The sequence below is a fragment of the Photobacterium obscurum genome (genome assembly GCF_026191635.1).
In the GTDB taxonomy this organism is placed as follows: domain Bacteria; phylum Pseudomonadota; class Gammaproteobacteria; order Enterobacterales; family Vibrionaceae; genus Photobacterium; species Photobacterium obscurum.
On sequence record NZ_JAKRRW010000006.1, the window covers coordinates 1 to 57,671 of the forward strand.

The 57,671-nt window shown below is 45.9% G+C and carries 40 protein-coding genes, 1 tRNA gene and 1 other RNA gene (1 of these 42 running past the window's edge); 21 read left to right on the plus strand and 21 right to left on the minus strand.

Features of this window, described 5'->3' with window-relative positions:
• Positions 1-197: 197 nt before the first annotated feature.
• The 3 genes from MD588_RS09640 (at position 198) to MD588_RS09650 (ending at position 4,527) form a co-directional block, all read left to right on the plus strand.
• Positions 198-329, plus strand: a non-coding RNA gene (locus MD588_RS09640) — RtT sRNA.
• Positions 330-923: 594 nt separating this feature from the next.
• Complete coding sequence (locus MD588_RS09645) at positions 924-2,189, plus strand: RidA family protein (protein ID WP_265696937.1); 1,266 nt, start codon at positions 924-926, stop codon at positions 2,187-2,189.
• A gap of 1,141 nt (positions 2,190-3,330) precedes the next feature.
• Positions 3,331-4,527 carry an RtcB family protein gene (locus MD588_RS09650; protein WP_265696938.1) on the plus strand — a complete coding sequence of 399 codons (1,197 nt, stop codon included), beginning with the start codon at positions 3,331-3,333 and terminating at the stop codon, positions 4,525-4,527.
• Positions 4,528-4,584: 57 nt separating this feature from the next.
• Here the strand turns inward: MD588_RS09650 and MD588_RS09655 are convergent, their stop codons facing one another.
• On the minus strand, positions 4,585-5,613 hold the full coding sequence (locus MD588_RS09655; RefSeq protein ID WP_265696939.1) for a hypothetical protein: 1,029 nt from the start codon (positions 5,611-5,613) through the stop codon (positions 4,585-4,587).
• A 381-nt stretch (positions 5,614-5,994) separates the two neighbouring features.
• Here MD588_RS09655 and MD588_RS09660 point away from each other — a divergent pair, with 381 nt between their 5' ends.
• On the plus strand, positions 5,995-7,941 hold the full coding sequence (locus MD588_RS09660) for an MBL fold metallo-hydrolase (protein ID WP_265696941.1): 1,947 nt from the start codon (positions 5,995-5,997) through the stop codon (positions 7,939-7,941).
• Positions 7,942-8,092: 151 nt separating this feature from the next.
• Here the strand turns inward: MD588_RS09660 and MD588_RS09665 are convergent, their stop codons facing one another.
• The 6 genes from MD588_RS09665 to MD588_RS09690 all read right to left on the minus strand — a co-directional run bounded on the left by MD588_RS09665 (position 8,093) and on the right by MD588_RS09690 (position 15,065).
• On the minus strand, positions 8,093-8,725 hold the full coding sequence (locus MD588_RS09665; protein WP_265696942.1) for a porin family protein: 633 nt from the start codon (positions 8,723-8,725) through the stop codon (positions 8,093-8,095).
• 562 nt (positions 8,726-9,287) lie between these two features.
• Complete coding sequence (pcaF, locus tag MD588_RS09670; protein ID WP_322784240.1) at positions 9,288-10,484, minus strand: 3-oxoadipyl-CoA thiolase; 1,197 nt, start codon at positions 10,482-10,484, stop codon at positions 9,288-9,290.
• Positions 10,485-10,496: 12 nt separating this feature from the next.
• Positions 10,497-11,843, minus strand: coding sequence for an aspartate aminotransferase family protein (locus MD588_RS09675; RefSeq protein WP_265696944.1), 1,347 nt, complete (start codon positions 11,841-11,843; stop codon positions 10,497-10,499).
• A gap of 14 nt (positions 11,844-11,857) precedes the next feature.
• Positions 11,858-12,661: a 3-oxoacid CoA-transferase subunit B gene (locus MD588_RS09680; protein WP_407676561.1), complete on the minus strand. Its 804-nt coding sequence runs from the start codon at positions 12,659-12,661 to the stop codon at positions 11,858-11,860.
• Positions 12,658-13,368, minus strand: coding sequence for a 3-oxoacid CoA-transferase subunit A (locus MD588_RS09685; protein ID WP_265696945.1), 711 nt, complete (start codon positions 13,366-13,368; stop codon positions 12,658-12,660). Before MD588_RS09685 ends, MD588_RS09680 begins: the two co-directional genes overlap by 4 nt.
• Positions 13,369-13,457: 89 nt before the next feature.
• Positions 13,458-15,065 (minus strand): hypothetical protein, encoded by a 1,608-nt coding sequence (locus MD588_RS09690; protein WP_265696947.1) that lies wholly within the window; start codon positions 15,063-15,065, stop codon positions 13,458-13,460.
• 222 nt (positions 15,066-15,287) lie between these two features.
• Here MD588_RS09690 and MD588_RS09695 point away from each other — a divergent pair, with 222 nt between their 5' ends.
• From MD588_RS09695 to MD588_RS09745, 11 genes are all read left to right on the plus strand, one after another.
• The gene (locus MD588_RS09695; RefSeq protein ID WP_265696948.1) at positions 15,288-16,142 is read left to right on the plus strand and encodes a LysR family transcriptional regulator; all 855 of its coding nucleotides are present in this window, start codon (positions 15,288-15,290) and stop codon (positions 16,140-16,142) included.
• Between the two features lie 145 nt (positions 16,143-16,287).
• Positions 16,288-18,285 (plus strand): methyl-accepting chemotaxis protein, encoded by a 1,998-nt coding sequence (locus MD588_RS09700; RefSeq protein WP_265696950.1) that lies wholly within the window; start codon positions 16,288-16,290, stop codon positions 18,283-18,285.
• A 151-nt stretch (positions 18,286-18,436) separates the two neighbouring features.
• Positions 18,437-18,527: transfer RNA gene (locus tag MD588_RS09705), tRNA-Ser, on the plus strand.
• Positions 18,528-18,613: 86 nt separating this feature from the next.
• The gene (locus tag MD588_RS09710; RefSeq protein ID WP_265696951.1) at positions 18,614-19,909 is read left to right on the plus strand and encodes a site-specific integrase; all 1,296 of its coding nucleotides are present in this window, start codon (positions 18,614-18,616) and stop codon (positions 19,907-19,909) included.
• A 148-nt stretch (positions 19,910-20,057) separates the two neighbouring features.
• Positions 20,058-21,212, plus strand: a complete 1,155-nt coding sequence (locus MD588_RS09715; protein ID WP_265696952.1) for a tyrosine-type recombinase/integrase — start codon at positions 20,058-20,060, stop codon at positions 21,210-21,212.
• A gap of 177 nt (positions 21,213-21,389) precedes the next feature.
• A complete protein-coding gene (locus tag MD588_RS09720; RefSeq protein ID WP_265696953.1) occupies positions 21,390-22,931 on the plus strand; it encodes a hypothetical protein in 1,542 nt (513 codons plus the stop codon).
• Positions 22,932-23,026: 95 nt separating this feature from the next.
• A complete protein-coding gene (locus MD588_RS09725; protein ID WP_265696954.1) occupies positions 23,027-23,221 on the plus strand; it encodes a hypothetical protein in 195 nt (64 codons plus the stop codon).
• A 413-nt stretch (positions 23,222-23,634) separates the two neighbouring features.
• Positions 23,635-26,244: an NB-ARC domain-containing protein gene (locus tag MD588_RS09730; RefSeq protein WP_265696955.1), complete on the plus strand. Its 2,610-nt coding sequence runs from the start codon at positions 23,635-23,637 to the stop codon at positions 26,242-26,244.
• Positions 26,245-27,301: 1,057 nt separating this feature from the next.
• A complete protein-coding gene (locus MD588_RS09735; protein WP_265696956.1) occupies positions 27,302-28,126 on the plus strand; it encodes a hypothetical protein in 825 nt (274 codons plus the stop codon).
• 670 nt (positions 28,127-28,796) lie between these two features.
• The gene (locus MD588_RS09740) at positions 28,797-28,967 is read left to right on the plus strand and encodes a hypothetical protein (RefSeq protein ID WP_265696957.1); all 171 of its coding nucleotides are present in this window, start codon (positions 28,797-28,799) and stop codon (positions 28,965-28,967) included.
• Positions 28,968-29,049: 82 nt separating this feature from the next.
• Complete coding sequence (locus MD588_RS09745; RefSeq protein ID WP_265696958.1) at positions 29,050-30,516, plus strand: sulfatase family protein; 1,467 nt, start codon at positions 29,050-29,052, stop codon at positions 30,514-30,516.
• A gap of 147 nt (positions 30,517-30,663) precedes the next feature.
• On the opposite strand, the gene MD588_RS09750 is transcribed toward MD588_RS09745, so the two are convergent.
• The 4 genes from MD588_RS09750 to MD588_RS09765 are packed head-to-tail and all read right to left on the minus strand — an operon-like array spanning position 30,664 to position 34,950.
• Positions 30,664-32,271, minus strand: coding sequence for a BCCT family transporter (locus MD588_RS09750; protein ID WP_265696960.1), 1,608 nt, complete (start codon positions 32,269-32,271; stop codon positions 30,664-30,666).
• 25 nt (positions 32,272-32,296) lie between these two features.
• A complete protein-coding gene (locus MD588_RS09755; protein ID WP_265696962.1) occupies positions 32,297-33,412 on the minus strand; it encodes a mandelate racemase/muconate lactonizing enzyme family protein in 1,116 nt (371 codons plus the stop codon).
• Between the two features lie 14 nt (positions 33,413-33,426).
• Positions 33,427-34,602: a UxaA family hydrolase gene (locus MD588_RS09760; RefSeq protein ID WP_265696964.1), complete on the minus strand. Its 1,176-nt coding sequence runs from the start codon at positions 34,600-34,602 to the stop codon at positions 33,427-33,429.
• Between the two features lie 3 nt (positions 34,603-34,605).
• Positions 34,606-34,950, minus strand: coding sequence for a UxaA family hydrolase (locus MD588_RS09765; RefSeq protein WP_265696966.1), 345 nt, complete (start codon positions 34,948-34,950; stop codon positions 34,606-34,608).
• Between the two features lie 221 nt (positions 34,951-35,171).
• Between MD588_RS09765 and MD588_RS09770 the strand changes: the two genes are divergently transcribed.
• Positions 35,172-35,855: a GntR family transcriptional regulator gene (locus MD588_RS09770; RefSeq protein WP_265696967.1), complete on the plus strand. Its 684-nt coding sequence runs from the start codon at positions 35,172-35,174 to the stop codon at positions 35,853-35,855.
• A 229-nt stretch (positions 35,856-36,084) separates the two neighbouring features.
• Here MD588_RS09770 and MD588_RS09775 read toward each other — a convergent pair whose 3' ends face one another.
• From MD588_RS09775 to MD588_RS09805, 7 genes are all read right to left on the minus strand, one after another.
• Positions 36,085-36,885 carry a peptidylprolyl isomerase gene (locus tag MD588_RS09775; protein ID WP_265696969.1) on the minus strand — a complete coding sequence of 267 codons (801 nt, stop codon included), beginning with the start codon at positions 36,883-36,885 and terminating at the stop codon, positions 36,085-36,087.
• 38 nt (positions 36,886-36,923) lie between these two features.
• A complete protein-coding gene (narI, locus tag MD588_RS09780) occupies positions 36,924-37,607 on the minus strand; it encodes a respiratory nitrate reductase subunit gamma (protein ID WP_265696971.1) in 684 nt (227 codons plus the stop codon).
• 2 nt (positions 37,608-37,609) lie between these two features.
• The gene (gene narJ / locus MD588_RS09785) at positions 37,610-38,377 is read right to left on the minus strand and encodes a nitrate reductase molybdenum cofactor assembly chaperone (RefSeq protein WP_265696972.1); all 768 of its coding nucleotides are present in this window, start codon (positions 38,375-38,377) and stop codon (positions 37,610-37,612) included.
• The gene (narH, locus tag MD588_RS09790; protein ID WP_265696974.1) at positions 38,374-39,918 is read right to left on the minus strand and encodes a nitrate reductase subunit beta; all 1,545 of its coding nucleotides are present in this window, start codon (positions 39,916-39,918) and stop codon (positions 38,374-38,376) included. The genes narJ and narH overlap by 4 nt, the downstream gene beginning before the upstream one ends.
• A gap of 12 nt (positions 39,919-39,930) precedes the next feature.
• A complete protein-coding gene (locus MD588_RS09795; RefSeq protein WP_265696976.1) occupies positions 39,931-43,704 on the minus strand; it encodes a nitrate reductase subunit alpha in 3,774 nt (1,257 codons plus the stop codon).
• Positions 43,705-43,809: 105 nt separating this feature from the next.
• Positions 43,810-45,414 (minus strand): MFS transporter, encoded by a 1,605-nt coding sequence (locus MD588_RS09800; RefSeq protein WP_265696977.1) that lies wholly within the window; start codon positions 45,412-45,414, stop codon positions 43,810-43,812.
• 87 nt (positions 45,415-45,501) lie between these two features.
• Entirely contained in the window at positions 45,502-46,824 is a 1,323-nt protein-coding gene (locus tag MD588_RS09805) for an MFS transporter (protein ID WP_265696978.1), read from the minus strand.
• Positions 46,825-47,122: 298 nt separating this feature from the next.
• On the opposite strand from MD588_RS09805, the gene MD588_RS09810 reads away from it, so the two are divergent.
• Positions 47,123-48,892 carry a HAMP domain-containing protein gene (locus MD588_RS09810; RefSeq protein WP_265696979.1) on the plus strand — a complete coding sequence of 590 codons (1,770 nt, stop codon included), beginning with the start codon at positions 47,123-47,125 and terminating at the stop codon, positions 48,890-48,892.
• Complete coding sequence (gene narL / locus MD588_RS09815; RefSeq protein ID WP_322784241.1) at positions 48,882-49,553, plus strand: two-component system response regulator NarL; 672 nt, start codon at positions 48,882-48,884, stop codon at positions 49,551-49,553. The genes MD588_RS09810 and narL overlap by 11 nt, the downstream gene beginning before the upstream one ends.
• A 119-nt stretch (positions 49,554-49,672) precedes the next feature.
• On the opposite strand, the gene MD588_RS09820 is transcribed toward narL, so the two are convergent.
• Together MD588_RS09820 and MD588_RS09825 are read right to left on the minus strand one after the other, a co-directional pair.
• Complete coding sequence (locus MD588_RS09820; RefSeq protein WP_265696980.1) at positions 49,673-51,262, minus strand: MOSC domain-containing protein; 1,590 nt, start codon at positions 51,260-51,262, stop codon at positions 49,673-49,675.
• Between the two features lie 124 nt (positions 51,263-51,386).
• A complete protein-coding gene (locus MD588_RS09825) occupies positions 51,387-52,157 on the minus strand; it encodes an AraC family transcriptional regulator (protein WP_265696981.1) in 771 nt (256 codons plus the stop codon).
• A gap of 533 nt (positions 52,158-52,690) precedes the next feature.
• Between MD588_RS09825 and MD588_RS09830 the strand changes: the two genes are divergently transcribed.
• Both MD588_RS09830 and MD588_RS09835 read left to right on the plus strand, forming a co-directional pair.
• Positions 52,691-53,656, plus strand: coding sequence for a phosphate/phosphite/phosphonate ABC transporter substrate-binding protein (locus MD588_RS09830; RefSeq protein ID WP_265696982.1), 966 nt, complete (start codon positions 52,691-52,693; stop codon positions 53,654-53,656).
• A 47-nt stretch (positions 53,657-53,703) separates the two neighbouring features.
• Positions 53,704-55,893 (plus strand): bifunctional diguanylate cyclase/phosphodiesterase, encoded by a 2,190-nt coding sequence (locus MD588_RS09835; RefSeq protein WP_265696983.1) that lies wholly within the window; start codon positions 53,704-53,706, stop codon positions 55,891-55,893.
• Here MD588_RS09835 and MD588_RS09840 read toward each other — a convergent pair.
• Positions 55,886-56,773 carry a LysR family transcriptional regulator gene (locus MD588_RS09840; protein ID WP_265696984.1) on the minus strand — a complete coding sequence of 296 codons (888 nt, stop codon included), beginning with the start codon at positions 56,771-56,773 and terminating at the stop codon, positions 55,886-55,888. The genes MD588_RS09835 and MD588_RS09840 overlap by 8 nt on opposite strands.
• Before the next feature lie 216 nt (positions 56,774-56,989).
• Between MD588_RS09840 and MD588_RS09845 the strand changes: the two genes are divergently transcribed.
• Positions 56,990-57,671: the 5' portion of an adenylosuccinate synthase gene (locus tag MD588_RS09845; RefSeq protein WP_265696985.1), read on the plus strand. 575 nt of this gene lie beyond the right edge of the window; 682 of the gene's 1,257 nt are visible here — the first part of the coding sequence; the start codon lies at positions 56,990-56,992; the stop codon falls past the right edge of the window.

Consider the following 57,671-nt stretch of genomic DNA (forward strand, 5'->3'; position numbering starts at 1 on the left):
TTTCATTGACTTGGTATGTGGTATTCACTAGAGTCAATTGTATAACACGATTGCTTAACCTTGCTTGTGTTGCCATGTTAAGCTTCTGATTTTAAACGGTTTAGTTCGCTTTTGTGTCGCGAAGACAGGGTTCAAATCCCTATCTCTCCGCCAAATTCAAAGAAACCGCTGAGCTATCAGCGGTTTTTTTATACCTGAATTTTTCAAATGAGATAGGGTGAAGAAGCCTAGACACAGGGTTCAGCCGAGCGAAGCGAGACAACGTTGCTAGCCGAAGGCGCTTTATAGCAACGGCCCGTAGGGCGAAGTAAATCCCTATCTCTCCGCCAAATTCAAAGAAACCGCTGAGCTATCAGCGGTTTTTTTACATCTGTCGTTTGGTGAAGGGAGCGGTAGGGTGCAGTTCCCTATTTCTCCGCTACGTTGAAATGGAAGTATCCACCATAGGATTGACTGTCGTCGCTTTGCAACTTCATCACGATTCTGCCCTAAACGGTGAGCGTCGTAAGATACTCCAGGGTATTTATGCATTTATAACGACAGAAATGACGCACCAATGGAGCTTGTGCTTGAATTTGAATGAACTTATTGTGATCAATTTATCAAATTTGAACTAAATTCAGCAAATATGGCATTTAACTCGCTGAGATTATATTCACTATTGACGAATCATTCGCAAAAATAAATAGTTATTACAGCCAGATTATTAACAGATTTGTGGATAATTAGTCGTAAAGTGACTATTTATCCTAATAATTCGCTTTTCTAGTGAAATGATATTTTGATGCTTATCACATTCCCCCTAAATAAATTTACTTACCATTGCACCACTTTAATTATTCTTTCAAATAAAAACTATTAAAGATAAAGCCCATTAAAGATAAATACTTATTTCTGTACTACATAAAAGGATAAAATTCGACATGACTGACGCGATCATCAAAGTTTCTCGAAACACAGAAAATGCACCTCAAAGCGCTCTATCTTCTCAAACAGTTGCTTTTTCTCACTACAATAACTTTTCTGCACAATTGCCTGTAGATCCTAAAACTGGTGAAATCGTAGTTGGTGACGTAAAAGACCAAGCAAAACAATGTTTAACTAACATTAAAGCTATCGTTGAAAGCATCGATCATGTAATGGATGATGTTGTAAAAATTAACGTATTCCTTAAAAATATCAACGACGCTGCGGCAGTAGACGAAGTTTACGCAACATTCTTCGATAACCTACTTCCTACACGCACTGTGGTTCAAGTTAACGCTTTACCAATGGGCGATGCTTTGGTTCAAATGGATGCACTTATCTCTAACGGTGAAGGTACTGCTCCACAAGCGCCTTGTGCACTTATCAAGCTTTCTCGCAATACTGAAAATGCACCACAAAGCGCTGTTTCTACTCAAACTGTTGCTTTCTCTCACTACAACAACATTTCTGCTCAACTACCAGTAGACCCTAAGACTGGCGCGCTAGTAGAAGGCGGCGTGAAAGAGCAAACTGCACAATGTCTTAAGAACATGAAGGCAGTGCTAGAAAGCATCGACGTTCCTTTCGATGACATCGTTAAAATCAACATGTACCTAAACGATCTGTCTGATGTTGATGCAGTAAACGAAGTTTACTCAACATTCTTCCCAGATTCAGCTATCGCTCGTACTGTTGCTTACGTACCGGCACGTTCAGTTATTGCTGCTGATGCGCTACCTATGGGTGCATTAGTTCAAATTGATGCTTCTGTATCTCACGGTGATGGCACACCTCCACAAGAAGTTGAAGATCGTCACAACATCGTTATTCGTGCAAACAACACAGATGCTGCACCACGTAACCCACTACACACGCAAACAGTTGCTTTCTCTCACTACAACCACGTTGCAGCACAACTTCCAGTTGACGTGAAAACAAATGCAATCGTAGCTGGCGGTGCTAAAGAGCAAGCTGAGCAGTGCATGAAAAACATCAAAGCTATCGTTGAAAGTGTTGACCACGTAATGGACGATATCGTTAAGATCAACATTCAACTAAAAGATGTTGCTGATATCGATGCTGTAAACGAAGTTTACACAACCTTCTTCCAAGGCGACCTTCCAGCACGTACAGTAGTTGGTGTTTCTCAAATTGAAATGGGTGCTCTAGTACAAATCGACGCTGTTGTTTCTAACGGCGAAGGTACGCTTCCACAAGCGTAATTGGTATTTGACTGAGCTTATCGCTCTTCAATTGCTATAAGCTGTATTGAGCTTACAAAGATTGGGCAGGTTTTTAATATTTGATGGTTTAATTTACGGTCAAATAATAAAACCTGCCTTTTTTGCCCTTCAGTTTATCAATAGCTCGCACGTTTATTCCTTGTTTTACCGCGCAAGCATTTAAGGCCAATCACTTAAGACCAAAAGCTTCGGCATCAGAGAATTCTAGTATCATTTTTATTATTGGTGGTTATTTAGCGAAGTTTCTATGTTAGGTTGGTGTAGCATCAGTAGCTATGTGATCAGGCGTTTAAGGTATTATCTAGATTAGTCTTATGATCAAATTTCCAAATTGTTGGGTGGGTTACTAATCAGCAGAGCCTTACCAAGGCGCTTAAGTGAATGCACGGTTTGACGCCTAGGCAGTATCAAGAGCAACTGGACGTGTAATTTAAGGGGGGAGTTTAACCGTATCCTCATATATTTCATATTATATCAATATGAATCAATACAAGTTTTAGTTTGGTGTTTAGGTTTGATTAATAATATCAATGGCTTATCAAGTATTATATTTATCGAATAGGTTTTACCCCTCGTTCTTTTAGGTGCTTTTCTCTAGTGTTGTTTGAGATTTTTCTGGTTAATTCTTTAACTCTTTCATCTTGATACATTTTTTTCATGGTTAGGATAAGCCTTTATATACATTAATGATTTTAATGATATTCTTTTGATACTGTACCTGTTCTGTATGGACGTTGATTTGATAGGAAAATTGTTTTCTGTAATATAGCTTTAGCTCTTTTATATGATGCTCTATGCTTATTTAAGCCCTTTGTTTTTCTGCATTTTACATCTTGAAAAAGTATCGAACGATTAGTTAAAACAATGAATATATTGGTAAAGTTAAGCTGATATCAAAGAAATTAAATCAGGTGTCTAGCTAGTCGTTTTACCCCCAAATTATTTATCATAAAAATGATTGTCTTTGGCTGTAACTGTCTGACCAGTGCCATAATTAAATGGAAAGCCTTGTTCTACGTTTCGGTGCTGCGTTTCGTTCAACGGTCGTGCTTGGAAATTGTAGTGGTAAGGCTTATTGCTGACTGTTGGCTTGAGCAAAGAAATAACGGAGGCATGGATAATGCCAATTGTAACCGTTTACCCATCAACCAAAATACAACCGCATCCGGTAAAAGTCTGGACTGACGATATTGATTCGGAAACCGCGGAGCAGCTCAAACGTACGGCCTCTCTCCCCTTTATCTATCACCATGTGGCCGGTATGCCTGATGTTCACCTTGGTAAAGGGGCAACGATAGGCAGTGTTATCGCTACTGTTGATGCAATTGTACCGGCAGCCACAGGTGTCGATATAGGTTGCGGTGTCAGTTCCGTTCGCCTGTCTCTGACGGGGGCTGATCTGCCGTTCGATCTTAAACCGCTCCGTAGTGCTATTGAGCAGGTCATTCCTTTAGGCCCCGGTCGGGAACATCGAGTTGCCAAGATTAAAGGGAACTCGGTGTTGGCTAAGCGACTGGAGAATATTCTTCATGAAAACCCTGCACTAAGGAAAATGCTTGAGCCGGGGCGCTGGGCTCGTCAGGCCGGGACGCTGGGTGGCGGAAACCATTTTTTCGAACTGTGTCTTGATGAGGACGATAATCTTTGGGTGATGCTTCACTCGGGGAGCCGTGGAATAGGTAACACGATTGGACGTTATTTCATCGCTCAGGCTAAGCAGGAAATGGAACGTGCAAATATTCATTTGCCGGATGCCAACCTGGCCTACTTTAAAAAAGGGAGCAAAAACTACGATAAGTACATTGAAGGTGTTAGCTGGGCACAGGATTATGCACGTATCAACCGTGAATTGATGATGAAGGCCGCACTGAAGGTACTAGCTTTTCATTTCCCTCGTTTTTCGGTGACGCACGAGGCGATAAATTGTCATCATAATTATATTGAGCGAGAAGTACATTTCGGCCATGAGGTCTGGGTAACTCGTAAGGGGGCAATTCGGGCTAGGAAAGGAGATTTAGGGGTGATCCCTGGAAGCATGGGAGCTAATTCCTATGTAGTTCGCGGTCTGGGTAATCCGGAGTCATTTTTTAGCTGCAGTCATGGTGCTGGCCGTCGACTGTCCCGGACTCAGGCCAAGAAGCAATATTCGGAGCAGGACTTGATAGAACAAACGGCTGGGGTCGAATGCCGCAAGGACAAAGGTGTGATTGATGAGATCCCAAGTGCCTATAAAGATATCGATACAGTTATGAGAAACCAGAGTGACCTGGTTGAGATTGTTCATACCCTGCGGCAGGTCGTTAATATCAAAGGCTAGTTTAATTACCCTCTGCCTAGCTTAGGGTGGCAGAGGGCGTATATATTATGCCGTTAATTATTGCTTGATAAACAGCCCTGGGCCGCTAACGACCGAATCATCGGCTACGTGCATTAACGCCAGAATATCATCACTATTACCATCTTTAACAAAACTCGCCATCATCTCGTGAGATTTTGATAGGTCTGCTTCCGAATGGTTCTTATCACCCAAACTATCAAGGTACGCTTTACAAGGTTGAACGACATCGGATGCCATCGTCGCTTCGAACAGCATAAATTTAGCGTTGATAACGTTCATCTCAGTACTAACCACTGTACATTGAGAAACATTGTTTTCATCCACCATTGAGGCGGTAATCGCCATTGTGCCACTATCTGAATGACTAAACGCGTATCGGGTATAGTTAGATGGCATGGTGTAAGCTTCAGGTGCCTGCCATTGGCTACCAATCAACTGTGCGAATAAGCTAGCAGACAGTCCAGAGGTATCAGTCTGAACAAAGAGCAGGCGAGATCTGTGGCGATCGTCTGGTTGGATCATGAATCCTTTGTCGCCGTAGACTGGGGAAAGACCCTCAGCTAGCTGATTATTGACCATCTGTGCCTGGTGAGTATCAGATAGCGCTGCTATCCAGCCCCCACCCATTTCGGTGCTCACTTCTTCCGGAGCAAAGCAGCCTGTAACAGCATCATCGTAGCAATATTCGATTTCGATGTTGTGGTCTAAACGGTTGGCTCTCTCGGCCTGGACGTTGTACCAGCCTGGCGCATTAGTGTCAGTGGGGGCGACCTCTCTCAGGGTGGCATATAATTCCTGCTTACCCGGAGTGAGGCTTTGATTAAAGGCAAAGCCTACACCCACGTATTTGGCTGAACTATCAGCATCACGCGAAATATCATCATTGCCGCCTGCTAGAGTCGTCAGGTACACCCCTTCTGGATACACATTATTCTGTGCGGGAGGATTTACTTTGCCCCCGTTGTTATCAGGGGCGGTTTTTTTGCCCGAACCGCCACCACCGCAGCCAACCAAGCCGAGTGTCAATGCTACTACCGGGACCAATACCTTAAGCTGACAGTTCAATTCCGCATCTCCTAATCAATATAAAGACTAAATATTATTTTTATGAACATTGTTCGATAATCGGGTGTAACTGTTTCCTGCTGCTTTAACATTACAGCGGCGGCCATAGCCTCAGCCTCGCGATGTTGAGCAAGAGAGCCTGAATATAGCTGGCTTTGTATGATAAAGCGGATGCATAAAATGATACTTAACGCCTACCTTGGGCGTAAATAGAAGCAGACAAATCAATACAATGTGTTAGCGCTTGATACATTGTGCGGATGGCGGGTAGAAGTGCTTCATTCCCTGCGTTAGAGAGGAAATATCGAGGGTTCATTATACTAAAAGCAGATAGGTTGATTGATTAAATCATTAATTGGCAAATATGTAATAGATCTGATTATGGTATTACCAGCAGTACAACTCACCTACACACAAGGCGTGGAACACCTAAGCCAAGCATTGTTGCGAAAGACAGAACGGGTGTTATTGTTTGGCCCGACGGGAGCAGGAAAGAGTTATTTGGCTGCTGAGCTGGCGAGGCGGCTTCAGCTTGAGAAACAATCTTGTGTTTGTCTGAGTGCGGATCCTGGTTCCCCGAGGTTTGGGATTCCGGCTGCTATCAATTTTGGCGCTTGGAATCATAGCCGTTGGCAGCTGAAAGATTTTGAGGCCTTATGCAGCCTTGATGCTGCCCGTTTTCGTTTGCCGTTGGCCGAGGCCGTTAGTCGCCTGCTGCTAAGAGTGTCCATCCAGCAACCGTTGATCATCGATGCGCCTGGTATGACGAGGGGAGTGGCAGCGTCGGAGCTGCTTACAACGCTAGTCAATTTGACTGCAACGACCATGCTTGTAGTGCTGGATAGTCAAGATGAATCAATAACGTTAGAGCCGGAAATTGCCAGCCTTCACTTACCTGTAATATGGATGTCTGTTTCCGACGAGGCTCACGCCCCCAGTCGGTTTGAGCGTTTGGCATGGCGGACGCAATTATGGGAGCAGTATATGAAGGGGGCTGAGGACACTATCTTGCCGCTCGAAGAAATAGCATTGCTTGGTACGCCTCCTCCTCTTGAATTTCCGGAAAAATGGTGTGGCCGCGTGATTAGTTTGAGTGATGCCGATGGGGTGATCACTATGGGAGAGGTACTGAAATTACAGGAGCAAAAACTAAGGCTGCGATGTCACCAATTCAAACGCTCGCCTTCTCAGTTGTTGCTGCGCGATGCTTGGCACTTACCAGGCCAAAAGCTGGTAACTGTGAACCAACGGAAAAAAATAAAACCGGTCGCCACAACATTTTCAGGTTCCTCTCTGGTCTATCCATCGGATCATAAAGAGACCACGTGCAGCACTCAGATCTGCAGGAGAGATATAACCGCCGAGTTGGTTAATGGCTTATTTGAAGATCCTCTGTTATTGATAAAGACCAGCTGGAGCCGACGATGCCTGCTGTTTGATCTTGGCAATACCTCAAGACTGCCAATGCGTCATATTCATAATGTCAGCCATATATTTATCACTCATGCCCACTTTGACCATATTGGCGGGTTTATGGGGCTGCTCAGGGTACGGTTGGGAGCACCGACCTCTTGTACTTTATATGGTCCTCCAGGGCTGGCCCAGCATATTGCTGGTATGCTCCGCGGAATTTTATGGGATCGTATTGGCGATAATGGCCCCGAATTTGATGTCGCTGAGCTGCATGGAGAGCTGTTACGATGTTTCCACCTGAAGGCAGGGCAGGATGCAATGACTGCTTTGCCTGCCAAGGCAGTTAAGAACGGCATCATCCATCAAGAGGAACGCTTTCGGGTTCGTGCCGTCGAGCTGGATCACGGTACGCCAGTGTTGGCTTATGCCTATGAACCCGTTGCAGCTATCGGTGTCTCTGAAAAGGCCCTTTCAGAGCTTCAGCTACCTCCCGGTCGCTGGCTGGGAAAACTCAAATATACTTACATGGCAGGTGAGCACGCAAGCTTGATTGAGTTGCCTAATGGTGACAGCAAGACTGTAGGCGAGCTGGCGAGCCGTTTACTGCGAAAACAGGCTGGCAAGAAATTAGTGTATGCCACAGATTTGGCTGATACCGCTGAGAATAGAGAAAAGCTCATAACTTTGGCGCACCATGCAGACACACTGATTTGTGAAGCCGCTTTTTCTCGGGATGATCATTTTCGGGGAATTAACAATGGTCACCTAACAACCACTGCATGTGGTGAAATTGCTGCTGCAGCCGACGTTGAGCAGCTGATGCCTTTTCATTTTTCCCGTCGCTATGAAGGGGATCCTGAAAAGCTCTTTCGTGAAATTGAAGAGATTTTCCCCCGTATTGTCAGAATCTTTTGAGCGGGAGGGAGCCAAATTGTGTTTATTTACACTCAACCAGACAAAATTTAGCGATCGTTTATGTATGGTTGCCACATTAACACGAAGAGAGCCTGAGGAAAGTAAAGGCTGTGATTTAAAGCACAGCCTTGTCGGTATAACTTAACTGAATTTAGAATTGATATGAAACGCTTATATAAAAAGAATCAAGGGTAAAGTCGTATAGTTCTGATAACGTATAATCAGAGTAAGCCCCATGATAGGTATAATCTTCATCGGCGTAGAAGAAATCAGCCTCATAGCCAATTCTGAAATTAAGGTTACTTAATGCCAAAGGCGTATACTCAAGACCCAAACCATAACGAAGTGCAACGTATGTTTCTTTATCGAGTACTTTCTTCGATTCATTCAGATCAATCATCGACAGTCCAAGAATACCAAAAGGTCGCAAGCCGTTATTGAATGTATAACCAGCATTTGCTGCGATAGACAGTGCTTCTGGCGACCAATGATGGACTGTTTTGTTCTGCAATAGAGGAACCTGGAAGTTGATGTCTCCGTACTTGGTATACTGCGCTTCTAATGCAATAACGCGGTTGAACTGATAACCTGCAATCAGTTTATAGCTATTTCCGTCTTCATCGATACGAAATAGGCTATCAGAGCCTTCAAAATAGTCATCCATATCATCAATGCCTGTCGAGCCAACACCAGCTCCGACATAAAAACCTCGTACTTCTTTTGCCTGTGAAAATGAGGCAAAAAATAGCGTACTTAAAATAGTTAAGATTTTAATAAATTTCATTTTATATATTATTAAGTGTGATTGTGAAAAAGGAACCAGGTGAGGATATAGTCCTGCCCGAGAAAATAGAGCATGCTTTAAGCGTTTACCCTTTTAGATAAACTAATATTCATTAATTGAAAGTATTTAATACAATATTAAGTATTTGATTATATTTGTGCTCAGATAAAGCTCGTGTCTCATTGATATTATTTAACCATTATAAAGCAAATCATCTTTTTATGGTTAAAGATAAGCCATGAAGGTTAAAATACGCACTGGTACAATATTCGTGACTATACCGATCAAATAAAGTCATGAGGTAGGCACAATATTTATGCTACACACTGAAATGTTAAGTTTCAATGGCTGGCCGAATGATAGACTTGTTATTATTGATAGTATATATATCAATGCGCAAATCACTGTTTCCGAATGAGTAACAATCTTGTTGACAGATACCAAAGCTTGTTCGTTATTGTTTTATTTTTTCAGCGAGCCTGGCAAAGGCAGCTAATTCTGCCTTCTGCCCGTAGATGCAACCCTGATCGGGAAAGGGTGTTATACCAATTCCATTAATTATCTATACGCGCTCTATCACCATAGCAATCCCTTGACCAACACCGACGCACATGGTGCACAGTGCCAAGGTGCCACCGCTGCGCTGTAGCTGATATACCGCCGTGGTCACCAATCGGGCACCGCTCATTCCCAGAGGATGACCGAGGGCGATAGCCCCACCTTGAGGGTTTATTCTCGGATCATCATCTGCCAGCCCCAATTCTCGGGTACAGGTGAGAGCCTGGGCGGCAAATGCCTCGTTAAACTCCAATAGATCGAAGTCATTTAATGTCATACCGAGTCGGTTTAGTAATTTCATTGTTGCAGGTACCGGGCCTATCCCCATGATCCGAGGCGGGACGCCGGCGACAGCCATACCCAGAATTCGTGCTTTGGGTGTGAGATTATGCTGTCCAACCGCGGCTTCAGAGGCCAGAAGTAGCGCGGCTGCACCGTCATTGATCCCTGAGGCATTACCGGCGGTCACAGTACCGTCGCGAAATAGCGGATTTAGTACCCCCAGTTTTTCGAGGCTGGTGGTGCGCAGGTGCTCATCCTTATCGACAATTATCGGTGGCCCTTTCCGGCTTGGAATAGCGACAGGAATGATTTCCGCGGCTAGGCGTCCGTCTTCTTGTGCCATGGCCGCCTTTTGTTGGCTTCTTAGGGCAAACCAGTCTTGGGCACCTCGGCTGATCCCATAGAGTGATGCCAGGTTTTCAGCCGTCTGTGGCATAGGATCTGTGCCATATTGTTTATCAAGTTCGGGATTGATGAAGCGCCAGCCCATGGTGGTATCGTATAGCTCCGCCGAGCGGGAAAAAGCACTGGATGCCTTGGCCATGACAAAGGGTGCTCTAGACATACTTTCGACCCCGCCCGCAATCACTAATTCAGCCTCACCGGCATGGATCGAACGGGCTGCATCCCCGATGGCATTGAGACCTGAGCCGCATAAGCGATTGACGGTGCTGCCCGGAACCTGGTGGGGTAATCCGGCCAGCAGTCCCGCCATTCTGGCAACGTTACGGTTATCTTCGCCCGACTGGTTGGCACAGCCGAGTAACACGTCGTCTGCCTCTTGCCAATCTACATTATTGTTTCGTGCTATTAATGCCCGGATTGGCAAAGCAGCCAGATCATCGGCCCTGACAGAAGACAGAGCACCACCATAGCGGCCGATAGGGGTACGTATTGCATCGCAAATATAGACATTCATAATCGTAATCCCTTAATCATTCTTGGAAGCAAACAGAGGCTTTATGGTTCGGAAACCGCCTAGCAGTACTTCGGTAAAGCGGTTGATCTCCCTCTCGGTCATGGCGGTAGACAAGGTGCCCGAACAGGTGTTGATCATCATATAACCATGGTTAAACAGGTGATCCAGCAAGGCGCTTCTTATTCGGATTTCATTATTGTCTGCGTAAGCCAAGCGGTAATTAGTCGGAGGCTTCGGCTTCATATGGATGCGGAACATCGAACCGTTACCTGTCACACAGGCGGGTATATCGGCAATTCCGATTGCTTCGGTGATTTGTTGACGCAACTGGTTGCTCAGGCTGTTGAGCCGGTATATCGCATCTTGATCAAATAGCTGCATGGCCGTAAGACCGGCAATCATAGTGATTGGGTTGGCAGAAAAGGTTCCTGAATGGGGAAATAGCAGCTCATCTGCCAGAGGGTTCATGACTTCCATTACCTCTTTCCGTCCCGCGAGGGCACCGACGGGAAAGCCGCCGCCGATCATTTTGCCCATAGCGGTCAGATCCGGCTGAACTGAATAATTGTCCTGTGCGCCGCCATAGCTGTTTCGGAAAGTGATCACTTCATCAAAGACTAGCAAGGCCCCGTTGTTCCGGGTCCAGTTTCTGAGTGCCGTAATAAAGGCATCTGAGGCCGGGATTAGCCCCACGCGATGAGGCAGGAGATCAACCAGCACGCAGGCTAGTTCGCTGGCATGCTGCTCCAAAATAGCGATGGCTTTATCCGGATCATTGAAAGGGATCACCACCACATCGTTCAAGGTGGAATCCGGCGTGCCGTGGGCAACGGGAACACTGGCCGGATTATTCTGCTCACCCCAGTTTGTCGGGTTGGCGGTCTGGCTGACCTCCGCGTAGTCATAAAGCCCGTGATAGGCGCCTTCGACTTTGGCAATTTTGGGGCGCCCGGTGAAGGCTCTTGCAGCCTTGAGACAGCTCATCACCGCTTCCGTCCCCGAATTAACAAAGCGGATCATATCGAAGCCAGCATTGCGGCTGCAAAGATGCCTGGCATACTGAATTTCGATTTCGGTGGCCAAGGTGAAAGCAGTACCTTTATGTAATTGCTCAGTCACAGCGGCTACGATTTGTGGGTGGGTATGGCCGTGGATCAAAGCGGCCATATTGTTGGCGAAGTCGACGCGTTGAGTTCCTTCAACGTCGGTTACATAGCAGCCTTGACCATGAGCAGCATAGAGAGGGTGGGGGTGGCGCAATACCGTATTTCGGCTGCATCCGCCGGGCATCAGGTGAAGAGCCTGGCGGTATAGTTCAGCGCTGTGTTTCGACGATGGGGTTTTATATTGTTGTTCCATGCTTCTATTCCAACTTACTTGAAGGTGCATTCAGCGGGATCCGTTCCCTTTGTGTTGTTAATAGCGGCAGCCTTTTCTTTTTCAGTCCTGCTTTCTACATCAGCAAGCAGAGCCGTTTCGGTATGATTAACGGTAGGTTTGTTGAGTTGTTCGCCGAGCTTGTGTCCAAGTAACAGCTTGCAATTGGTGCGCTGCTGCAGGTAGTCAAAGTCGATACCCGGAGCCAGCTCCACCACTTCCAAGCCCAGAGGTGTGACATCAATGACGGCAAGATCGGTATAGATTCTATCGACTACATGGCGTCCGGTTAGCGGATAACTGCACCTTTCCACCAGTTTGGGCTCGCCGTTCTTGGTGGTGTGTTGGGTGATCACAAAGATTGTTTTAACCCCTGCGACTAAATCCATGGCTCCGCCAACGGCCGGAATCGCATCTTTTGCCCCTGTCGACCAGTTTGCCAAGTCGCCCTGTTGGGAGACTTGCATTGCTCCCAGTACGCAGATATCAATATGCTGGCCCCGGATCATGGCAAAACTGTCAGCATGGTGGAAATAGGCTGCGCCGGGGATGGCGGTTACTGGTTTTTTCCCCGCGTTGATCAGCTCGGTATCCTCATGACCGTACTCGGGCGCAACGCCCATACCGAGTAAACCGTTTTCCGTGTGATAGATCACTTCCCGTCCATCGGGAACGTAACGGGCAACTTTTTCGGGAATACCAATACCGAGGTTGACGTAGGCACCATCGGGAATATCAAGTGCTGCCCGCTGTGCCATTTGGTCGCGGCTCCAGCCTATAGTTTGTTGTGTCGTTTTCATGGGTAGTATTTCCCCTCGGTAACGAGTTTGGATTCATGGGCGGGATCGGAAACGGTAACAATGCGGTTCACAAAAATCCCCGGAGTGACGATCTCTTCAGGATCAATGGTGCCAGCCTCGACCTGTTCACCCGTTTGAACAATGGTTGTCTTGGCGGCCATTGCCATAATCGGTGCAAAATTTCGGGCAGTTTTGTTATAGAGCAGGTTACCGTAGCGGTCGGCCTGACGGCATTTGATCAAGGCGAAGTCGGCCGTGAGGCCGCTCTCAAGGACATATTCACGTTCCTCAAACACTCGATGCTCTTTGCCGTCGGCAAGTGGGGTGCCAACTGAGGTCGCGGTATAGAAAGCGGGGATCCCTGCGCCCCCCGCCCGGATCCGCTCGGCCAGCGTGCCCTGGGGGACAAGTTCCAATTCGATGTCGCCTGCCCGGTAGAGATCAGGAAAGACGGTGGAATTGGCTGTACGGGGAAAAGAACAGATCATTTTGCCGACCTGTCTGTTTTCGATTAATGCCGCCAGGCCGACATGGCCACTGCCGGTATTGTTGTTGATAACGGTGAGGTTGCGTGCCCCGTGATCGATTAGGGCGTGGATCAGCTCTATCGGGCTACCGGCCTCGCCAAATCCGCCGATCATCACGGTCGCGCCGTCAAAGATATCGGCGACGGCCTGGGCGGGAGATGCGATATGTTTATTAATCATATTAACAACGCCTTGTTGTGAGGGTTTTTGTTGTTGGCTGTGGTAGCCACCGCAGCCGTGGCTACCCTGAGTTGATGATCTTGAAGGTATCAGTTCAGTCGTTGGCGAAGTGCATTGGCCAGGTCCGTTTCGATTTGCTGTAGTTCTTCTTCAAAAAAGAACTTGTCGGTATCGAGTGGCGTCAGGAAATCGACTTTGTTTTCCAGTTCGTCGTATTTGGCGTGGAATACACGGTCCATCCATTCCATGTTGCGGGCCTCGGTGAACTTCAGGGCAAAACATTTCTCGCCGTTGATGATCGAGGTTCCAAGAATTGCCAGCTTGCCTGCTGAGATTGTCATCGAGATGTGGCGCGAAGGGCGGTTTATCGACGACAGTGAGCGGTAGATCAGGTTGAATATTTTTTCAACCTCAGCGAGCGGCGCTGTGTAGTAATGGTGCTCACCGGTCGGGCGTGCACAGTACATCGAGTGGAAACCGACAGACAGCATGCCAAGGATATTGGCTAGGTCGATCCAGTTCTGTGCCGAACGATCAATATCTATCTTGCCGTTTTCGTCGGCAAACAGGCTGATGTGGTTCATCATCGGGCTCTGGCTGCGAATCATTACCCCGTGATTTTGCAGGCGGCGGATAGCGGCTATGGTTGTTGGGTTGAGCAGCTCGCGCGGGGTGGAAAAATGGGCCATCCAAGCCAGCTGAATGCCGTTGTCACGCAGGGTGTCAAACAGTTCTAGCATCGCATCGTATTTGTGGCTCAGGATCATTTCCGGCTGGAAGGTGAGAGAGCGGGTTGCAAGCCGGACATTTTTCACGTGCAGCAACGAAGGATCCTCGATGAGCGGCATGACGTATTGCTTGAGGCGGTTAACAGGCATATAGCCGCCGTCGCCACCGGTGATCAAGAGATCGGTGACTTCGGTATGTTGTCTTAGGTATTGGTGAATTTGTTGGATATCTTTCTGAATAAACATATCTTCGTCGCCGCGTACCTGTGCATGACGGAAGCAGTAAGTACAAAACGAGAAACAGTTTTGAGTCGTTTTATCAAAGATCAGCTGGCATTGCGGATATTTGTGCTGGCTGCCGTCAAGGAATTCGATTTCTCCCTGATCATTCTCGAACCAAGGTTTGTTGAGCTGCTGGTTGCCATCATGGGGATTGGTTTTTTCCATATAATCCACCGCAACCTGGGTACGCTTCTCGCGGCTTTCAGCTTGCAGGTAGGCCTGGGTTGTCTGTGGGTCGATCATGCCCGGTTGCGGGAAGACCAGCTGAAAGACTGAATCGGTGGTGTAGTTGTCCCAGTTAATGCTGTTTAGGGTATGGCGGGTGGCAAGGAAGCGGTAAACCTCAACAAACAGCTCTCTTTCCTCAACACCTCCGATATTAATACCGCTCTGGTGAAGGATGCTGATGACCTCGCGGAACCCCGATAGTCCGGTGTAGTGTTCCTTGTCGTCAAAAAGCATAGGACGGGTTTCAAGCAAGCCGGAATGTTGGGGGTAGGAGGCATGCAGCCGGTTGAGCAACCCCGCAGGCAATAGGTTCTCTTTCTGGATAATGGCAGATATTGATTCGTCATAGCCATGACGCGCCATAGCCTCGAAGACCTTGTCAGGCGTAACAACGAGGTGATCCTTTTTTTCTGGTGACGTGTTGACTGCAATCTGTTCCGCGGCATTTAGCTTGTTCATTGCTTGTTCCTGTGTCTGTCCTTGATGGCTATTACCTTAGAAGTTGTAGGTATTTATGAGAAATATGAAATTTTTATGTTGGCTATAGGAGTTGCCTATAGCTAATGAGTCTTTTGTCGGTTGCTCGTATAGCTAAAACGACGTAGTGTTGTTATATGTTTGTTAACTTGAGCGCTTTGGCGTAGTTATTGTTTTCAGGTTGGCCAAAGTAGGGAAAAGGCAATGGAATTGCGTTCACTTAGGTATTTTCAGGCTGTGTATGAGCTGGGCAGTGTTAGTGGGGCTGCGCGTCAGTGTTTTGTGTCACAACCTTCAATCACCGCCGCCATAAAACAGTTGGAGCACACTCTCGATACTTGTCTGTTTGTTCGTCATACCCATGGAGTGCTGCCGACGCCTGCTGCCGACAAGCTCTATCCGCTGGCAAGGGAAATGAGTGCCAGCGAAAAGACGATTTTGCAACTGTTTGGTGATGGCCCTACACCGGTATCTTTGCGGTTAGGGTTAATGCGCTCGCTCGGCGCACAGCGGATGAGCTATTTGCTGACTGAGCTGACACAGCGCATCGACAACCTTGAGCTCACGCTGGTGGATCCGGATGAACCTTGCGACGCCAGGATTATCTTGCGGCAATCAGTCACGAAAAAGGAGGACTTTGTTCCGATTTGGCAGGATAACTATCTGCTTGCTCTACCTAAGGCCTGGCCGATGACAAGCAAAGCGACGATAACAATCGATGATCTGGACAGCTTGCCTTTTATTAACCGCAGTCCCTGCGATGTACTGGAAAGGGTTAAGCTGGCGATGGCTACCGCTGGAGTACATTTTCAGCCAAGGGCAAACATCAGAACCATTGAATACGCCTGGCCGCTGGTGAGTGCTGGAGTAGGGGCAGCTTTGCTACCGGACTGGCGTGAGATCCGCGAGGCAGAGGGTATCGTACTGCGTCAGATTGACTCTCTAGATTTGAGTAAGTCGATCGGGTTGGCAGTTAAAGCAAATCGGGGGGGTGAACCTCTTATTTCATCAGTGATTGAAGTGTGTGACTCGGCGAGCTCAACTGTTGAACCGAGCTAAACGTAACTATTTTATTTCGTTCAATTTGCCTGTTCTTGCCATTACTAATCACTGGTTAGCGATAAATTATCCTCACGGATTATATATTATTAACCAGATTAACATTATATTAACCTTTCTTTGGTTGGAAACGGACTTACTACCTATGAAATTCTCTATCGCCAGAAAGCTGAGGCTCAGCTTTTTGTTGATCACGGCTCTTTTTTTATGTGCCGCTGTAATCCTCTATAAACAAATCACACAGATCGAAGAGAATGCGCACTCGCTCTTGAGTGACGATCTTCCTACCGTCGATGCTAGCCGCTCACTCCAACAAGCAGCACAGTCTTCCATTTTGGTACTGCGAGCTTACATGCTATTAGGTGGTGATGAATTATCAGAACAGGCTCTTAAACAGCAGTTAACTGATACTTTTACTCTCGTTGATAGTCGACTTGCCGAACTACAGAGTCATTTGACCAAAGCGCAATTTGACACTGTGCGCCAAGGTTGGCTGGCGCTGATGGAGAGCGAGCAAGCTATCGTTTCAATAAGTCATACGGAAGACAACCTTCCAGCTCATGCCTTGATGTTAAATGAAGCTGCGCCCATCGCCGAGGTGGCACTTGATCAGCTACAGGGGCTGATCAATGAAGAAGAGAACAACACCTTCGGCGGCGAGAGAAAAAGGCTCATGAAGCTTTATGCTGATAGCTATACCTCGCTCTCTAATGCTCTGGGGACGTTGCGTGATTACCTGTTTGATGGCAATCAGGATCATCTTGATAAATATAAAGACTTGATGAGCCGACACGGCAAAGCCGTTACCGAAGTGAATAGTAACCTGAATCTGCTAAGCGAAAGCCATCAGAGTTTGTGGCAAATCTTTGAGGAGATGCAGAAGATGTATCTGCCTCTTGCCGAGCAGGTTATTGCCCTTCGTCAATCACCGGATTGGAATAAAGCCAACTACATTATGGCGCAGCAAACCGGCCCCGTGGCAACACAATTTGCCAGTGTTCTCGATGCGATTGTCGCCACTCAGCAAGACAATGCGCAGCAAGGAGGTATTGCTATTCGTGACAGTGTTTCGAGCGTAATAACCACATTAATATCTATTGTCATTATTGCAAGTGTGTGTTCATTACTGATTGCAACTTGGTTAGGCCGTAGTATTGGTTCCCGCCTTACTCTTGTCGCTCAGCGAGCTGAAGACATTTCCTACGGTAAGTTTTCGGGACAGGCTTTGTATAACAAAGGTGATGATGAAATTGCTATCTTGGTGGATGCGGTAAACCGAATGACAGCATCACTATCGGCACTTGTGACTGGCGTAACAGACAAGGCCAAGGATGTGGATTTAAGCATGAATAGGTTGTTGGTGAATAACAGTAGCACCGCCAATGAAGCCACCAAGCAAGCAGAAAAAATAAGCACGATGGCAACGGCTATCGAGCAAATGTCGGTTACAGCCAGTGAAACGGCACAAAATACCCAAGCGGCCTCAGACGATTTGCAGTACTCGTCTTCTTTGCTGACGAACGGCGAAAAAGCCCTTGAGCAAAACCAGCAGACTGTTAATGAACTCAATAAACTTATTGGCCGAGCCAGTGAGATGGTCCAACATTTAAGCGATGAGAGTGATCGTATTGAACGGGTGACCGAAGTGATTGAAAGCGTTGCTGAGCAAACTAATCTGCTGGCTCTCAATGCAGCGATAGAAGCGGCCAGAGCTGGTGAACAAGGCAGAGGTTTTGCTGTTGTTGCCGATGAAGTGCGTCTGTTGGCACAGCGTACAACGGAATCAACCACCGAGATTAATGCGATTGTTGATGCCATCCAGAATTCGACCAGACAAGTGGTCAAGGTTATCAATGACAGTCAGTCATTGGTCAAAGTCGGCACCGAGCATACGGCCAAGGCCAATGCTATGTTGCAAGATACTATCCGCTATATGGGTGATGTTGCCCATAAAGTCAGTAATATGACCGTGGCGACCGAGCAGCAGTCCGATGTTTCTCAGTCTTTGGCTGATTTAGTTCACCAGCTGTCTGACTCTGCCGCAGATGTTTCCAATAACTGTGATAGTGCAAACCAGACATCTCAGGATATTAAGGCCCAGGTTGATGATCTTAACCATGAAATGAGAAAATTTTCTGTGTAGCTCTCAAGCTTTATCCTTGTGGTCAATGCCCGTTGCATAAGGGGATTACTGATAAATAACGTATTGTTGTTCAAGGTTTAATCATATGAAGTGAAATTGAAAAAATCTGCTTTACAACCCTAAGTTAGCCCCGTATTATCCGCCGCACAAAGGAGAGATGGCTGAGTGGTTGAAAGCACCGGTCTTGAAAACCGGCATACGTTTGTAGCGTATCTAGGGTTCAAATCCCTATCTCTCCGCCAAATTAAAAACACAAAAAGCCGTTGATTATCAACGGCTTTTTTGTTTCTGGGCATTGCAAGCATCCACAATAGGATTGACTGAGACAATGTACCTATTCCGCGCTGCAAATTGCACCTACTACACCCGCATCTGTCTGCCAAAATCGTTAAAAGACAGAGGCTTCCCGTTTGACATCAAGGTTTCGCTTCTAACTAAGTGTCGTTCCGAGGCTGTAGAACGTAACCTTGACGTTGCCCGAACCCTACGCCCGCTGGTTGCCGGTGTGACGCCTGATGAAACCGTGGCTGGCTTTAAGTGCTTGGTTGACCAAACTATCAACCAAATTCGCATCGGTTTTACCTCCCCTGACAAGACAACAGTTCCTATTCGGATAGCCAGCAAAGCAAGCGACGTTGAACTTCCGAAGTTGGTTGAAGTTCCGAAGCCGCCACCGGGTATCACATTGAGTGAAGCTTTGTCGCAATTTATCGCTTCAAAGGAAAAAGAGCCGGTGCGGCCACTGACGGTAAAACAGCTTAAACAGCGCATAGGGCACTTTATCACCTCCACCGAAGCGACAACGGTGTCCCAGGTTACCAGCGCAGAGGCACTCGTGTATCGGGATGTCTTGCTTGGCGAGGGGCGTAGTCATAAAACAAACAAAGAGTATATGGCTGCCTCTTCTCAGTTCTTCAAATGGTGCAAGCTGATGCTCTATACCACGATCAACCCCTTTACGGGTATTCCACTGGCTAAATCGTCGAGCACTGGCGATGGTTCAGCGCGGCAGCGCTGGCAAAAACACGAATTAAAGCGCCTGTTTCAGTCCGCTGAGTTTAAAGCAAAGGATGCCGCGTTTAAGTGGGCGACACTCTTGATGCTGTTCCACGGCCTCAGGCCTTCGGAGGTGTGTCAGCTAAGGGTTGAAGATATTTGTGAGCAAGATGGCATGATCTGTATCCGTGTCAGCTCAGAAGGGGTTGAACAGCGTGTCAAAACCGACAGTTCATACCGTCTTGTCCCGGTGCATGCCAAGGTTTTGTCATGGGGATTTCAAGATTATGTGTCTGAACTGAAGCAAGCAGGCCAGACACAGCTATTTTCTTACATCCCATTAGGGGAGAACAAAGACTGGTCTCGCCAATATTGCCAACAGCTTGCGAGGTTGCAGAATAAAATCGGTATGAAAGCGGGACAGCGACCGACTGCTTATTCGTTTCGGCATACCTTTGTTGATGAATTAAAACAACAAGAGGTAGATGAAAACATCGTTGCTCAGCTTGTTGGCCATAAAAACCAAAACATAACTTATGGCCGCTATGGAAAAAAATACAAACTTAGTGTCTTGAAGAAGTATCTGTCTCTTATCAACTATGGCTCTGATTGTACTGTGGATTTTTGACGCGCCTATATAAGCATTTGTATAAGTAGTTGTTTTTATTTGTGAAAACATTTAAATATTAGCAGTTTAGTATGTATTTCGCCCTTTGGAGCGTGCTAGCTTGTAGCCAAAGAATGATGAAAAGCGGCTCGAACCGCGGAGGTCAATGATGGCTCAATACACTTTTGCAGATTATGCTGCGCAATACCTCGCAGAGCGTCAATTTGAGGTCGCCCCCTCTACCCTGAAGTCAGTGAAGTCCAAAGTGAAAAACCTGGTTAGGCACTTTGGTAACAGGCCGATAGAGACAATAAGGCAATCAGATATCAAAGCCTGGAAAATCAAGGCGCACAAAAAGTTTGCCAATAAAACCATCAATGAACATTTCACGGTGCTCCGGGCTATTTTTAGCAGCGCTCAATGTGACGGCGTGATTGCCCGAAACCCAATGGACGGCCTGAGTAACTTAACGATTGAAACCGCAGAACCTCTGCCGTTCACCAAGTCAGAGCTTACCCTCTTGGTTACAGCGCAAACTGAATACCAAAGTGAGCAAAACTTGTGCCTAACCAGCTGTGCAACTGGCGGGCGGATTAGCGAGGCGATTGCGTTAGACTGGGACTGCGTTGATTTTGAACGTCGCCGGATTGATATCAATAAATGTAAAGTGCTCGGTGGGTATAAAGTACCGAAGACGGAATCATCCGAGCGAACCATTGAGATGAACCCGCATGTGATGGCCATTTTAAAACGGCAATATAAGCTAACAGGCCATCTCAAGCCCAAGCGGATAAAAGTGTTACAGGCGGACAATAAAACCCACAAGACCCTGTACGTTCGTCATGTATTTCTTAACACCAAGACAGGCAAACCGTTTATTGATTCGCGCCAGTACGCCAAAAGCTTTTTTACCCCTTTCTTGAAGGTGCTGGGCATTAAGCACCGAGGGCCGAACCAGCCCCGCCATACTTTCGCCAGTCATTGCCTCACTGCGGGGATAAGTAAAGAGTGGGTTGCGCGGCAACTTGGCCACGAAGATACCACTATGGTGGATAAACATTATTCTCGCTGGCTGAAGGAGGATGCCCCTAACTATGCAGGCCAGTTTTATGAATGCATGAATGATGTCTTTGGCGTTGTCGATAACCCTGTTGAGGAAACCCTAAGCCAGTCCGCTAGTAGATCAGCATCCTCATTGCCAAACCGCTCCTCCGAAACCTCATTGAGCCTGGTTGGACAGTTATTGATAGCCCTGGAACAAAATCCGGCGTTGGCCAGTACGCTTCAGCAGGCGTTGAACCTGTCGGGAGGTGCGCATGACTAGTTTTTTCATTTTGGCCGGAGACAGCCTCGACATGGGCCGCGCCCAAAAAGGGCGACGGTTGTTTAACCAGCTAAGCTATCGTCTCACTTTTAGCTGCGCAAAAGATGAGACGACAGCGGCTGGCAAGGGAGACCCCTTGACCCCAAGTTCGGCCCCCACCTCTACAGGAGGTAGGGAATGAAAACCATCCATGTTTTGTACCGTCATTTTAATCCTGATACGACGGCCAAGGGGGTTGCAATAATGAGCAACTCGCTGGGCCACACGCTGCGTATCCCTTCAAAAAAAGTTAAAGCGCCGGAGTGGGATGAATCGCTGGCGAAGGAAAATTTGCTGTGGTTTAACGGCATAACCGCGCCGCTTGATGATTATAACCTAGAGCAAAAACAAGCCATCTTAGAAGCGATTATGCCTGCCAGGAAAGTAAAAAATCAGGCACGACTAAAGACCCAGCGTAGGCAGCTGAAAGCCAAAATTAAAAAGGCGATGAAGGTTGAACGTCAAAAAGGCCATGAGGACGTGGCCGAGTTGCTGTGGGAGCTGTGGACGACACCCGATGATTGCCATATTCCTGCGGGCAAGGTAGCGCAATTAGACATGAAAACAATGGCGCGTCATCAGCAAAAAATGGGTACGATCAGAAAGTTTGTAGATGTGCATAACAAGCTGACCGGGGCCAGGCCCAACCAGAACGCCACTTATCTCCAGGAAGGGATCATTAAAATCCCTCACCGCTGGAACGTAGATAACAAAACCATTACGCCGCAGGACTGGCTGGACTTTACGGAAAAGTTCCTCACGCACTATTTTCCGAAATACCACATCCATGCCATGGCGGTGCATGCTGATGAGCGACTAAAAAATGAAGAAACCGGTACGCATTGTCACTATTTTTTGTCAGGGAAAGACCGTGTTTTTGGCAACTGGGATTTGCTGAAAACTCAAATTGAAGTGGTAAACCAATATACACGCGAGCAGAACAAACTGCGTGCTGCAAGAAATGAAAAAGAAGAAAAGCTTCTACCAGAAAATTGTGTGCTCACACAGGCGCAAATGGTGCTGCACGGCGAGCGGTTGCAAGCCATGTTTCGTGACTTCATCAACGAACACCTGCTGCACAAACGTGGGTTTCATGCAGAGATTGCTCCCGAAACCGAGCGCCAATCTGAGGAGTGTAAGAAAATGAACCGGCAAGTAAAAATGCCCAAGTCCAAGCGCAGTCATAATTACGCGACCCGCAAATGTGAGCTGGAAGAAAAGCGGCTGGAAAAGCTGAAGGTGGCAACCAAAGAGGCGGCCATCAGTCTTGCTGAGCTTGAAACCGCCAAGGCGCAACTGACCAGTGAGCACGCCTGGCAACAAGAGCAATTGATGCAACTTGAGCAGGATATTACAGAGAAAAAAGCAGAAATTGCAGACCAAGAGCAAGCCATCAAGACACTTGGTTTTGAATACTGCCGCATAAACACAATGACGGGAAAACTTAGGGGCGAGCTGAAACAGCTGCTGGGCGAGCTTATCCGGGAGGCATATATCGGCGTGGCGTACCAGCAGCGTGGCCTCGAGCATCAGGCAGAAGACTTTTTTCAGCGTCTGGCAGAACAGTTAGATAGCGAAATGTCGCTTGATTTACAGCCTCTGGTGCACAGTATTATCCATACAGTGTACGATGAGCGACGCGACAAGAGTCTTGAGGGTTGTGAGGTGGGCTATGACTAACCGGCTAAAACAGAGAGAGTCGTTTCTTTCGTTTATTTCGTTACTTTCTTTATTTCTTTTGTTTCTTACTTTCTTTAGTGCGCCGGAGGTGTGTAATGAGTGAAACTCAAATTGGCCGAACGCCTGAGGTGTCTGATGAAGCGATTATTCGTTCCGGTAATGCCTTGCTGCAACAAGAGCTGCTTACTCAGCAGAATGGTTCGCTGGAAGAAATTTGGACAGCGTTCAGGAACACTATGGTGAGCTTAAAGCAGACTTTGGTGCAAAGGAAAAAGAGCTGGAAATGTTAACCATGCAGTTAGAGGTTATTTCGAAAGAAAAGGAAAGGTTACTAAATGATCTGGTTAATCTAGCAGCAAAGTTACAAAAGCACTAAATGGACCATCTGAATTTATATGTATGATTGAAAAACTTCACGATCAAAGCCATCTTAACCAAATTTTATCAAATTAATGATAGCAACCAGTTAACATTAATAATGCGGTTAGGTAACTATTATTACATATTATCCATCTAAGAATAGTGCCTGCAAAAAAGAACCTTTTAGTATATGAATGATGAGTTTTCTATGGAAACCAACATGGAAAACTCATATCATATGCGGTCATTGTATGTTGTTGTTTTTAAATGTCAGTAGTCAATGTTATGCGGACTAACTAACATACTCAACTATCAAAACGAAAAATGACAAAAGGATGTATGTGTGATTAAGTTTTTGAATTTGCTTGATAAAAAACTAGAGCTAGCTTGTGAGGATTCTGACTTTACATTTTTCTTCAATTTGCTGGTCGTAGGCGAAGCTATTACAAAACTATCAACTTTAATTGTAGTCAGTAATGTATCTCCTTCCGTCGATCGTCATCAATATAGAATCCTACATGGTATTGTCCGCGCAAATGGTATTGGAGAATGGAGTAAAGCAATCGATGATTTACTTGTTGGACCTGCCTCTCAATACCTTTATCCTGAATTTCGACCATACCAAACTGAACTAACCAAAAAAGTTTCTAGTTCTGAATGGCAAGCTCAAGCTGTTGATAGTTTAATTAGTGCAATGACTACACTTGGTCTTGAAGCGTCTTCACCTTCAACAAAAAAAGACTTAAAATCGTGGTTTAAACTATTTACTGAATTACGAAATAAGACTCGTGGGCATGGTGCCATAACTAGTAATGAAAAGACATCTGATGCAGCTTACCATCTGGCAAATAGTATTAACTTAATTAAAAGTAATTCATCACTATTTAAAATTGAATCCGCTTATATAAAGAGAAATTTAAGTGGTAAATATCGAGTTAGTGATTTAGGTAATGGTACTGAAAACTTCGAACCACTAAAAAACAAAAAAACATATTCCCTATCTGACGGTTTATATGTTTTTATAGGTGATTTCAGGAAAATACCTTTAATAATAAGTGATTCTGAGCTTAATGACTTTTATATAGCTAATGGAAGTTTTTCTAGTAGTAAATATGAGCTTCTATCATATTATTCAGATAATAAGAAAAATAATAAGTCAGCTGAATATTTAGCACCAACAGGAAATCTTCCACCAAGTGAATCGGAAGGGCTTGGCGAACTCATAGCGAAAGGTAATTGCTTTACCAATGTTCCAACGTTAAACTATCAATATATTCAAAGGCAAGAGTTAGAGGACCAGCTTTATAATTTGCTTCTTGATGATAGAAGAACGATAGTAACTTTACTTGGTCGAGGTGGTATTGGAAAAACATCACTTGCGCTCAAAGTTATACCTAGACTCTACTCTGAACAGAGATTTGATTCCATAGTATGGTTTAGCTCTCGTGATATTGACTTAAAAGAAGGAGGGGCAAAATTAGTTTCTGCAAATGTTGTCAGCAACAAAGATATTGCTAAATATTACTGTAAGTTAGTTTTATCGAATGAAGAGTACAAGAAAAAAGGCTATGATTATATAAAATATTTTCAAGAGCAACTAACTGAAAGTGATATTGGGTCATGTTTATATATCTTTGATAACTTTGAAACTACAGAAAGTCCTATTGAAGTTTTTAAGTGGGTGGATACCTATATAAGAAATCCAAATAAAGTTCTTATCACAACACGTTTGAGGGAGTTTATTGGTGATTACCCTTTAAATGTTTATGGTATGACAAAAAATGAATCTTATGAACTTATAGAACTTACTTCTGAAGGGTTGGGAGTTAAATGTTACCTAACAGAAAAATTAAAAGAACAAATTTTTTCTGTTTCAGGCGGACACCCGTACATTATAAAAATTATGCTGGGAGAGCTTTCAAATAAGGGTATGAAAGGAGCGCTTCCTAAAATTGTAGCTGGTAATGAAGAGGTATTAACTGCCCTGTTTGAAAGAACTTACGCAGCACTAAATCCTTGTACGCAGAGAATTTTCTTGACTCTTTCTTCATGGAATTCAGCAATCCCTCGATTAGCGTTAGAAGCTGTGATGATGGCATCGATTGATAATTCTCATGATGTGGAAGATGCTATTGATACCCTCATTCAATACTCTTTGGCTGAAGAGCATAAGTCTAAATTAGATAATCAATACTTTATTGTTTTACCGTATACTGCGCTAGCATTTGGTCAAAAGAAAGTTCGTGTAAGCCCTCTGAAAAATATAATATCTTCAGATGTGAAAACGCTTCAAAGATTTGGTGTCACCAAGATAGAAAATGATCTTGCAATTTTATCACAACATATATCTAAGTTCTTATCTAGCCTAGACAATCATGAAAAGGACTTTAAACAACATAAAGATATTATAGAATGTATTGCATATTCTTATCATGATGCTTGGTTAATGGCTTCCGAATGGCTGGAAGAGTCTAATTCAAAATCTCTATTAGAAGAAGCTAAGCGATACCTTTTACTATTTTTGGAAACTGAGGCTGAAGAAGAAAAGAAAGTTACTGCCTGGTATCAGTTGGCCAGTATTGCTCGAAAATTAAAACTCCCATTTGATGAAATTCATGCTCTTACAGAGGCATCACAATATTCAATTGTTGAGTTCAGCGAGCTTTCTAACTTAGTTAATACTGTTAACCATCTTCTTAACAAACCTGAGTTTGTTATTGATGATCATGACGTTAAAAACGAGTTACTCAGTAAGTTATACGATACAGTACTTAAACGTAAGTCTGAAGGTGATGCAGTTGATTGTTCTAGGCTAGCATGGCTTGCATTACACTTAGATAAGAAAAATGATGCTGAAGATTTGGTTACACTAGGGTTAAAAATTGATAGATTTAATACATATTGCCTTAAACTCAATGAAAAACTGAGTAAGATATCATCAACTATTATCTGATAGAGAATGGATAATAGTATGCCATTATTTTTTAAGGTAAGCGCCTATTTCTCCCTGTATTAGCTAACCATTTGATATAGCTCCATTATCAACGGAGCTATATCGTGACTCGCTTCAACTATGGCAGGAACATCTGCAATGATAGCGGTCAGCTAGGCGTGTAGACAGTGGGGGCTAACTTGAAAGGTACGCCGATAAGCCAAGTAGGGCAAATACCGGTGCAACCTTGTTCAGTATCATGCTCTGCTGCCGGGCCAAGGGAGTGGAGCTTTATGCCTACCTGTGTTAGGTGCAGACAGAACTCCCACAGCGAGAAGCTCATTTGGCGGATACTGATGGATGATACAAATTGGTAGAGCCAAGCATAAAATCAGTTACTGTAAGCAATACAACTGGGCGCTTGTTGCGCGTGGTTTACTCTCCGTTTTGCTTGATGAACAAACCATCAATAGCTGAAATTGTACCGAATATTCTAGCGCTCGAGATCGCGGTTTCCAATACACTGATATAACTATCGAAACTGCTTTGATGGTGAATAACGTATTTACTATTCCATTTCTTTGTGGTCATGTTTATCCAAATAGCACGTCTCCTCGTTATGGAAAGAGACAGTTTTATCTAAGTTGTAATTCACAGTGAATACAATACGTTTCAATTTAGTCTGTTAAGATATATCTAGAGTGTGATCTTCATCATGTTCCCGCGAAGTGTATTTTATCATTTCATTAACATTGCAACGTGTTGATAAATATTATAATAAATAGTATGAAGGCTTAATTTAGGTAAATGTTGGGCTTTTGTTAATCATTCTACTGAATGATCACGTAAAGTTCAATACACCATTTCATTAACATTTTCCTTTTTGTAATTCATTGAATGTCCGTGTAAATTCAGCGCTGCTTGTGAGTACGTGAAAACATTTAACATCTCTAAGGTGTCAAAATTAACCTTTAATTATGACAAAATTAAAGAATTAATATGACAAATAATAAAGGTGTTTTATTTTACATTTATGTGACATTTGATTGTGGCTTATAGTCGTAAATGAGTAGCTAGAATGAAGAAACAAACCTTGTTGCTAGGTGGCACTGAGTTACCAGTATATATGTTAGAAAATGGAGAATATCGTTGGTCTATGCGCCAGGCGAGTTTAGCCGTTGGTTACAATGAGGGTTGGCTTGCAGATACAACAAGATCAGCCAAAGGTGTGTTAACAAAATTAAGAGCATATGGTTTTATAGGTAACATACAAAGCTATCGAAGTGGCAGTGTAGAGAGTCACTTGATTAAGACTGAAGACCTTATGGCCATGGTATGTTATGCGGCATTCATTGGCGAAAGAAAACCTGCTATAGCATTGTTGGCTGCATCAATGCACGAAACATTTGAACGAAGAGCCGACCGTGAATTTGGTGTAGTAAGAGATGAAGATGAGCGAGCTTTAAAATTTGAATTGCGCTTTGCGTCAATACTTCTTAACAAAGAACTAAAAATGGCTATCTCTATTTGGATAGATGATGCAAAGCATAATGGAACTTATGATGGGTATTTAAAATTAAATAAAATTAGGGGGGGAGAGCGAGGTGTATATGCTTCTGCATTAGGGCAAATTTATCAACGCGCATTCGCTATGAAGAAGGCTGAAATTAACCACCTTTTAGGAGCTAAGTCACATAAAACGCCTAAAGACATTTTAGATACGTTGCATTTAAGACGAGTTGCAAATATCGAAGAAATGGCAAATCATCGGATTCTAAATAAGGGAGATTCGCCTCTTCAAGCTATTAATAATGTGGCAGATTTTATGGGATTAATCCCAGAAAATCCTAGAGGGGGAGATCGGATTACATCTGATGAAATTCGACGATTTATGAAAAAATGAATAAAACTAGGAGAATAATTGCTTTCTTAAACCGGAAAGTGTTTATTTAAGTCGAGGGGCCAATTTCAACCATCTATAATCGAGTTGAGAGTCTTTTCTTTTAACGTAGTTGACTCTGATTTGAGTGACTATTTAACTAATTATATGAGTAGAATAAAAAGCGCAAAGGAAAGATATCATATCTTTTGCTCTAAAATGAGACACTACATTGACTTGGTATGTGATTTTCACTAGAGTCAATTGTATAACACAATTGTTAATCATGCTTGACTTGCACACTGTTACGCATTGATTTTAAACGGTTTATTTTTATTTCATGTCGCGGAGTCAGGGTTCAAATCCCTATCTCTCCGCCATTTTCAAGAAAACCGCTAATTGCTTAGCGGTTTTTTTTTGCCTGAGCTTTATGGATAAGCGAAGAGGCAGCACCATAAACTGCGACCCTATCGAAGCCCACTTATGATATCGGTTGAGTTATTTTCCGCATAAACATAGGTTCTGGTAATTTGTCCTTGCCAGAAATTACGCCCGCCTGCATTACGACTCTGGTGAGAATTCGAACCAGCATTAAGCTAACCCACTCCCCCTAATATTCCGTTGTTTGCTGCTGATGATATGGATTACGGCTCGCTCGGTATGACAGGCTCAGCAGAAGTCGATGGAAGAGATTATGCTAAAGCATATGGAAGACTTCAGCGATCCAATACTTGAGTTGTTTGCCAAGCGCAAAGACGCAGATTTTTTGGAAAGCCGTATGGAAGAGCTTCAAAATGAAGCTAAGCAGAAGAAGGTACACCGCCAGCTTAGCGGGGCTAAGAAGGGCCACTTAAGAGGCGATTGAGCCGTTCCGAATAAAGAGAGGAATACGGTAGCAGCGAAAGCTGTTGCCGAAATGCACTCTAATTTAATCTGGGATCTTGAAAATGAAAAAGATTATTCTGCCTCTTATATTGTTAAATACAGCTATAGCTCATGCCGAAGAAACAAGGATGGCACCGTTAGATGAGAGTAAACCCAATATTGTCGTGATTTACTCCGATGATCAGGGCTGGGGAGATGTGGGTTACCATGGTTATGATGATATTCGCACTCCGAATATCGATAAACTTGCCGCACAAGGTACCCAGTTTTCTCAAGCCTATGTCTCTGCATCAGTTTGCGGCCCATCTCGAGCCGGTTTGATTACAGGTGTCTATCAGCAGCGGTTTGGCTATTACAGTAACGGGAATGGGGCGTCAATTCCAAGGTCTCAGCCGACATTTTTAGAAATGATGAAATCCCAGGGATATACAACGGGTGTGGTCGGTAAATGGCATTTAGGCAGTAAGCGCGGGCACCCGGTTAATCGCGGGGCGGATTTTTATTATGGCTTCCTTAATGGCTTTCATGATTATGACAGGTCTGATACCAAAGAAGGCGGCAAACCAGGGCAATCGCCAATCTACCGTAATTTTAAGGTAGAGCCCCCGATTCAAAAAAACGATGGCTACCTGACGGAAATGTTTACCAACGAAGCGGTTGACTTTATCGAGCGCTCGGCAGAAAAGCCTTTTATTCTTTATCTTGCCTATAATGCGGTCCATCACCCATGGGGCGTGCCAGAAAGATACTTGGAACGCTTAAAGGATTTGGATGCAGGCGAAGAAAGAAAGCTATTTGCCGGTATGTTACTTGCCATGGATGATGGTGTCGGCGCTGTTATGGATACACTCAAAAATCAAGGACTGGACGAAAACACCTTGGTTTTCTTTATGAGTGATAATGGAAGCCCTCGTGAACAAGGTTTAAAGAAACCAAAGATAAAGCAGCGAGATCAGACGGTGATGTCGAGCCCAGGGCCGTTTAATGGGTTTAAAGGCGATACTTATGAAGGGGGAATTCGGGTTCCGTTTGTTATGAGGTGGCCTAATAAGATCCCCCAGGGGCTTATATACGATAAGCCCGTTATTAACTTAGATATTGCCGCCACAATGCTGGCGAGAACTGGTGTTACCACGACATCCGAAGGATTTGCTTTCGACGGTGTTGATCTATTGCCTTACATCACAGGTAAAACAGACAAAGAACCTCATCAGACATTGTATTGGCGTCGAGATGATGATTACGCTATTCGCCGTGGCAATTGGAAACTAACCTGGAATGACCAAAGTGGTCCGCAAACCATTCGTTTATTCAATCTTGATAAAGACCCCGGCGAATACGAGGATGTGAGCGGCCTTTACCCCGAGGTTGCACAAGACTTGCAGAACCAGTTTGATGCCTGGGATAGCAAGTTGCCGCCCAATTCTAATGGACGTACGGTAAGAAATCGTAATGAGGATTACCAAAAGGGAAGCCGGGTTGATGTGAGGAAGTTTAATGCCGAAGTACGTGCTAGAGAGTCCAAATAAAGCGACAATAAATATATAGAGCAAATAATTAGCTAGAGTTTTGATATATAAATCAAAAGAGGGCAGAAACGCCCTCTTGATTACAAAGTAAGAATTCTCTTACATTTACCCTCAATTTTGTGTTCAGCTTACGATGAAGCGGTCAAACTAACTTTCACTTGTTGATGCTGAAAGATAAACAGTGTCTTCACTATCACGGATTATACTTTCGTCGCGCTCTGTTGCTTTGTTAGCAGGGGTGATTTCTGCCTCACCACCAAAGTCTTCTTTTAGCCATTTGTTGAAGCCGTAAAGCATGATGAAAATGACAATCATCAGTGGTAGTGAGGTCACAATTGCCAGCGTCTGCACGGTATTTAGCGGCGCATCGATGAACATCATCGTGAGCGGTACGGCTGCAAGAATTACACACCAGAACAGGCGTAATGCTGTCGGCGGGTTGGCATTCTCATCTAGTTGGTTGGCTGCGGTTGCTGCCAACGTGAAAGAAGCCGAATCAAGTGTGGTTGCCAGGAACAAGGTAGACATCACAGCAAAGATAATGATGAACAGCGAGCTTGCCGGTAGCGTGTTAAGCACCGCGATAACCGTGGCTGAGCCGCCGTTTTCAGTGATTGAACGGGTAACATCAACGATTTCGCTAAGGTGAACATCCATGCTGAAGCTGCCCAAAACACCGAAGAAGATGAAACAACCCGCACTGCCGCCAATAACCATGCTGCCGATCACTTCTTTGAGTTTGCGGCCTTTAGATACCTTGGTAACAAACAGCGCCATGAACGGTACATAGGTCATCCAATATGCCCAGTAGAATACTGTCCATGAGGTTGGGAACGAACCCCCTTCGACTGGATCAGTCCATAGGCTCATGCGGATGAAGTTCTGTAGCATCAGGCCGTAACCATTGGTCATCTGGTTAATGATGAAAGAGGTTGGGCCCACGATAAGAATAAGCAGAACAAAAATCACTGCCAGCTTGGTGTTCATATCGCTGAGTTTCGCCATGCCTTTTTCAATGCCGACATAAGAGCTGACAGAGAATAGCGCCGTGATGAATAGCATCAGGCCAACGTTCATGGCAAAGCTGTTTTCAACACCGAGCAAATAGGCAATGCCTTCTGTCACCATAGGTACACTCAGACCCAGGGTGATCCCCATTGCACCGACACAGCTGAAGATAAAAATGGTATCAATAACCTTGCCGATAACCGGGTTGTAGAAGCGACCCATGATGCTTTCACATACCGCACTGAGCTTAAGCTGCGGGTTTTTCTTCACATGGAAAGAGTAAGCAACCGGTAGCGAGGCAATACAGTACAGCGACCAGGCGGAAATTCCCCAGTGGAACATGTTATAGCTGGTGGCCCATTCTGCAGCCATTGGCGAGTAAGGCTCTACGTCAAAAGGGGGTGACATGTAGTAGTAACCCCACTCGACAAACGCCCAATATACGGTTGCCGAGCCCAGTCCGGCACAGACCATCATCGCCAGGTAGGTAAACTGGGAGTATTCTGGCTTGTCGTCGCCAAGCTTGATTTCGCCATATTTGCCGAAGGCAATTTTGGCGAGGAAAATGACGCTAAAGAAGCCAAAGAAAAGGAAAACCTCACCAAACTGGTTTGTCAGGGTACTGAATAACTGGCTGGCTATCGCATTTCCTTGTTCAGGAAAAAGTGTCAGGCCAATAACAACAAAGAGAATAACCGACAGGCTTATTGCCATTAACGGTTTGTCTATTTTACGTTCACTGTTCATAACTAAAAATCCTTCTACACGTTTCTTATATTCGGTATTTATTGATCACGTCTTCACTCAGCTCGATACCAAGTCCCGGTGAATCCGGTACAGGTACGTAGCCTTGTGAAAATGGCAGTCGGTTACCCACGAGATCAGTAAATAAAGGACTGCTGCTCTGGGAGTACTCCATCAGCGTGCCGTGCTCGCAGGCGGCTAAAAAGTGGACCGAAGCCGCGAGCAAAATGCCGGTACTGAACCCATGGGGGACGAGCTGGGTACCGTGTAACTGGGCAAGATCGTAAATCTTCTTCATCTCGGTGATACCTCCGCAACGGGTGATATCAGGCTGGACGATGTCGACTTCAGATTGTTCTAGGAAGGACTTAAATTCATAGCGGGTCGTGAGTGATTCTCCGCCGGCTAGCTTAGGTTGGATCTGGCGAGACAGCCTTGAATAGCCGATCATGTCATCTGCCAGTACGGGCTCTTCGACCCAGTTTAGATTGAACGGCTCAAGGCGTTTGCACATCTGAGCGGCATGGCCGGTCGTGCGCCATTTGGAGGCCAGATCTATCTGTACTTCTATTTCGTCACCAACGGCTTCGCGCACATGGCGGACAATTTGGTAATCCGTTTCCGGATCATCGCCGAATACACCGCCGCCGAACTTAATACTGGTGAAGCCTTGGCGAACAAGGTTCAGGGCGATATCGCGGTTTTTCTCGGGCTGGCTATCTGGAATAAAGGTGCCGTAGGCACGGATTTGATCGCGGTATTTCCCTCCTAGCAGGGTATGGACCGGTACACCATAGAACTGACCGGCAATGTCCCATAGGGCAATATCGATAGCGCTGATGGCATGGATCCCTGCACCACGGCGTCCCACATAGTTGGATGCCCAGTACATCTTGTTCCACAGACGCTCGATTTCTAGCGGGTTCTCACCAATCAGCAATTCACGTAGCCCGTAGCAATACAGATTGGAGTGTGGTGTCTCGATACATGCTTTGACGACGGCAGGGGAGCTGTCTGCCTCTCCGACCCCGGTAACGCCTGCGTCGGTATGTACTTTGACGATGACAGCATCTTCCCCCCATTCGCAAGGCTGATCAGGCTCAGGTACTCTTAAGCAAATAACTTCTATATCTGTAATACGCACTGCTCAGTCCTTGGTTATTGTGGTTCGATACAAATGAGTTTTTCCAGACGCTGATCTTTTTGGTACAGCGTGCAGTAGGCGAAACCGATATCTTCGATGGCGGTTGCTTCACCCTGAACAACATTCTCCAGCGTGTGGAGGATCCGGTCGGCACATGAATGGATGCTGTCGGTTCCCTTCATGATCCCGCTGACATCAATATCAATGTCCTCGGTAATTTGGGCGGCATTACCGCTAACTCTGATCACTGGCACGATCGGGTTGTTGAACCCGGCACCGCCTGTGGTCCACAGGATCACCTGGGCACCCAGCGAGGCGAAGTGCATGCCTGAACCGCCGCAAAGATGCGTAGTTTCGGACAGGTACATACCCGGCTTGGTCGGGCGTTCGGTCATTTTGGCGTTGATCCTCAGTACATCCTGGATCGGACGGGTGCCGGTTTTGTGCAGTGCGCCAAGGGCTTTTTCTTCAAGTGTGGTCAGGCCGCCGACACTGTTGCCGATGCTCATGGTCTCGACATTGGTGCCTTCGATATGCCAGCGCTTCTCTTCTTCATTGATGAGGCGATCGATCTTGTCGGCGACGTCTGGAGTAACTGCTCGTTCGCGCAGGATGTCCTCACAACCGACAAGCTCGATAAGCTCACCGGCAATGCAGGTGGCGCCTTTATCTACTAGTAGATCGGCAGCGCGACCGACTGATGGGTTAGAGGCAATACCTGAACTGGTATCAGAACCGCCACATTTGATACCCACGACAAGTTCGCTGAGTGGAATAGGCTCGGGCTGGATTTGATCGGCATAAGCTGTCAGCTCTTTTGCCAGCTCGGTGCCCATTTTGATGGTGTTGCGCGTTCCACGTGATTTGATGATCGACAGTGTTTGTACTGGCTTTCCTGCATTGCGGATAGGATCGGCCAGGATCGCTGGATCGATACTTCCGCATCCCATGTTCAGCAGTAGGGCACCAGCCACATTAGGGTTCAGTGCGGCGCCAACCATAGTGCCGACCAGCTCTTCGTTACCACCGTACATACAAGTGTTGTAGTTGGTTACGACGACAGTGCCTGGCACTTTCTGGCTGATGGCACGGGCAATACCTTCTGCACATTCGTCAATGGCCAGGATGAGTACATGATTTCGGATCCCCGCGCGGCCGTCGGGGCGACGAAAGCCTGAGAAAAACTGCATTCGTTACTCCTCGATCTGCATTTGTTCAATGATTTGCTTGATGATCGGCTCTGGGATGTCTACCCGGGTACTGCGGACATTTTGTACATGTACCAACTCGCCGACCGGAATTGCCTTGATGGCAATGCCAATGTCGTAACCCGCTTTCTTGATTGCTTCCTGAGTCGAGATCGCGTTTACCGCGACTTTATTGCCGAACGTGATGGCTTGCTTGCAGGTCACAATGCCTTGTGCCCGGTTGCCGTCATCAATAATTTCAATCTGCTGTCCTTTTTCGACATCTGCGAGCAGGGTCGCCACGTTGTCATTCTGGGAAAGCAAAATTGCCTTGTTCAAAGGTGTGTCCATAAATCCTCATAGATTGTTCATTGTCGGACAATCGACAGTTGGCAATCTTAATGAGTAATTCCAAAATAAATGCGACACAAATCACCTTTTGTCTTATTTATTCATTTTTTGTATGATTGTCCGACAATCATCACGTTTTATTGATTATGCGAATTGTTGACTAATCCGGTAGAATTAAGGCAACTGCGGTATTCCGCTATCTGTAGATGTATGGAAAGATAATGAAAATCGTAAAACAGAGTTTAGAGGAGCAAGCCGCGGGCTATCTGCGTGAATTGATCCTCAGTGGAAAATACGGAATGGGCGAAAAGCTGGTGGAAAGTTCACTGGCAAAAGATTTGGAGTTGTCGCGCAGTACGGTGCGAATGGCACTCAATACCTTGGCTCATGAGGGCTTGGTGGTCCAGAAGCCTTATGTTGGTTGGCAGGTAATTAATATTACCGAGAATGACCTGTGGGAGCTGTACCATCTGCGTGTCGCTCTGGAAACGCGCTCTGCATGGCTGGCAGCTGAGCATATTACCGAAGAGGGTAAAATCCGACTGCGAGATTTAATGGATTATTATTTGCAGGTTGGCCGCAGTGAAGGTGTGACTTGTCTACAAATCAGTAAGCTTGAGCTGGAGTTGCACACGTTAATTATCGAGTTAAGTGGCAACATGCGCCTGCATCAGATTTATCGTAATGTCGCTAACCAAATGCTGATTTACTTTAACATCGATCATGCAAGCTATGATCCTGAGGAAAGTGCCCTGAGCCATGTGCCTTTGGTGGATGCTATTTGCGCCGGTGAAAGTGCCAAAGCATTAAAACTGGCAGAAGAGAATATTACCGTTTATTCCGTGATCGGGCATAAATTCAGAGAACAGCATTTGAAGAGCTATTCCGAGCAGCAAGATGAATAATAAGTAACTTGCAAGAGTCCATCCAGTTACAATAAATAAAGATAACTAGGGTGTATCCCTTAATTATTTGTACCATAGTCATTGGCCTACAAATTACGCAATTCATATTAAAAGATTGTATTCGCAGTCTGAATTAAAAAAACTATCACTAGTGTTGCAGGAGGCGTTATTGCCTCCTGCCTTTGCTAGCGATTTATCCACTATATTCAGAGTACTTGCTCAATTCTTTTTATACCTCCATCTCTATGCCATCAATATCAGCCTGTTTCACCAGCGATGAAATAAACTGGCTAATGGACTTGCGATATATTTGCTGTTCCAGATAATGGGCAATCCGCTCTTTTACCTGATCAAATGGCAGTGGCTCGGCCTCACCTCTGTGCTCAAGATAAAGCACATGAAAACCAAAGCGAGTGCTGATCGGTTTTTCATACAAGCCTGGGGCTGCTGTAAACATCACATCTTCGAGCTCAGCGACCGTATCCCCTTTGGTCACTTGTCCCAGGCTACCGCCGACATCTTTAGACGGACAAGCCGAGTATTGCCGTGCCAAATCAGGAAATTTCCCAGGACTTCTCTTTAAAATCGCGATCAGTACCTGAGCCAAACTTTTCATTTCTGCACGTTCTTGTTCATCATCCGGCGCTGCCAACAATAGAATATGCTTTGCTTCGAGTAACACCGGGCTGCAAAACTTATCTCTGTTGGCATAAAAATAATCTTTGCACTGTTGTTCATTGATCTGAGGTAGTTTGATCTGCTGCTCAAGCAGTTGATTGATCGCCTCTTCCTCACTTTTCTCGCCCTCTGAGTACAAAACTGAAATTCCGGCTGATTTCGCTTTTTGTAACAATAACTCGCGGATCACTAAGGCTTTAGATGTTGACTCAATAGCCTCTGCGACTGAACTTGATGGATGATGTTCCAGTTCTTTGGCTATGGCTTGTTCGCTGATGATCTCACCGTTGACCTTAATCTCCGCAATGGTTACCGGCTCTTGCCCGGATTGGTGGCTATTTGAGCAATGCATAATTTCCTCCCTGGTTGTTGGGTGATCCGGCGAAATATTCAGATATGTCGCTTCTGGCGAACAATCTGCAATCTCCTTCCGAAATACCACACAGGTACACTGAGTACATGAACCAGGCGCGTAAACGGAAACACCAGTAACAGCGTCATGCCAAAGAAAACATGTAGCTTGTAAATGATCCCGACCGGAGCTATCGCCGCAACCGCTTCCGATAATTGGAATGTCACAATGCTTTGCGCCCAGGTCGCAAGCAGGATCATGACCGAACCATCCATATGTGACATAGAGGAAAAGATCGTCAGCAATCCTAAGATCAACTGGACAAGCAACAGCCACAAAATGGCAATATCTGAACGGTTGCTGGTTGCCCGGATACGCGGATCCGTCATACGACGCCTGATCAGGTTAACCAGGCCATACAGACAGAGCAGGCCAAAGAAGCCGCCACTGACCATAGCAAGCAGTTGCTTGGCAGATGAAGAAATGAAGTTGTGGTAAACCGCTTCTGGCGTAAGCAGGCCGACAAAATGACCCAGCAAAATGAAAATAATTCCGATGTGGAAGCAGTTACTGGCGATACGGAGATCATTGCGTAGCAACTGACTTGATCCCGCTTTCCAGGTGTACTGCTCCCGATCAAACCGTATCCAGCTGCCCACAATCAAGACGGCAATGGCAATGTAGGGATAAATCCCGAATAACAAGGTATTAAAGTAAGACATAATTACCCCTCCACTCTGTCTATAGTGTCTTCATTGTCGTCTAATGGATTGCTGAACGGATTTTCAGGGATCCAGGTAACCGGTATCGCTTGCTCATTTTCTCTCAGCGGCTGGACTTGTGCCGTTTGAGGTCGGCAGGTAGTTTCAGGCGACTGATTAGCCATGAAGGTTACTTGCTCAGCCTCCCATACTTCGTCCATCGCTTCGAAGGTATCATCGCGTTTCTCTGCTGCGACTTCTGCTTTTAATTTGGCTTCATCGACTTTCACACCACCGATAATCATGAGTGCATCAAACAGCGACGCATACAGGCTGTCACGCTCATGTAGGCGCGCACTGAGTAACCCTAATATATGCCCGACATCAGCCAAACCTTGTCGGGCATCAATATCTGGTTGATGTGCCAAGTACTCTAAATACAGCGGAATATAATCAGGCAGTTCACGAACTGCGATATCAAAGCCACTTTTCTCATAGTTAGCCATTAAATCAACCATGGCCTGTCCCCGCTCGCGACTGTCACCATGTACATGCTCAAACAGCAGCAATGAGAGGGAGCAACCACGGTCAAACAACACACCGTACTCCTCTTGCACCTGCATCAAATCACGGCGACAGACAGAATCGACCAGCGTCATCAGCTGCGCCCTTGCTTCGGGGGGAATTTGCCTGGCTTGGCGTATTTCAGTATCCAAAGCATCAGCATATTGCTGTAACTCAGGCTTGGGATAGTCCATCAGCAATGAGATCACCTTAAGAATATTCATCATTTTTCATCCCACTCCTGCACCGTATGAATGACATCCCTGCGGTTGATTTTTTTACCACCAAACATATTGATATCGCTGGTCCCTGTCGCACATCCATTGCCAAAGCTGAACCCGCAACCGCCTCGCTCGGCAAAAGCCTGATGCATAGCATCCTCGCGGTGGGCCGTTGGTATCACATAGCGATCTTCATAGTTTGCGATGGCCATATAACGGTACATCTCTTCAACCTGCTTTTTACTCAGGCCGACCGATTTCAGTACCTCCAAATCCTCCACTTGTTCCACATGCTCGGCACGTTTATAGGCACGCATCGCCAGCATACGTTTCAACGCCAATGTGACAGGTTTTTCGTCCCCGGCGGTTAATAAGTTCGCCAGATACTTGATGGGGATGCGTAATGAGTCGACATCGGGGATAACACCGTCCATGCCAACATGGCCTGCTTCGGCCGCCGACTGGATCGGACTGAGCGGTGGGATATACCAGACCATAGGCAAGGTGCGATATTCCGGGTGGAGGGGCAGTGCCACCTTCCAGTCCATTGCCATTTTGTAGACCGGCGATTGTTGTGCTGCGGTGATAACCGATTCTGGAATACCGTCTTTGCGTGCCTGAGCGATCACTTCTGGATCGGATGGATCAAGGAATACCTCTAGTTGTTTTTCATAAAGCTCGGTCTCCCTTCTGGTACTGGCCACTTCCTTGATGCGGTCGGCATCGTAAAGCAGTACCCCCAGGTAGCGAATACGTCCGACGCAAGTTTCTGAGCACACCGTTGGCATACCCGCTTCAATACGCGGGTAGCAGAAAATGCATTTTTCTGACTTGCCTGACTTCCAGTTGAAGTAAATCTTCTTGTAAGGGCAGGCACTGATACACATTCGCCAACCACGACACTTGTCCTGATCGATCAGGACAATGCCGTCTTCCTCGCGCTTATAGATCGAGCCTGATGGACACGAGGCCACGCACGCCGGGTTCAGGCAATGCTCACACAGGCGCGGCAGGTACATCATGAAGGTATTTTCGAACTCGCCGTACATCTCTTTCTGAATGTTGTCGAAGTTCTTATCTTTGCTCCTTTTGGCAAATTCGGTACCGAGGATTTCTTCCCAGTTTGGCCCCCACTCAATTTTTTCCATCCGCTTGCCGGTGATCACCGAGCGCGGACGAGCAACCGGCTGGTGTTTTCCTTCTTCTGCGCTATGCAGGTGCTGATAATCAAAATCAAACGGTTCGTAATAATCATCAATCTGCGGTAGGTCTGGGTTGGCAAAAATATTGGCCAACAGACGGAATTTCCCGCCAATACGCAACTTAATCGAATCAGCCCCATTGAGCTGCCAGCCGCCTTTCCACTTATCCTGGTTCTCCCACTCTTTGGGAAAACCAATTCCGGGTTTGCTTTCAACATTGTTAAACCAGGCGTATTCAACCCCTTCACGAGAGGTCCAGACGTTTTTGCAGGTTACTGAACAGGTATGACAGCCGATACATTTATCGAGGTTCAGCACCATGCCTACTTGCGAACGAATCTTCATTGTGTCGGCTCCTTAAATGTCTTCGGGTAAGGTTTTCGGCAGGTCATGGCCATTTTCCCCATCCAGCCAGTCCACCTTGTCCATCTTGCGCACCACGACAAATTCATCGCGGTTACAGCCTACTGTGCCGTAGTAGTTAAATCCGTAGGCCTGCTGGGCATAGCCCCCAATCATATGGGTCGGCTTGGTTACGACCCGGGTGACCGAATTATGGTGCCCGCCACGCGTTCCCGTCATTTCTGATCCCGGAATATTCAATATCCGCTCCTGAGCGTGATACATCATGGTCATGCCTTCGTTAACCCGCTGACTGACAACAACTCGGCAGGCGATGGCGCCATTGACGTTAAACACTTCGACCCAGTCGTTGTCTTCAATTCCCACTTTCCGGGCATCAACTTCAGACATCCAGATGATCGGCCCGCCACGTGAGAGGGTCTGCATCAACAGGTTGTCGGTGTATACGCTATGGATACCCCATTTTTGATGCGGGGTGATCCAATTCAGGGCGATCTCCGGGTTACCGTTCGGTTTCTTGTTGATGATCGGGGTGATGGTTTTGGTATCGATCGGCGGGCGATAGCTGACAAACTGCTCGCCGAAGGCTTGCATCCAGGCATGATCCTGATAGTACTGCTGTCGGCCGGTGAGGGTTCTAAACGGGATCAGCTCATGGATATTGGTATAACAGGCGTTATAGCTGACATGTTCATCTTCCAAGCCAGACCAGGTGGGCGATGAAATGATCTTGCGCGGCTGGGCAACCACATCACGGAAGCGGATTTTTTCTTCCCGCTTGGGCTGGGCCAGGTGGGTGTGATCACGCCCGGTGAGCTTACTGAGTGACCGCCAGGCTTTCACCGCTACATTACCGTTGGTTTCTGGCGCCAGGGTCAGGATCATTTCGGCGGCATCAATGGCAGATTCAAGCTGCGGTCGTCCTTCACTGATCCCTTTGTCAGTCACGCAGTAATTAAGTTTCCCCAGCAGCTCAACATCGTCTTCTGTGTTCCAGCCAATACCTTTGCCGCCGTTCCCCAGTTTCTCGAGCAGCGGTCCCACCGAGGTGAACTTCTTATAAATGTTTGGATAGTCGCGCTCCACCACCACCATATTCGGTGCGGTTTTTCCCGGAGTGAGCGGGCATTCGCCTTTTTTCCAGTCTTTAACCTCCGTCGCCTGTCCCAATTCACCGGCAGTATCGTGCAGCAGGGGAACCGTCACGATGTCTTTTTCGACTCCCAGTACTCCCTTTGCCACTTCAGCAAAGGTTTTGGCTATCCCTTTATAGATATCCCAGTCACTGCGTGCTTCCCAGGCCGGATCCACTGCGGCAGTGAGTGGGTGAATGAATGGGTGCATATCTGATGTATTCAGATCATCTTTTTCATACCAGGTGGCTGTCGGCAGCACGATATCGGAATACAGGCAGGTCGATGACATCCTGAAGTCCAGCGTCACCACCAGGTCCAGCTTGCCTTCCGGCGCCTTTTCTTCCCATTTAACCTCTTTGGGACGAACATCATCGGGGCCATTTTCGTCATTCATTACCCCGTTTCTGGTTCCCAACAGATATTTCAGAAAATATTCATGCCCTTTGCCTGATGAGCCCAAAATATTCGAACGCCAGATAAACATATTGCGCGGGAAGTTTTCCGGGCTGTCTGGCTCTTCACAGGCAAACTTGATCTCACCTCGTTTCAGTTGATCAACCAGATAGTCTTTCGGATCTTTGCCTGCGGCTTCGGCCGCTTTGGTTACCTCCAGCGGGTTCATATTGAGCTGCGGTGCTGATGGCAGCCAGCCCATACGTTCAGAACGCACGTTCCAGTCGATCATATGCTCCGGAAAGGCATTTTTGTCAGCCAGCGGTGAGAGCACTTCTTTGGCATTGAGCTTTTCATGCCGCCACTGGCTGGTGTGGTTGTAGAAAAACGAGGTTGAGTTCATGTGACGTGGCGGGCGTGACCAGTCCAGGGCAAAAGCCAATGGTTGCCAGCCGGTCTGTGGTCGCAATTTCTCCTGCCCCACATAGTGGGCCCAGCCACCGCCGCTTTGTCCGACACAGCCGCACATCATCAGCATGTTGATCAAACCACGGTAGTTCATGTCCATGTGATACCAGTGATTCATTGCAGCGCCGACGATAATCATTGAGCGTCCTTGGGTTTTATCTGCGGTGTCGGCAAATTCGCGGGCTACCTGGATCACTTTGTCACGGCTGACCCCGGTGATTTCCTCCTGCCAGGCTGGCGTATAAGCCACATCATCATCAAAGTTAGCGGCGACATTGCCTCCGCCAAGTCCACGATCCAGACCATAGTTGGCCATCATCAGATCGTAAACTGTCGCCACTTTAACCTGACGACCATCAGCCAATTTCAAAGTACGCACTGGGACATGGCGGACCTGAACTTCATCCTGTTCATTGTGATTAAAATAGGTATGTGCCTGACCACCAAAGTAGGGGAAGCCTACCGGGGCAACCTTGTCTTCGGCATCTGGTGTATCGGGATCAATCAGACTCAGTTGTAGCCGGGTTTCCCGTTCATCCTCACCAGCTTCACGCTCTTCAAGGTTCCACTTTCCTTCTTCCCCCCAGCGGAAACCAACGGCGCCGTTTGGCGACACGATTTGACCGCTGATTTCGTCAAAGGCAACGGTTTTCCACTCAGGGTTATTATCCTGGCCCAGATTGTCGGCAAGGTCGGAGGCGCGAACGAAGCGAGTTGATTTCAATACTTCGTCTTTATGATCCTCCAGCATTACCAACATCGGCATATCGGTATACTGGCGGGCGTACTCGGTGAAGTACTTGCTGGGATTGTCAAGATGAAACTCTCGCAAAATAACGTGACCGAATGCCATCGCCAATGCCGCATCTGTCCCTTGTTTGGGGTTTAGCCACTGATCCGTCAGTTTTGACACTTCTGCATAATCGGGTGTGATGGAGACCGTTTTGGTACCTTTGTACCGTACTTCCGAGAAGAAGTGCGCATCGGGCGTTCGGGTTTGTGGGACATTGGAGCCCCAGGCAATAATATAGTTAGCGTTATACCAGTCAGCCGATTCCGGTACGTCAGTCTGCTCCCCCCAGGTCATTGGTGACGATGGCGGCAAGTCGCAGTACCAGTCATAAAAGCTCATGCACACACCGCCGATCAGCGACAAATAGCGCGAGCCGGCAGCATAAGAGACCATCGACATGGCGGGAATAGGGGAAAATCCGATGATCCGATCCGGCCCATGTTTCTTGGTGGTATAGACATTGGCGGCCGCAATGATTTCATTGACTTCATCCCAGCTTGAACGGATAAATCCCCCCATACCACGCTTGGATTTATATGACTTTGCTTGCTTGGGGTTTTCGACAATGGACGCCCAGGCATCCACCGGTGACAAACTGCGGCGAGCTTCACGCCATAATTTGAGTAATGGACGGCGAACCTTGGGGTATTTGATGCGGTTGGCGCTGTAGGTATACCAGGAATAACTGGCACCTCGGGCACAGCCACGCGGTTCATGGTTCGGCAACTCAGGACGGGTGCGGGGGTAATCGGTTTGCTGGGTCTCCCAGGTGATCAGACCGTTTTTGACATAAATTTTCCAGCTGCAAGAGCCCGTACAGTTCGCGCCATGGGTTGAACGCACCACTTTATCGTACTGCCAGCGGGAACGATAGCTGTCTTCCCAGGCACGGTTCTCATTGCTTACTTCGCCATGCCCGTCGGAAAATTCGCTCTGCTTTTTCTTAAAAAACTGAAGTCGATCTAGTATATGACTCATCGTTAAGCAGTCCTTATGCTTGTACAAATAAAAGCGTCATTGGTTAATTATCGCGACATCAATGACCCTGGTGTTTGGTGTTTGGCTGTGTCCTTTAATTATTTCTTACGGGTTTTTATGTTCAGCCCCCGGGCGTAAATAGAACCACCAGTTGATTGCGATACAGACGGCATAGAAAATTGCAAAGCCGTAGAGGGCATTTTCTGGTGTGGTTAATTTAATTTGTTCGCCAAGCACTTTAGGAATAATGAAGGCACCATAAGCTGCGACAGCTGATGTCCAGCCCAATACCGGACCGGCTTGCTCTTTATTAAATACCATTGAGATAGTGCGGAAAGTGGAGCCGTTACCGATCCCGGTCGCAGCAAACAAAATGAGAAACAAAATAAGGAAAGGAACAAAAAATTCTTCGGGCGTTGCCGAGCTATAGGCCGCCTTCATAAAGTAAGCAACCCCAAGCGCACTTGCTACCATGGTAACAGCACAAAACTGGGTCACTTTTGCGCCGCCAATTTTATCGGCAACCCAACCACCAATAGGGCGGATCAAAGCACCAATAAATGGCCCCATCCAGGCATACATCAAGGCACTCGGTCCATTTGGGTTGGCCAAATCATGATTCATTACCCCATCGACCATTACATGCTGGAAGCCAAAGATCACTTTGATTGAGAGGCCGAATGCGGCGGCAAACCCGATAAATGAGCCAAAGGTCATGGTATAGATAATGCTCATCACCCAAGTGTGGGTATTACCAAATATTTTGTACTGGCGGTTTAAATTTGTTCTCACCTGGCCAGGAAGCAGCTTCAGGCACATCACCGTCAAGACAACTACGATAGGTAATACGATCCACTTACTGACCGCCAAGCCTGAGCCTCCCACCTTTTCAGGCAACATCAGCCATAAGCCAAAAATCGAGGTCGCAAAGCCGATGAGTAACATCCCGCTAATAATGGAGAATGAACCGATAGGATTAGGCAGTTCAGGGGTAACATGTTCATCCTTGATATTGCTCATTCCCCACCAACCGACAATGGCTAACGGGATCAGAAATAACAACCAGACATAACCGGCGTTATGGATCCAGGCATCTGAGCCCGCCGGAATTTTGCCAATTAAGGTTCCCGAGGTGGTCACCAGCTCCATAGGTTCGCCACCAAACAGGCCAAAGGTCATCACCAAGGGCACTAATATTTGCATGGTGGTGACGCCAAAGTTGCCGAGACCTGCATTCAGCCCCAGAGCTAAGCCTTGCTGCTTTTTGGGAAAGAAAAAGCTGATATTTGACATTGAAGAGGCGAAGTTACCGCCACCAAATCCAGACAGCAGCGCGAGTCCCTGGAAAACCCACAACGGTGTATTTTTATCTTGCAGGGCAATACCCGTCCCGATTGCCGGGATCATCAGTAAGGCGGTGGTGAAAACGATGGTGTTACGTCCTCCGGCAAGCCGTATGAAAAAGCTGCTCGGAATACGTAGTGTCGCGCCAGTCAGCCCCGCCACAGCCATTAGGGTGAAGAGCTCAGACTTGGCAAACGGAAAGCCGACATTAAGCATCTGAATAGTGATAATGCCCCAATATAACCACACGGCAAAGCCACACAATAAGCTTGGAATCGAAATCCAGAGGTTGCGATTGGCAACCTGCTTGCCTGTACTCTCCCAAAACTCAGGATTTTCCACGTCCCACTTTTTAATCGCTGTCATGTTAATTTTCTCCCGTTTTTTAGGAGCTATTTATTTTTCATTGCCGTTCTGGCTGGCCTTGAAAGATAAGCAGACCCTAATAATGAATTAATATTCTTTTTCCAGTTCGGCAGATGTTTTTTCTTTTAACGGCTTTTCCGCTGATGGTGTTTCTGTTTGCTTTATTAATTGCAACTTCGCCTGCTGAGCATTTCTTACTCGTGCAAATGACCAGTGCATCCAAATTAAGGAAACACATGTTGCGCCATATAGGATCATAAAAATGGCAGTATTTACTTTGAATATATCAATGAAAAAGCCAAACATGACGGGGAGCAGGAAGCCGCCTAAACCACCAGCCAAACCGACAATACCGGAGACGACACCCAGGTTTTCCGGATATTCATCAGATAAGAACTTAAAAACAGAAGCCTTACCAAACCCCCAGGCGATACCCACAATGAATAGCAGGGCAGTGAATAACCAGACATTCAATCCAATATGGAAAGAGGTTGTGCCACCATCTGCGGTATAAATGGTTAAGTCTGTTTGCGGGTAGGAAAGAAGGAACAAGCATACCCAGGAGGTCCACATAACCCACCAGGTCACTTTATAGGCACCATATTTATCTGAAAACCAACCGCCTAAAGCCCGGATCACCCCCGATGGCAGGACAAAAATTGTTGCCAGCAGGGCGGCGGTTTGAATATCAAAGCCATACTCATTGATATAAAACTTGGTCATCCATAAAGACAAGGCAACAAAGCCGCCAAAGACAATGGAGTAGTATTGGCAGTATCGCCAGATATTTTTATCTTTCAGCACCTTCAGCTGATCCTTAAAGGTGACTTTAGAATCAACTTGGTGTGATGGATCTGTGTAGGTAAACATCCAGAACGCAATAACAGTGACAAACATAAATACCGCGTATACTTTAGGCACTGCTGTCCAGCCGTAAGCCACTACAATGGAAGGTGCAACAAATTTGGTTAACGCGGCGCCCGCGTTACCGGCGCCAAAGATCCCCATCGCAAATCCTTGCTTCTCTCTAGAGAACCATTTTGCGGTATAGCTGATCCCCACGGAAAAAGACGCACCAGCCAATCCGATAAATAATCCCAGGATCAAGAAATGCCAAAATTGGGTGGCTTCACTAATTAACCAGAGAGGTAAAACCGTAGTACACATCAGAACGAAATAAACTACTCGCCCGCCAAACTTATCTGTCAACATTCCAACAGGCAGACGAGCTAGTGAGCCGGTTAATATGGGCGTTGCAACCAATAAGCCAAATTGGGTTTCAGACAGAGATAAGAGCTCTTTAATGGGAATGCCGATAATAGAGAACATTACCCAGACGGCAAAACAGGCAGTAAAAGCGTAAGTATTCATCACTAAGACTGAAAGTTGTTTTTTCTTAACCGATGTCATGTTGTCACCTTCAAATAAAGGGTGTAACAACAATGTAGCCAAGCAATTAATAAGTTTCTGTTATGAATTTTATCTACAATGAATAGGAGACAGTAAAAAATACCACCATGGTGGTATTTTTAAATCATAGTTATAATATTGAATGTTAAGGATAAAATATTATTTATTATATTTTTGTTAGGTCTGTTTAATATTAGAACGACTATTCGGAGGTATCGATGTGTTAAAGGATGAAACCGTCGAGAATAATAAACGCTCTATTATATTCCGAGCCTCTCTGATCCTCTTCGGTGTAAGTATGCTGACGTTTTTTAGTTGGCTAGGCTCCGTTATTATCACAGAAAGTACTGATGGTGATGCTGCTGCAATTAATATTGCCGGCTCGCTACGAATGCAGGCTTACCGCATTGCAACTGTTGTGGCCCAGCCCGATACGGATATTTTACAGCTCAAAGCTGAAACTGAAGCGTTTCAGGCCCGTTTAAATGATCCAATCTTAAGTCAATATGTTCGCTTTTCTGGAGAACAGCACCCGCTCAACACCTCCTATCACGATATTTCTTTCTTCTGGGCTAATGAATTAAAGCCTCAGCTTGAGTCCAGCTTCACAATTAGCCCCGAGTCGAAACGACAATACCTGATGCGAGTTGATGATTTCGTAAATGATATTGACCACATGGTATTGCTGATCCAGCAAAAAGCGGAAGCCAAAGTTACCCTGTTACGGGTTGTCAGTGGCATCAGTATGTTTTTGGTTGTTTTGGTTATGGTATTGGCAATATATGGTTTGCGACTCACTGTTGTCTCCCCGCTAAATGATCTGGTATTGGCCGCAAATAAAATTCGCCAAGGCGACCTCTCGGCCCGGGTGACCTACAATGGTGACGATGAGTTGGGACTGCTGGGAGACTCTTTCAATCAAATGGCCGAAGAGCTGTCAGCCCTATATGTAAACCTAGAGCAACGAGTGACAGAAAAAACTCAAAAGTTGCTTCAGGCTAACAACAGCCTCGCCCTGGTTTACGATATCAGCCAGCGACTCAATTATGAGCAATATCCTGAGAAACAATTTACCGATATTCTTGAGCGGCTAGAGTCAGCTACATCACTCACAAATTTCAGGCTCTGCCTAAACCAACCAAATATAAAAAAATCCCTGCTGGTTACCAATACAGAGCAGATACATATAAAAAATGATGATAAACCTCAGGATAACTGCAAAACCTGTGGGATAAAAAGCTGTAGCAAAAGTGCAAAGTCCGCGCTTAATTTTCCGATCCGAGACAATGAAACCTTATACGGTACGTTATATGCCTGTACCCAGTCGCCTATTGAAACGTGGGAGCAACAGCTACTTGAAACCGTGGCGGAGTCGATTTCAACACGATTGAGGTTAAGCCAGTTTGAGCGAGAGCAACGCCGGGTGGCCCTTATGGAAGAGCGGGCTCTTATTGCCAGAGAGTTGCATGACTCACTGGCACAAGCCTTGTCTTACCAGAAATTTCAGGTGGCTATTTTTGAGGAGCTCTGGCGTAACAATGACTCACCGGAACATATTGAGGCTGTTATTGAAGATTTGAAAAACGGTCTGAATTCGGCTTACCGCCAATTACGTGAATTGTTAACCACATTCAGATTAACCATAGACGGTGCCGGGCTCGAATCTGCGTTGAAAAATACGGTAGAGGAATTTAACAATAAAGCCCAGTTTGTCATAAATCTTGACTACTCACTGTCGAACTGGCGTCTTAGCCCCAATGAAGAAGTCAGTATCATACAAATTGTCAGAGAAGCATTATCCAATGCCATGCACCACTCCGAAGCCAAACAGGTGTGCATTTCAATTTTTGATAAAAGGCATAACAGTATTGTGGTTCAAGTTCGAGATGATGGTATCGGTATTGATGATTTGACCCACAAGTCCGGACATTACGGACTCTCAATAATGAAAGAGCGGGCGGTAAGTATTCATGGCGATATCACTATTTCTCGGGTTTCACCAAGCGGTACCTGTGTGGAACTGATCTTTATTCCCGCATCCAGTCAGGAGTTTCCCAATGCAAGTTAACGATATGAAAAACGAGACAAAAACGACAACCGTCGTTATTGATGATCACCCAATGATGCGCCAGGGCGTAAGCCGGTTACTCGAGTTAAAGGGTAACTTTAAGGTTGTTGGTGAAGCAGGAAATGGTACAGACGCTCTGAAAGTGGTTCTCGAAGAGTGTCCGGATCTGGTGCTTTTGGATCTGAATATGGAAGGACTTAATGGCATTCAGACTTTGGAGTTGCTAAGGGAGAACGATGTTGAATCAACCATAGTGGTGTTTACCGTCTCCGATGATAATGACGATGTACTCAATGCCCTTAAAAGTGGGGCTGACGGTTATCTGCTAAAAGATATGGAGCCAGAAGATCTGCTAGCCCGCTTAAACGCCGCTATTAATGGCCAGGTTGTACTCAGTGATAAGCTGACCCACATTTTGGCAACCGCCTTGTGCCAGGGTAATAAACCTTCTCGTGAACCCGATATAAACAACTTAACCAAACGAGAGAAGGAGATCTTGAAGCAGATTGCCAACGGACAAACCAACAAGCATATTGCGCGTCAGCTTGATATCACAGAAGGAACCGTGAAAGTGCATGTGAAGCACCTTTTGAAGAAAATGAAGCTTCGCACGCGGGTAGAAGCTGCTGTGTGGGCAGTGAAAAATGATTTTGTTCATTAGGATGTTTTATACCAAACCCATCAATCACTATTCTGAACAAGACTCCCAGTGGTGCTCTGATTAGTTAGATAATGAATGGGTCTGGTATTACACATAGTTGGCTTATCTTTTACGCACAATTAAGCTATCGATATGACAAGCTCTTTACTTTTGGCGCGTGAAACGCAAGGAGTCATGCAGCGTTTTCTTTCTCCTTTGCTCAACACCGAGTCTCGGTGCTCGACCTCGCCTTCGTAATCAACCTGGCATTTTCCGCACATGCCCGTTTCGCAGGCTGAATCAATGGTTACCCCGTTATTTCTTAAGGCATCTAGCATAGAGGTTCCCGAATCCACCTCAACCTCTTGTCCTGTTTCTTTGATAGTGACGATAAAAGACTCATCGTCGCTTTGTTCTACGGAAAAGCTTTCGAAGTGGACGTGGTTATCACTCCAGTGGCTTGCGTTGTCTCTTACCCGTTGAACAAAGGCCGGGCTGCCACAGGTATAGACATGGTTACCTCTTACGTGGCTGTTTAGTAGCGCACTGATACTCAAAGGTTTTTTCAAGCTGTAGACAAAGACACTACCCGAGTACCTAGAGAGTTGGGTTCTAAAGGCATAATTATCAATATCATCGACACAGTAGTGAAGCTCAAAGGTTTCATTATTGTCCAAGGCTTCTTCAATCATCGGTAAGAAGGGAGTGATACCGATACCGGCAGCAACAAAAATATGATGCCTGTCTCTAGCCATATTAAAGTAGTTTTGCGGCGTCGAGACAGATAAGGTATCCCCAACTTGGACTTTTTCGTGCATGTACTTTGAGCCGCCACGGCTACTTTGGGCATAGCTCACCGCAATTTGATAGCTATCATCAGCCAGAGGTGCGCAGAGAGAATAAGCCCTAGATAGACCATTTGGTAATTGGAGAGTGATATGTGAACCCGCAGTAAATTCAGGCAAAGGCCCTAAATCTGTCCTGCTTAAAATAAACCTTTTCACACTGTTGGACTCTTCGATTATTTTAACAACTCGCATTTCAAGAAATGTATTGCTGCCGGATAAACGCCCGTTCCAGTCTTCAACATCATTATTATCCAAGCGGTGCCTGAATACGTTTTTCACCTCGTCGCCAAGCACATCTATGTCCGCAAGTTGTTCTGTTGCCTCTTTATTGTCAGGCTCTATGTAGAGGTAGTGTTGAACTCTGGCTATTGTCCACTGGGGGTAGGGGCGTTCGGTGACTTTGATTGTATCCCCCGAATTGATGGTGCCTTCTTTGATAACTCGGTAGAACCAACCGGTTTGGCAATTATCCTGTGAATAGCGTGACATTGTTGGTTCATTAAAACGGTGGTTGAGTTTAAAGCAGGGTTGTCTTGGTTGGGTAATTTGAAGCACAGCCGTTCCTGCCTTAACAATATCACCAACGCACATATTCTGTTCATTCATTCCGGCGACAACCAGATTTTCCCCAAACCCGCCATTGACCAGCAAGTGGCTGGAATGGGGAAACGTAATACCGAGCGATTGATAGTGCTCAGAATCGAACTGAAGAATTGCCCGCTCCTCACCACCGTGAAAAGACTCGGCTTGTTCATCACCGACAAGGCCGTTAGAGGTTACATGGCTGGTATCGACAGGAAGCTTGTCGATACCAGTATGAACTGAGAATATTTTTTTTATTTTGCCGAGTCGTATTTCATCGATGGTCGCGGCTGGGTACATAATGAGGCCTTTTATCATTTGGTGATTAACAACCGTATGATACTGATTCTTTAGATGTGTGAATTTAGCAAAATTGACTATTAATGTCTAAAAACTGCCAATGTGTAGGTTAGGTTAAGCGTGTTTATCCTGCTGATGATTTCTGGATATAGCGTTTTGGCGACTTCCCTAAAGCTTTTTTGAACATGGTGATAAAGGCGCTGACTGATTCATAACCAAGCTGTTCTGAGGCTTCCTGTACCGAGAAACCAGAAGTAAGCAGCTGAAGAGAAACAACGATATGCAGTTGCTTACGCCATAAGCCAAATGTCATGCCGGTTTCCCTGGCCACTAGTCTTGAAAATGTCCTTTCGCTCATGGCGAGAAAGGATGCCCATTCTTTTATGGTCCGTCGATCTGCTGGGTTGCTGAGTAGCGTGTCAGCGACTTTTCTTAATCTGGGATCATTGGAAAGCGGGAAGTTGAGTTGCTCTCTTGGCAGTTTGGCCATTAAATCAAACAGAACCTCAACAAGTTTTGTTGGGTGATCCTCGGCGAGCTCTTCTGCCGACAGGGTCGATAGGTAGAGAACTATTTCCCGAACTAACGGGCTGATTGATAGGGTGCAGCACCTATCCGGAAGTTCGACCTTGGTGGAGTCGAGGAATACGAAACAAAATGTGGCCGAAGCCGCGGGTGTATTGGTATGAGGGACGCCCGCAGGGATCCATACCGCTGATTCGCTAGGGACCATCCATATTTCGTCATCGACCTTACACATCATTGAGCCTGTAACGGGCATGACTAACTGCCCTTTATCATGTGAGTGAATGGGCGCCTGTAATTCTGTGTTTGATGAGCGTAATTGAAGTATATCGATTGCAGATTTAGATTTATCGGGGTCAAAAATTTCCATGGTTGCGCTTATTGAATGTTAGTGGCTGTTTTTAGTGATATTAGGTGTAAGTATCTAAAATCAGTTTGCGTGATCAATAGTTAAATTTCTATTGCTTTCTTTGTGCCGGTGGCTGTTTCTGAGTTTGTTATACTAACAAAGCATTATTTTACAGTGCTGGCCCCCATACTCACCTTTGGGCGGGTACTCGTTCAAACTGAAGATTGTCCTAATAATAACTATAAAAAACATACCGGGTTGTTGTTAGACAGAAGAGTGGCTGCGGTATTTGGGTTTCTGTTTTGGTTCGCCATCATTTACTTTGCATTCAGTTTGTTTTGAGTCACTGCAGTTGTTTTGCTTGATATGTGCAAGTGATAGGGGCATTTTGCTTGCTGCGAGCAGTAAATCCTTTCCTCTCCACTAATAGCTCATCCTTCACTTTCTTTTCCATTCCAATACGGCCTAATGATTAAATTGAAATGTATGCTAAATTTATTTTATAGCAATAAGTTTCGTATGTGGTGAGCGTGTTCGGCAAATGGAGCTTTGCGATGAGTAAGTTCAATATCGTGTCTGGTAAGCATATTGCGGGGCTTTTATTAATATTTTTCTCTCACCTTAGTTTTTCTTTCTGGGTAAAAGCTGAGGATCGGCTTGCAACGCTTTCGTTACCGTTGAAACAGGATACACTTGTGCTCGCTAGGGTCAGTACCAACCCTAGCGAGCATTATAAGTATTTAAAACCTGTAGCAGACTATTTGGTGGCTAATCTCAAAGACCTCGGGATAAAAAAAGCAAAGGTCTTGTTTGCAAATGATAATCAGCAGATGATTCGTTTTATCAAACAGGGAAAGGTCGATTTGATCACCGAAACGACATTTTCGGCAGCGCTCTTCAATGAAAAGGTTGGAGCCGAGATACTGTTACGACGCTGGAAAAAGGGAGTGCCAGAGTATTCATCCGTCATTTTTTCTCGCAAGGATAGCGGTATTGATTCTTTTGAAGATTTGCCAGGTAAAGTTATTGCTTTTCAGGACAGGGGATCGAGCTCGGCTTTTTTCATTCCAGCTTCTATTTTGATTCGTGATGGTTACGAGCTTTATAAATTGGACTCTCCTCGAGAGTTGCCCCCTCAGGATAAAATTGGTTTTGTGTTTGCCAATAAGGAGATAAATATCTCAACTTGGGTGCATAAAGGCATTGTCGAAGCCGGGGCCTTTAGCAATTTAGACTGGAATAATGAAGAAGATATGCCTAGCGAGTATCGCAAAGATCTCTCTATCAATTATGAAAGTCATCCTTTTCCTCGTGGCATCGAGTTGGTGCGTTCAGATCTTCACCCTGTACTCAAAGCTCGTATCAAAGAGATACTGATGACGGCACACGAGAATGAGGCGGGAAGAAAAGCACTGGCTGCTTACCAAAAAACTAAAAAATATGATGAGTTGGATGAGAAGTCATCTGAAGGCGTCAAGATCGCAAATGAGTTGCGGCATATAGTAGAAAATCAGTTATAGACGATTATCACCCTGACAAAAATCTGAATAAGTGGGTAGGAGCGGCTATGGATATGAAAAGCAAACTGAGATTGCAGGGGCGCTATATCCTTGTCAATATTGCGATGATAATGGCTATAGTGATCATTCTTTCGTCAGTTCAGCTTTATTATTTTAACCAAAACTCCCAGAAAGTGTTGTCGCAAAGTACCGACAATACGACGCTCAGTTTGCTTGAACAGATGCATAAGCGCGGATTGAGTGTATTGGATTATTTGTCGGAAGCCTTGGTAAATCCCCTCTACCAGCTCGATTTGGATGCAACCTATCGCCTGCTGAAGCCAGCGTTGTCTAATGAAGAAATACTTTCCGCTTATGTGTTTGATAATAAAGGGAATATTTTTCATGATGGCAATAAGGTTATTGTGAATTTTGGCCACAGAGTAAAAAATGAAGCCATATTGGAAGCGGTGCTTGAACAGCAGAAACTCTATTCTTTCACTAGCAATGACAGTCTGATCATTGCTGGGCCCATCTTCATTGGTGATTCGCAACTGGGCGGGATCTCTCTTGAGTTATCTCTTGAGAACATTAATCAAGATATTGCATTGATGGATAAAACAATATCTGCCACAAACAATGAAAGTTTAAGTCAGATAACCATGTCTTTGGTAGGTTCAGCCATTTTATTAAGTGTGGTTGGTATTGCACTGTCCGTTATGATTTCTCGTTCATTGATAAGTCCGATCCTGACGCTGGTAAAGCATGCCAAAAGTATTGGACGTGGTGAGTATGATGCGGAAAATAAGATCAATCGGCATGATGAAATTGGTGAGCTGGCGAGTGCGTTCAACGAGATGGGCCATAGCCTTAAGATCAGAACCGAGGAAATTTCATTTCTTGCCTATCATGATTCACTGACTCTGCTGCCTAATCGTAACCTGTTTGTCAAACAACTAAAGGAGCTTTTAGCCAGTTATGAACATACCCAAAGCCATTTTGCGATTCTGTTGATTGATTTGGATAACTTTAAGTGTGTGAACGATAATTATGGCCATGAAGCCGGAGATAATCTGTTATGTGAAGTAGCTTGTCGGATCACCAGTAACCTTAGACACAGTGATTATGGATTTAATCCTTTTGAGGAAAACCATGATAATGTGCTTGTTGCTAGGATCGGCGGTGATGAGTTTTTGATCTGTTTGCCAAATCTAACCAGTAAGTATGCTGTATCGAAAGTCACTCAGCGCCTGATTAAGGCTATCAGATCGCCGATTGCAATCGACAAGGAAGAGGTGGTGATTGCGGGAAGTATTGGTATAGCCCATTATCCGGATGATGGTGTGACAGCAGAAGAGTTGATAAAAAATGCTGATATTGCGATGTATCAGGCAAAAGGACAGGGCAAAAATACTTTTAGCCATTTTACTGCTGAGATGAATGAAAAGCTCAGATATCGTTTGGAAATTGAGCGTGAACTGCGTAAGGGACTATCGGATCTCAAGCAGTTTGAGCTTTGGTATCAGCCTCAGTTTGATATGAACAATAACCACTTGATTGGAGCTGAAGCACTGATCCGTTGGCGCCATCCTGAAAAGGGGCTGATCTCGCCTGATGAATTTATTGCAATAGCGGAAGAAACAGGGCTAATTATTCCTATTGGTGAGTGGGTGGTTGAAAGCGCTTGCAAGCAGATAAGAGGCTGGCAGTCTTTTCTTCCTCATACTTTCCATATTGCTGTTAATTTGTCAGCCAAGCAGGTTTACCGGCAAAATGCCGTCTCAGTGTTTAGCAAAATGCTATGTAAGTATCAGGTTCCAGCGAGTAGACTCCACGCTGAGGTGACCGAGAGTTTGCTGATGCAAGATGAGAGTGAAGCCAAAAAATCGTTGGATTCAATACGTCAATTGGGGCTCCAGGTTTGGCTCGATGACTTTGGAACTGGCTACTCTTCGTTGGCGTATTTGAGAAAGTTTCAGGTTGACGGGGTAAAAATTGATCGTAGTTTTGTGACTGATATAGAAGAAGACAATTATGATCGAGCCCTGACTTCGGCAGTAATAACGATGGCAAAAAATCTGAATATCTCAGTGGTTGCCGAGGGGGTCGAGACTCCATTTCATGTTAACTTTTTAAAATCGAGGCGTTGCGATATCGGGCAGGGGTACTATTACTCCAAGCCTCTACCTGCCGGGGAGTTTGAAGCTCGCTTCTTTAGCAAGGAAGGGAAGGCTGAAAAGCAGCTTGATGCTATTTAATTTGCTGCGAGCTAACAATCTCTTCATTTACCCAGTTTAAAAGCTGTTTAATCGCTCTAGATAACACCTGATTCTGTCTGACGATATAACCAAGGCTGGTGGTGGGAAAGCCCGGCAGTGGCGTAATTGCTGTTTGCAGGTTGAGCTTGGGGTGAAGTGAGAACTCCGGAACAATTGCTACCCCGAATCCTGCTTCCGCCCAGTCAATTTGGGCATCGACACTGCCAACTTCCATCACCCGGTACTTAGGCAGGTTTAATGTCGGCAGGGCCAAGTCGAGCAGGTCGCGTGTACGGGTATCGTGACCGAGTAAAATTAGCGTTGGCTCGTTCTGGTTCTCTGCCAATTGTCCTTGCTGCCATGCCTGTAGCCCGTTACCGAGCGCACACCATTTTACTTGCTGTAATTCAGTAAAATGCAGCGGTTGGCTTTCCTTCTGTGCCATTACAAACCCCAAATCGGCTCTGGCACTTTTGACCAGCTCTGCCGCCTGTGAAGAGGTGGTATTGAGCAATGAGAGGTCAATGCCTGGAAACTCCTGCTTGAAAGACTGAAACGGGGAGATCAGCAGCAGTCTCGAGATGATGTCGCTGGCAGCTATTGTTAGCGTACCCTGACACAAGTCATTGATGGCATTGAGATCGGCCTGACAGACTTGCAGCTCCATCAAGGTGTTTTGCGCACTTTGCAGTAAGCGTTCACCTGCCTGGGTCAGCCTGAAAGGATTGCGCTCAATTAACTTTACCCGAGTAGCTTGCTCTAGTTGCTTGATATGCAGGCTGACATTGGGCTGGGTCATGTGCAGCTCGGTGGCCGTTTTGCCAAAGTGCTCCAATCGGGCCAGTGTCACAAAGGTGTTGAGCCAGTGAATATCTAACATAGGGATCCTGTGTTGAGTCGAGTGTCACGAATTGCTAGCAGCGAGAGCTTCTTCTTTGTAACAATTGAGTCTCTGGCCATTTTGAGCCTGCTCTATTCTACGCCGCTTGCAAAATAATCCTATATGGAATTCTTATCAAGGCGATAACGATTATTAATTTTTCTTATTCCATATCGAGGCATAGGATATGGACTTCGCTTTTGAGGAGAGTAAATCATGTCGTCTATTGTTGTTGTTGGTGCAAACTGGGGTGATGAAGGTAAAGGCCGTATCGTTGACTATTTAGCCGATCAGGCATCAGCGAGCATTCGTTTTCAGGGTGGTAACAATGCAGGCCATACCGTGGTAAATGAATTCGGTACGTTCAAACTGCACCAGCTTCCAAGCGGCGTGTTTAATCCTGATTGTATTGCGGTGCTAGGCCCAGGAATGGTGATCAGCCCGGCTCCATTAACCGAAGAATTGGCTGAAGTAAAAGCGGCTGGCGTTAACGTCAATATGCGTATTTCAGACCGTGCAACGCTTTGTCTTCCACTCCACGCTATTGAAGACACACTTGAAGAAGAACGCTTGGGTGACGGAGCTTATGGTTCGACTCGTCAGGGCATAGCACCCGCTTATGGCGACCGAGTGATGAAAAAAGGTATCTTGGTCGGTTGGTTGAAGCAACCTGAAGTGCTGCGCGAGCGTATTCAGTTCATGATGGACTGGAAACTGCCACAGCTTAAAGCGCTGTATCCATCATTTGAATTTGAGCAAACGGCTGAAGAGATGACTGAGTGGCTGCTTGAAGTCTCAGCGCCTTGGCGTGATGCGATCTGCAACGTCACTCTGCCTCTAAAAGAGCTACAGGCAAAAGATCAGAATCTACTATTTGAAGCCCAGTTAGGTGCAGGTC

What these genes read in the sequence shown, in the direction of transcription:
- MD588_RS09830 (WP_265696982.1), top strand. Translation starts at nt 52,691, where the DNA reads ATGAGTAAGTTCAATATCGTGTCTGGTAAGCATATTGCGGGGCTTTTA.
- MD588_RS09775 (WP_265696969.1), bottom strand. Translation starts at nt 36,885, where the DNA reads ATGCATTGCTCAAATAGCCACCAATCCGGGCAAGAGCCGGTAACCATT.
- MD588_RS09800 (WP_265696977.1), bottom strand. Translation starts at nt 45,414, where the DNA reads ATGACAGCGATTAAAAAGTGGGACGTGGAAAATCCTGAGTTTTGGGAG.
- MD588_RS09645 (WP_265696937.1), top strand. Translation starts at nt 924, where the DNA reads ATGACTGACGCGATCATCAAAGTTTCTCGAAACACAGAAAATGCACCT.
- MD588_RS09685 (WP_265696945.1), bottom strand. Translation starts at nt 13,368, where the DNA reads ATGATTAATAAACATATCGCATCTCCCGCCCAGGCCGTCGCCGATATC.
- MD588_RS09760 (WP_265696964.1), bottom strand. Translation starts at nt 34,602, where the DNA reads ATGCAGTTTTTCTCAGGCTTTCGTCGCCCCGACGGCCGCGCGGGGATC.
- MD588_RS09680 (WP_407676561.1), bottom strand. Translation starts at nt 12,661, where the DNA reads ATGAAAACGACACAACAAACTATAGGCTGGAGCCGCGACCAAATGGCA.
- narI (WP_265696971.1), bottom strand. Translation starts at nt 37,607, where the DNA reads ATGTCTTACTTTAATACCTTGTTATTCGGGATTTATCCCTACATTGCC.
- narJ (WP_265696972.1), bottom strand. Translation starts at nt 38,377, where the DNA reads ATGATGAATATTCTTAAGGTGATCTCATTGCTGATGGACTATCCCAAG.
- MD588_RS09675 (WP_265696944.1), bottom strand. Translation starts at nt 11,843, where the DNA reads ATGGAACAACAATATAAAACCCCATCGTCGAAACACAGCGCTGAACTA.
- MD588_RS09795 (WP_265696976.1), bottom strand. Translation starts at nt 43,704, where the DNA reads ATGAGTCATATACTAGATCGACTTCAGTTTTTTAAGAAAAAGCAGAGC.
- MD588_RS09825 (WP_265696981.1), bottom strand. Translation starts at nt 52,157, where the DNA reads ATGGAAATTTTTGACCCCGATAAATCTAAATCTGCAATCGATATACTT.
- MD588_RS09745 (WP_265696958.1), top strand. Translation starts at nt 29,050, where the DNA reads ATGAAAAAGATTATTCTGCCTCTTATATTGTTAAATACAGCTATAGCT.
- MD588_RS09660 (WP_265696941.1), top strand. Translation starts at nt 5,995, where the DNA reads ATGGTATTACCAGCAGTACAACTCACCTACACACAAGGCGTGGAACAC.
- MD588_RS09735 (WP_265696956.1), top strand. Translation starts at nt 27,302, where the DNA reads ATGAAGAAACAAACCTTGTTGCTAGGTGGCACTGAGTTACCAGTATAT.
- MD588_RS09835 (WP_265696983.1), top strand. Translation starts at nt 53,704, where the DNA reads ATGGATATGAAAAGCAAACTGAGATTGCAGGGGCGCTATATCCTTGTC.
- MD588_RS09710 (WP_265696951.1), top strand. Translation starts at nt 18,614, where the DNA reads ATGTACCTATTCCGCGCTGCAAATTGCACCTACTACACCCGCATCTGT.
- MD588_RS09770 (WP_265696967.1), top strand. Translation starts at nt 35,172, where the DNA reads ATGAAAATCGTAAAACAGAGTTTAGAGGAGCAAGCCGCGGGCTATCTG.
- MD588_RS09750 (WP_265696960.1), bottom strand. Translation starts at nt 32,271, where the DNA reads ATGAACAGTGAACGTAAAATAGACAAACCGTTAATGGCAATAAGCCTG.
- MD588_RS09840 (WP_265696984.1), bottom strand. Translation starts at nt 56,773, where the DNA reads ATGTTAGATATTCACTGGCTCAACACCTTTGTGACACTGGCCCGATTG.
- MD588_RS09690 (WP_265696947.1), bottom strand. Translation starts at nt 15,065, where the DNA reads ATGAACAAGCTAAATGCCGCGGAACAGATTGCAGTCAACACGTCACCA.
- MD588_RS09805 (WP_265696978.1), bottom strand. Translation starts at nt 46,824, where the DNA reads ATGACATCGGTTAAGAAAAAACAACTTTCAGTCTTAGTGATGAATACT.
- MD588_RS09720 (WP_265696953.1), top strand. Translation starts at nt 21,390, where the DNA reads ATGAAAACCATCCATGTTTTGTACCGTCATTTTAATCCTGATACGACG.
- MD588_RS09665 (WP_265696942.1), bottom strand. Translation starts at nt 8,725, where the DNA reads ATGAAATTTATTAAAATCTTAACTATTTTAAGTACGCTATTTTTTGCC.
- MD588_RS09715 (WP_265696952.1), top strand. Translation starts at nt 20,058, where the DNA reads ATGGCTCAATACACTTTTGCAGATTATGCTGCGCAATACCTCGCAGAG.
- MD588_RS09700 (WP_265696950.1), top strand. Translation starts at nt 16,288, where the DNA reads ATGAAATTCTCTATCGCCAGAAAGCTGAGGCTCAGCTTTTTGTTGATC.
- MD588_RS09650 (WP_265696938.1), top strand. Translation starts at nt 3,331, where the DNA reads ATGCCAATTGTAACCGTTTACCCATCAACCAAAATACAACCGCATCCG.
- MD588_RS09695 (WP_265696948.1), top strand. Translation starts at nt 15,288, where the DNA reads ATGGAATTGCGTTCACTTAGGTATTTTCAGGCTGTGTATGAGCTGGGC.
- MD588_RS09810 (WP_265696979.1), top strand. Translation starts at nt 47,123, where the DNA reads ATGCTGACGTTTTTTAGTTGGCTAGGCTCCGTTATTATCACAGAAAGT.
- MD588_RS09725 (WP_265696954.1), top strand. Translation starts at nt 23,027, where the DNA reads ATGAGTGAAACTCAAATTGGCCGAACGCCTGAGGTGTCTGATGAAGCG.
- MD588_RS09740 (WP_265696957.1), top strand. Translation starts at nt 28,797, where the DNA reads ATGCTAAAGCATATGGAAGACTTCAGCGATCCAATACTTGAGTTGTTT.
- narL (WP_322784241.1), top strand. Translation starts at nt 48,882, where the DNA reads ATGCAAGTTAACGATATGAAAAACGAGACAAAAACGACAACCGTCGTT.
- MD588_RS09765 (WP_265696966.1), bottom strand. Translation starts at nt 34,950, where the DNA reads ATGGACACACCTTTGAACAAGGCAATTTTGCTTTCCCAGAATGACAAC.
- narH (WP_265696974.1), bottom strand. Translation starts at nt 39,918, where the DNA reads ATGAAGATTCGTTCGCAAGTAGGCATGGTGCTGAACCTCGATAAATGT.
- MD588_RS09820 (WP_265696980.1), bottom strand. Translation starts at nt 51,262, where the DNA reads ATGTACCCAGCCGCGACCATCGATGAAATACGACTCGGCAAAATAAAA.
- pcaF (WP_322784240.1), bottom strand. Translation starts at nt 10,484, where the DNA reads ATGAATGTCTATATTTGCGATGCAATACGTACCCCTATCGGCCGCTAT.